This is a genomic window from Denitrobaculum tricleocarpae (assembly GCF_007004665.1).
Taxonomy (GTDB): Bacteria; Pseudomonadota; Alphaproteobacteria; order Kiloniellales; family Kiloniellaceae; genus Denitrobaculum; species Denitrobaculum tricleocarpae.
Genome location: NZ_ML660060.1, coordinates 1 through 55,580 on the forward strand (window position 1 = coordinate 1; position 55,580 = coordinate 55,580).

The window sequence follows — 55,580 nt, forward strand, 5'->3', positions numbered from 1 at the left end:
AACGGCGCGCCCGAAACCTGAACAAAACATCGGTTCGCGAAACCGAAGGTCTTATGAGGACGAGCGCGCGCGGATACCCATCGTGGCCAGAAGCAAAGACCGCTTCACTCAAAGGCCGGATACATTAGCGCAGACTGCAAGTCGCCAGAACGCAACCTTCACCTTGTAAGAAAGGGGCGGGCCATACATGTTTTATGCGTCAGGTATAGATGCGTTCCGCACCGTTCGAGACGTGATCCCGATTAATTGCCTAGTGTGCGGTAACTAGTCAGAAGTTCTGAGTGCCACCTGACCTCTATCCAGCTCCATCGCATTCATTGCATCCATGATGGCGGCCTTTTGCTCTGAGGATATTGCAATGTCGCCTTCCAGAAGCACATCGACGAGGGTTTCCATCGCGAGCCCCCACTCATTATGTTCGTATAGATATGCACGAATGTCCTCGGCATCAGCAGAAGCCACGCGAGACTTGGTCAACTCAAAAGCCGTTTTTGAGAGCTGCTTACATATTTTGGAACTATACGTCATTCGTTGATGTGACCGAGTTCAGGTTCAGTTTTGTGCGTTGATTGAAGTTGTATTGGGCACAATTTTGGACCTGACACCGTTCCCGCACTGTAAATCTGGACCAAGTGTGACTATTTATAGTGGTATAGGTGGGTTCGGGTAATTCAGAGACTGCGAGGGTAATTGGGATTGGGTTTGGTGCGGAAAATCCTGTCGTTTCCGAAGAGACTCGTTTTTGCAATTCAGCACGGATACCGGTGGTACAAAGTTGATATTTCTTGCCAGGAACGGAAGTTTGAAAAGGCTTTGGCGATTCTGCAAAAAATGACGCGGCGTCACCCCGCTAGAGTCAAGTTAAGCCTCAAAAAGGCTCAAGTTCTATATGCTCTCTCCAGGTATCAGGCCTCTCTGACAGAGTTGGATGCCATCGTGCCGGTGCTCGAGACAGGCGGTAAACTCAGCGACGCTGAGAAGCAGTATTGCTTCGCTTATCTCTACTGGCTGGCTTTGTGTATAAAGGTCAAAACCGGCGCTGATCAGAAGAGAATGCTTGCTCAATTGCGCGACGTGAATATCAGAGCTATTGATCTGGCAAAGGTGCCGCGCGTCTGGAGATCCAATTTCCCGCTGCGGCTTCACCCGAATTGGGAGGAGCCTTAATCGACGTCCGATAGCTGGCTGGGATAAGATCCCAAGTTATGCGTCTGGCGTTCCTGCGCTCTGCGTCGATCGGAACCTGACCTACATCATACGACCTCTTCTTCTCTTCGCTACACTAGCGTCGTCAAGCTTCACTGCTCTTTCGTTTGTGGAGAGGCACACCCCATGAAGGCGATGCTGCTGAGAAAGACCGGGCCGGTCGGGGCGGAGGACGCCCCGCTGGAATTCGCTGAAGTTCCCACTCCCGAGCCAGGGCGGGGAGAGATCCGGGTGCGCGTCGCCGCCTGCGGGGTTTGCCATACGGAGCTGGACGAGATCGAGGGGCGGACGCCGCCGCCCAACCTGCCGGTGATCCCGGGGCACGAGGTGATCGGGCGGGTCGATAAGCTCGGGGCGGGGGCCGGGCGTTTCAAGGTCGGGGAGCGGGTCGGGGTCGGCTGGATTCATTCCTCCTCTGGGGCGGTGGACGAGAACATCGATCCCGCTTTCGAAGCCACCGGGCGGGATGTGAACGGTGGCTATGCGGAATTCATGACCGTGGGCGAGACCTACGCCGCGCCGATTCCCGAGGTCTTCGGGGACGCGGAGGCGGCGCCGCTGCTCTGCGCGGGGGCGGTCGGCTACCGCTCGCTCAAGCTCGCCGAGCTGCAGGACGGGCAGCGCCTGGGCTTCACGGGCTTTGGCGGCTCCGCGCATCTGGTGCTGCAGCTCGCGCGGCATCTCACTCCCAATTCCGAGTTTTTCGTTTTTGCGCGTGACCGAAGCGCCCGGGACTTCGCGCTGGAACTGGGTGCGGTCTGGGCGGGGGATACGCACGAGCGCGCGCCGGAAGACTTGCACGCGATCATTGACACCACCCCGGCCTGGAAACCGGTGGTCGAGGCCCTGGCCAACCTGCGGCCCGGCGGGCGGCTGGTGATCAATGCGATCCGGAAGGAAGAGGGGGACAAGGATTATCTCCAGAGCCTCAGCTACGAGCGGCACCTCTGGCTGGAAAAGGAGATCAAGTCCGTGGCCAACGTGACCCACCTGGATATCTCGGAGTTCCTCGCCCTGGCCGCCGAGATCCCGATCCGTCCGGAGGTCGAAACCTACACGCTCGCCGACGCCAACCGGGCGCTGATCGATCTGAAACACAAACCGGTGCGCGGCGCGAAGGTGCTGGTGATGTGACGGGAATGAGGTCCGGATCCTGGTCCCGGGTATGCTTGTTGAACAACGCCCGAAAGACTTTTCGATCCCGCTTTTCTATCACCCGAGTTCGAGCCGTCTGATAGACTGCACGGTCCGTGCATAGGGATTCATTACGCTGACTGACACGCAAGCCACAGTAAGACCGGCCCAGAGCGGCGATGCCGAAGCGGTCGCCCGGCTGATCACGCAGCTCGGCTACCCCTGCACGGTAGAGCAGATGCGGACGCGGCTCGCGGCGATGGCGGACGGGGAGCAGTATGCGACCTTCGTTGCTGAGGTTGGTGGGGCCGTGGTTGGCATGGCCGGTGCCTTCGTCGGCCGGATCTATGAAGAAGACGCGCCGGTGGGGCGTATCCTTGCCCTGGCTGTCGACAAGGGATTACGGGGACAGAATATCGGATCCCTGCTGCTGCGCGCGGCCGAGAATTGGGTAAGGTCTCAGGGGGCGGCGATGCTCCTGGTGAATAGCGGGAGCCACAGAGAGGACGCGCACCGTTTTTATAAAACCGCAGGTTATGCGCTCAAGGGGCTCTCCTTCGCTAAGGGCCTGGTGAAAAGGTAGGCAGGTGCCTGTCGCGGCCTGACTGTAAATCGCTGCACGCAAAGGCCTGGTAACGGCCTGCCGGTACCGGAGAGACACTGCGGTTTGAGCTGGGACTGCACAGAACTTGGGCTTCACTTAACTCAATTTAATTCTTCTTTCAGACCTGCTGCTTAGCTTTCCACGCGCGAGTGGGTTTCAGACGAACGCGTGCATGCAGGAGGCCCGAGGGGCGCTCAGTCGCCTTCCGGCGGGTGCCGGCCCGGGGAGACCGGCCACCGCCTTTCGGGGAAAGATCCAGAGCAGATCCGGTTTAGATGGAATCGCCTTCGGCGATCCGTCGTACCGGTGAATCTGCTCTAACACTATGATGTAGAGCGGGTTCACATGTTTTAGCGAAAACACAGAGTGTTTCCGTTAAAACATGACGCGCTCTAGGGGATAAACGTGATCAACGACATGAAAATCAAAACGCGGCTGATACTTGGTTTCAGCTCGGTCATCCTGCTCATGATCGGCCTGACCGTGATCGCGATCACGCAGGTCAACCAGATTAACCGCGCCCTGCATGAGATCAACGAAGTCAACTCGGTCAAGCAGCGCTATGCGATCAACTTCCGGGGCTCGGTTCACGACCGGGCGATCCTGGTGCGCGACGTGACCCTGCTGCCGGATCCGGCGGAACTGCCGGCCGTGCTGGGGGAAATCGATCAACTGGCTGCCGACTACGCGACCGCCGCGCAGAACATGGATGCGCTTTTCGAGGCGCAGATGGAGATGGGCGACGAGGAGCGCAGGATCCTGGAGTCGATCAAGGAGATCGAGGCGACGACCCTGCCGCTGTTCGCGCAGATTATTTCCCTGCAGCAGGCCGGCCAGGGTGAAGAGGCCCGGCGCATCCTGATGGAGCAGGCACGTCCGGCTTCCGTGACCTGGCTGGCGCGGATCAACGAATTTATCGATCTGGAGGAAGCGAAGAACCAGATGGTCGGTGCGGATGTCGATATGATCGCCTCACGCTTTGCCATTCTGATGCTGCTGCTGGCCGCTGCGGCAACCGTGATCAGCCTCGGCTTTGTCTGGTGGGCGATCCGCTCGATCATGCCGCTGCGCAATCTGACCTGCGACATGCTGAAGCTTGCCGAGGGGGATTTGAGTGTCGAGATTCCGCCGGTGAGGTCCCGGGACGAGGTGGGCGAGATCACCAAGGCGGTTCTGGTGTTCCGCGACAACGCGCTGGAGTTCAAGCGTCTGGAGGAAGAACAGAAGGCCAGGGAAGCGCGGCAGGCGAGCGAGCGCAGGGAAGAGATGACGCGTATGGCCGATGAGTTCGATCAGCGCGTCGGCTCGGTGGTTTCCGCCGTCGAGCGCGCGGCCGTCGACATGCAGGGGCTGGCCTCGGGCCTGAGCGAGACCATGGCGCAGACCACCTCGCGCAGCGCCGCGATGGATTCGGTCTCTAAAGAAGCCTCGGGCAGTGTTCAGACGGCGGCCCAGGCGACCGAGGCGCTCTCCGCCTCGATCCGTGAGATCTCCTCGAACGTTGCCGATACAGCCGAGACCGCCAAGGCCTGTGCTCTCTCCGCGGAGACCTCCCAGAGCAAGCTGACCGACCTGCAGAGCGCGGTAGACGAAATCGACGGCGTGATCAAATCGATCAATGACGTGGCGGAACAGACCAACCTCCTGGCTCTGAACGCCACCATCGAGGCGGCGCGCGCAGGCGAAGCGGGTAAGGGTTTCGCGGTGGTGGCGACCGAGGTGAAATCCCTGGCCGGACAGACCCACAAGATGACCGAGGAAATCTCCCAGAAGGTCGCCGACGTGAAATCCAGCGCCGAGGCGACGGCCGGCAGTGTCCTGGACATTCTCGGCCGAATTCAGTCGGTGGACGAGAAGACCGCCAGCGTTTCGACGGCCATCGAGCAGCAGGATGCTTCGACCCAGGAGATCAACGACAACATCCAGGCGGCCTCGAACGGCACCAAGGAAGTCTCGCGCAACATCGACAGCGTGCGCAGCGCCGCCGAGGACTCCTCGGCCTCCGCGGAAACCATGAAGTCCGCCGCGGACGGCCTGTCGGTCCAGGCGGTCAACCTGAAGCAGGCGGTCGACACCTTCCTAAGCGAGGTGCGCGAGGGGTAAGTGGGGCATGGCGCTGGGGTGATGGGCTGTCCGCGGTAATTAAAAGAAGCTCGCGCGGCGGATCTTGAACAGGGTTCCGGTCTCTGGGTCGAAATGCCATCCACGACGCTTGGGGAAGAAGGTGTTGCCGCCGAGCTGGATGCCCGACACTCGAATGGCAGCGTGTTTAGCCTCAGGATAGTATAAGATGAGACCTGGCTGATCGAGTAACAGCGTTGCCTTTCCTTCCAGGAATTGGATGGGCCGGACAAAATGATTAAGAGGCATTTCTTGGGTGCGGTATCCGCGGCCGGCGGAGTGTCCCGTTTGCAAGATAACCTCTTTCCTCTGGCCCAGTTCCAGGCCACGTTCACTTCTTGGTAATTGCGCCAGTCCCGGCTTCAGCCTTTCCTCCGCGATGCTCGTGAATTCACTGGCCGCGTCCAGCACCTCGAAGAGTTCAGGAATCTCCCGCCATTCTTCCTTCGTTACGACATGGGCAAACATCCCTTCAAGACGTCTTTCAGCGTGCTCTTTCTCTAACCAGGGTACAGCGGGGGTGAGATCAGGTGGGTCGCAGTTAATTGATTTTCCTGCTGCAATTTCCGAGACTCTGATACGAGTTGATGGCAGCTCGTAGTATGATTCAGAGACAATTGCTTCGACTACTGAAGGGGCTTTCGCGTCGTCGAAGTAGTAAGCATAGGGATAGGCCGGTGCCTTATGGTGTTGTTCTCTGGCCCGGTGCAATACCCTCATATCCTTATGAGGGACTTTGAAAAGAACCGCTGCGCCGGACGGGAGTTTTTGAGACACCCAGTTGGGACGGTGCACAAACGCCGTATTGGCGTAGGCCAAGGGGTTGGTGGTGTGATAGGTCGCACTCCAGACGGTGGAAACGAGCGTGTAGTCGTTCCCTTCAACACTGAACTTGATGGTCAGCGGGGTGCACCTGGACGTTTGCGGCGATACGATATAAGGGGCCAAAAGCTTCCAGCCGATCGCGAGGACTGGAGTAGCGACCAGTAAATTGATCAAGAGAACCGGAACGCATCCGAGCAGGAGGGTAATGCACTGTCCAATGCGGAGTATCGGGCTTTTAGTCATGAAACGATTTCACGATCAAATGGTTGTTTATCCATTAAGCAAGTTCTCATTATGAGGGTTTTTTGCACATGGTGTCCGCTCTGTAACCAGTCTTTTTTTTTCGAACACGTCCGTTTTTAAATCCCTCGCGAAATCTCCTTCTATTCAGCTGGAGCGATCTTTGGGGGCTTTAAGGACTGAGTTAAGGTCCTTGACGAAGTTTATTCATTTATATAACAAATAAGTTATGGAACAAATTGGTTATACGCCTCAGCCTCAGAACCTGGACGCGGTCTTCGCGGCGCTGGCGGATCCGACACGCAGGGCGATTCTGTCGCGGCTGGCGTCGGGGCAGGCCTCGGTGAACGAACTGGCCGAGCCCTTTGAGATGAGCCAGCCGGCGGTCTCCAAGCATCTGAAGGTGCTGGAGCGGGCGGGACTGGTGGAGCGGGATATCGACAGGCAGCGCCGGCCCGCGCGTCTGAAGGCCGAGCCCATGGCGGCTGCGGTGCGCTGGCTGGAGGAATTCCAGCGCTTCTGGACCTCGAGCTTCGATGAGCTGGATGGCTTGCTCGAAGAACTGAAGGACGCGGAACGGCAAAACCAAAAGTGACACGGCGTGGCTGTTGGGCACCGGTAAAGTAGAGCCCAAAACAAAAACCTAAAAATAAGGAAAACGAGAATGAGTGAGCTGCCGACCTATGTGCTGGAGCGCGTCTTCGATGCGCCGCGCGAGCTGGTGTGGAAGACCTGGACGGAACCGAAGCTTCTGGCGCGCTGGTACGGGCCGAACGTGGAGACCATCGTGCATCGTCTTGACGTGAAGCCAGGCGGGCTCTGGCTCAACGAGATGAAGTGGGGCGGGAACTCCCATTACGAGCGGGTGGAATACACCGAGGTCACGCCGCCGGAGCGGCTGGTCTGGCTGCACTCGACGGCCGATGCGGAGTGGAACCTCAGCCCGAACGCCATGATGCCGGACTGGCCGCGCGTGCTGCTGACCACCGTAACCTTCGAGGAGGAAAACGGCCGGACCACCATGCGCCTGACCTGGGTGCCGCACGAGGCGAGCGCGGCCGAGATCGCCTGCTTCGCCGCTGCCATGGGCGGCATGGGCAAGGGCTGGGGCGGCGGCATGGCGCTGCTGGAAGAGCTGCTGGCGGAACTGCAGGCTTAAGGGCAAGCGCGCTGCGTCGGGTCTGGCATGATTGCCATTACCTGACGCAGCTCTCGCGATGGCGCGGCGATCAGGATGGTCGCCTCTTTTTCAAAAGCACCCGATAAAGGTCAGGTCCAGGAGGATCGCGTTGCCCCGGACGGCCCAGAGGTGAATTGCGCCGAGGAGCAGCAGGGTGAGGGCCGCGCCGGTGAAAGCCGGAAACATACTGCCTGCAATTCGCCGTGTTGTGCCCTGCGTCATCATGCGGCCGCTAACTCTTCCCTGCGAACAATGGGCCGCTCGGAGATCGGCCAGTGCAGCAGGGCGGAAATCAACCCGAGCGCGGCGCTGGCCCACCAGATCAGATCGTAGGAGCCCAGCAAGTCGTAAATGTATCCCGCCAGCCAGGCGCCCAGGAAGCCGCCGAACTGGTGGCCCAGGAACACCAGACCGAAGAGCATCGAGAGATAGCTGGTGCCATAGATCTGCGCCACCAGGCCACTGGTCAGCGGCACGGTACCGAGCCACAGCAGGCCCATGGCCGCGCTGAAGAGGATCACGGTTGTTTCGGAGAGCGGCACCACGAGGAAGGCCATGAAGATGAGGGCGCGGGCGAGGTAGAGCAGGCTCAGCAGGTTCTTCTTGGAATAGCGCTCGCCCAGGTGTCCGCAGCCGTAACTGCCGATCATGTTGAAGATCCCGACGATGGTCAGGCCGGTCACCGCCAGCCAGGGCGCGAAACCGAAGTCCGCCAGATAGGCGGGCAGATGAATCGCGACGAAGGCGAGATGAAAACCGCAGACGAAGAAGCCTGTGTTCAGCAGCCAGAAACTCCGATCTCCACAGGCTTCGGCCAGGGCGCCGCGCAGGCTCTGACGCGGCCCCTCTTCAGACATTGCCTGGGGCGACCCGGCGATGCCCATTGAAAGCGGCAGCATCAGCAGGCAGGTTGCGGCGATGACCATAAGACCGGTCTGCCAGCCGACCAGATCGAGAATCAAATGACTGTAGGGCAGGGCGGCGAACTGGCCGATCGAGCCGCCCATGGCCGCGAGACCGAGCGCCCGGCTGCGGCGCTCCGGCGGTGCCGCCCGGCCGACCGTGCCCAGGATCACGGAAAAGCCCACACCGCTCAGGCCCGCCCCGATCAGCAGGCCACCCATCAGCAGCTGGCCGCCCTGACCGCTCAGGGTCAGAGCGGCCAGGCCTCCGGCGTAGCAAAGGCCGCCCAGGGCTGCGACCCGGCCCGCGCCGTAACGATCGGCGATCGCGCCCGCAAAGGGCGAAAGTGCGCCCCAAACCAGGTTCATCAGGCCCATGCCGAGCGCGAAGCTGCCGCGTCCCAGGCCCAGATCGAGCGAGATCGGAGTGAGAAACAACCCCAGGCTCTGCCGGAACCCCAGGGACAGCGCCATGATGGCGCCGGCGCAAAAGACGAGAATCCAGAGAGGGCGCGTCATGGGGAAAACTCCAGTGATGATTTTGGCTCGCGGTGCCGGGGCCCATGGTTTGGGGGCTCATGGTTTCGGGGCTCATGGTTTCGGGGCTCATGGTTTTGGGGCGCGAGCCGTGATTGACCGGAGTCTAGGAAGGTTCTATAAATCAAGAAAGAATATTAATGTGAAATATTAATCAGAAAAAATGATGAAATAATCATGCGCCCCGATCTGAACATCGACCTGCTGCGCTCCTTCAACGCCGTGGCCGAGACGCGGCACTTCACCCGCGCCGCCGAGCAACTGAACTGCGCGCAGTCGGCGGTCAGCATGCAGGTCAAACGGCTGGAGGCGATTGTCGGTGTGCAGCTCTTCGAGCGCTCCAAGCGCATCGTGAAGCTGACCGAAGAAGGCGAGATCTTTCGCCGCTACGCCAACCGCATGCTCTGTCTGAACGATCTGACACTGGCGGCCTTCGGGCGCAACGCCCTGCAGGGCCGGGTCCGTTTCAGTGCGACCGACACCTCCATGTGCTTCCTGCCGGCGATCCTTTCCCGCTTCGCCCAGAGCTGTCCCCTGGTGGAGTTGGAGATCCGTTGCGAGCGCAGTTGGGAGGCGCTGGACTCCCTGCAGGCCGGTGAAACCGATCTCGCGCTCGTGACCCAGCCCTGCGGACGCAAGGGCGGCCAGCTGGTCAAGCGCGAAGCCCTGGTCTGGGCGGTCGCGCAGGGGGCGTCGGTCGAAGAGCTGGACCCTCTGCCGTTGGCGATCTTCGGTCCTGGCTGCATCTATCGTAAAGCGGCTTTGGCTGCGCTCGACGACTGCGGCCGGCGCTGGCGCCATGCCTATAACAGCGAGAGCCGGGACGGCCTCAACGTGGCTGTTGCCGCCGGTCTGGCGGTCACCGTCGTCCCGGTCAGCGCCCTGACTCCGAACCTGCGTGTGCTCAGCCCGGACGAGGGTTTCCCGCCGCTGCCGGAGATCGAAATCCTGCTTTTCGAAGCCAGCAGCGAAGCCGCCCTGCCGGTCGCAACCTTTGCCCGCACCATCGAGCAAACGCTGGCGGATAATCCCGCCCGATGAGGGAGAGGCGCTAAAGCAGGTTCGCTTTTTTCAGGTTCCGCGCCCTGGCCCTGACGGAGGCAGTGGGGTCCTCCCCGGCCTTCGTGAGCAGGGTTGCCGCTGTTTCCTTGAGGCCTGTATCCCGGTGCGCCAGACGGCAGAGGGCGTCGAGTGTCCAGGCGCGCAGGAAAGGACGCTTCGCTTTGTGCCAGGGCGTGATGATGTCTGCCAACCGCCGGGCGTTCAGGTCTTCGCTTCCGATGAACTGGACGCTCTGGGCGATGTGCAGTTGGGCCTCCCAGGCGGTTTGCGCGGTGGCGGTCTCAATGAAAGCCTCGCAGTGCGCGGCGGTCATTTCGGCGCCCAGCTTCAGCAGTTTGCGCAGCGCCCAGGTGGCGGCGATTTGCAGGCGGGTGTCTTCACTAGCCGCGAGTTCGAAGAGGCGCGCGAAGCCGGTGAAGTCCGGGCCAACCGCCTTGCAGGCGGCCTCCAGTGAGCCGGTGGTCTTGCCGTCGAATTCCAGGACCCGTTCGACGACTGCGTTTTCGAGGGCGCCGACTCTGGACTGACGCGACATCTTTACGCCGGCAGGCTGATGCCGTCGGAGCCGGAGCCGCAGGCGATGGTGGCGATCAGGGCGTCGTCGGGCAGGTCGACTTTGCTGGCCGCGAGCTTGCCCGCCTGAATGGCGGCGAGGGAAGCGGCGCCGGAGAGTTCCGCGCCCACACCCATCTCAAACCAGAGCCATTGCGCCGCTGAGCGCATTTCCTCGTCGGTGACCAGGACGATGTCGTCGACATGCTTACGGATGATGTCGAAGTTCGGCTGGGCGCTGCGGCGCGGGGCGAGTGTGCCGGCCTTTGTGCTGATCTCGGAGAGGGTGATTAATTCGTCGGCCTTGACGCTCTCATAGAGGGTCGGCGCGCCGACGGCCTCCACGCCGATGATCTTGATCTCCGGCTTGATGGCTTTGGCCGCCGTGGCGATGCCGGAGATCAGCCCGCCACCACCGATGGCGACGACGATGGCATCCAGATCGGGAGACTGTTTCAGCATCTCGACCGCCATGGTGCCCTGTCCGGCGATGACCGCCGGATTGGCGAAGGCATGTATGTAGGTCAGGCCGTCGCGCTCCGCCCGCGCCAGGGCCGCTTCATTGGCGTCGTCGTAGACCGCGCCCTCGATCACCACTTCCGCGCCCCAGGCCCGCAGCTTTTCCGCCTTGGCTTCAGGAGTTGAGCTGGGCAGGTAGATGACCGCCTGCGCGCCCAGGGACCAGCCCGCGTAGGCCACGCCCAATCCGTGGTTGCCACCGGATGCCGTGATGATGCCGCGCTTCAAGTCCGCCGCGCTGAGCTGCAGGGCCGCGTTCATGGCGCCGCGCGGCTTGAAGGAGCCGGTGACCTGCAGGCATTCCAGCTTGACCATCATGGGATTGGGGGCCGGTTCCTCGCGGATGAAGCGGGTCCTGAGCAGCGGCGTGCGGCGCACCCGGTCCTTGATGCGGGCAAAAGCGCCCTGGATGTCGTCGAGGGTAACGGGCGTAGTGGTCATGCGGTCGGGTCCTTGCTGAAGCATTAAGGCGGTCACTTGGCGTGATGATTCGGGGCGAAGAATCGCAAATGGAAAGATGATCGAAATTCCCCGCGCCGTAAACGCCGCAGGTGACCGGCGGCGGTTCTGCCCTGACGTGATACGGGAGAGAAAACCCTAAACTTTTTGGCAAATCACTAAACCAAATCCTGCCAGGAGTTGAATAGCGGGTTGCGCTAAACACCGAAATTTTGGCGCAATACAACCGAATTTTGCCCTGATTTCGAGGGATTTTAGGTGATTTTCGCAATTGATGCTGCGGTGCGGATCGAACGTGTTTGACAAAAGTTTAGTAATAAGTTTAGTGTTTTTCCTGCCGACGCACAGAATGCGGCAAGAAGGGGCCGTCGGTCTGCGACGTCAGAGTCATCGCAGGTTCAGGAATATCGCCCCCGGACAATATCAACGAGAGACCGGTCCGGGCTTTGCTCGGAAGCAGAGAAACGGCGGTCTCCAAGGGAGGAAAGCATGCGGAGATTTGGAGCCTGTTTGGCCGCGGCTGCGCTGAGCGTGACGGCTGTGACGGCAATGAGCACCCAGGAGGTTCAGGCGCAGGACAAGGAACTGACCCTCTGCTGGGCGGCCTGGGATCCGGCCAATGCCCTGGCCCAGCTGGGGAAAGACTTTACCGCCGAGACCGGGATCGAGATGAACTACGAGTTCGTGCCCTGGACCAACTTTGCGGACCGTTTCATCAATGAACTGAATTCCGGCGGCAAGCTCTGTGACCTGCTGATCGGCGACAGCCAGTGGATCGGCGGTTCGGCGACCTACGGCCACTATGTCAAGCTGAACGACTTCTTCGAAAAAGAAGGCATCTCCATGGACGACTTCGCCCCGGCGACCGTTCATGCCTATTCGACCTGGCCGAAGGGGACGCCGAACTACTGGGCGCTGCCGGCCATGGGCGATGCTCTGGGGTGGGTTTACCGCAAGGACTGGTTCGCCCGTCCGGAACTGCGCGAGGAATTCAAGGCGAAGTACGGCCACGAGCTGGAGGTGCCCAAGAACTGGGATGAAGTAAAGCACATCGGCGAGTTCTTCCAGGGCCGGGAAATCGACGGCAAAACAGTTTACGGCCTGGGGATCTATACGGAGCGCGGCTCCGAGGGCATCACCATGGGCGTGACCTCGGCCATGTATTCCTGGGGCTTCGAATACCAGAATCCGGACAAGCCTTACGACATGCCGGGCTATGTGAACTCGCCGGAGGCGGTCGAGGCGCTGGAGTTCTATAAATCCCTTTACGACTGCTGCACACCGCCGGGCCACTCGGATGCCTATATGGTCGCCAATCTGGACGCCTATAAGTCCGGCCAGGTCGCCATGCAGATGAACTGGTTCGCCTTCTTCCCCGGCATCGCCAAGGATGAAGACGTGGGCGGCGACAAGTCGGGTTTCTTTGTCAATCCGGCTCAGAAGGTCGCGGCCTCCACGCTCGGCGGACAGGGCATTTCGGTGGTGGCCTATTCCGATAAGAAGGACATGGCGCTGGAATACATCAAGTGGTTCGCCAAGTCCGATGTGCAGAAGAAGTGGTGGTCCCTGGGCGGCTACTCCTGTCACGTGGATGTGCTCAACGATCCGAACTTCCCCAACACCGCGCCCTTTGCCGCGGACTTCCTGAAGGCCATGGACGGGGTGAAGGACTTCTGGCAGGAGCCGACCTATGCCGAGCTGCTGCAATCCATGCAGAAGCGGGTCCATGATTATGTGGTTGCCGGGAACGGCACCGCGCAGGAGGCGCTCGACAAGCTGGTCGTCGACTGGACCGAAGTCTTCGAGGACGACGGCAAGCTATAGTCCTTCGTTTCATTGTTCGAGGCTGATTCACGCTTCATTTTGAAGCCAAAGTGAAACGATCAGGCTCAAGGTGTTAAACTAGGCCGGCCGGGCAAGGACCCCGGCCGGTCCAGGGAACCCCTATATCTTCTGGAAGCGTTTCATGACGGATCAATCCAGCGATAGTTCGGCCGAGGGTCTCACCGAACGGGTGGCGAAAGCCACGCCCGCCGCGGTCGTGCAAAAGGTGCGCGGGCTTTCCGACAGGGCGATCGCCTGGCTCTTTATTTCGCCGACGATCTTCCTGCTGCTGGCGATCAATATCTTTCCGCTGATCTGGACGGTCTATCTCTCCTTCACCAACTACCGCGCCAACCGTCCCGGGCGTCCCATCGAGTGGGTCGGCACGCGCAACTACGAGCGGCTGCTGGGCAACGAGGATATATGGGGTTACCTCCAGGCGACCGCGCACTTCGTGGTCTGGACCATGATCATCCAGGTCATCATCGGCCTGGGCCTGGCGCTGCTGATCAACCGCAATTTCAAGGGCTCGAGCTTCTGGACCACGGTGATCCTAATCCCCATGATGCTGTCACCGGCGGTTGTGGGCACCTTCTGGACCTACCTCTATCAGCCGCAGACCGGCATCTTCAGCTACATCATCAACCTCTTCGTCTCCGTCGGGCCCATCGACATGATCGGCTCGGTCGATCTGGCGCCCTGGTCGATCATCATCGTCGATACCTGGATGTGGACCCCCTACATCATGTTGCTCTGCCTGGCGGGGCTGCGCTCGATCCCGGACTACCTCTACGAAGCCGCCGAAATCGACCGGGCCAATGCCTGGCAGAAATTCTGGTACATCACGCTGCCCCGGATCATGCCCTTCCTGATGCTGGCGGTGCTGTTCCGCGGGATCGAGAATTTCAAGATGTTCGACATGGTGGTCGAGCTGACCTCCGGCGGGCCGGGTTCGACCACGGAGGTGGCCTCGATCAATCTCAAGCGCGAGGCCTTCGAGAAGTGGCGGACCGGCTATTCCTCGGCCTTCGCGGTGATCCTTTTCGTCACGGTCTTCGGCCTGGGCAACATCTATGTCAAAGCCCTGAATAAGGTGAAGCAATGAGCGCCGCCATCACATCCGCCGCAACCACCAAGGCCCATTCGGTGGTCGAGAGTTCGAGCCGGGGCAAGTGGCTCGCGGGACTGCTGGTGGTCGCCTACGCGCTGATCACCCTGATCCCGCTGGTCTGGATCCTGGCGACCAGCCTGAAGTCGCCGCCGGATTCCATTTCCTATCCGCCGAAGGTGATCTTCGAGCCGAGCCTGGAAGGCTACGTGAACCTCTTCACCACCCGCTCGCGCCAGACCGAGGAATACATCGAAAACCTGGGACCGGCGGAGACCTGGTACGACGAGATCGTGCGCAAGCGCAACATGGTGATTGTCGGGCCCTCGCGTTTCGTCGACCGCTATATGAACTCAGTGGTGATCGGTTTCGGCTCGACCTTCCTGGCGGTCTTTCTGGGGACGCTGGCGGCCTACGGCTTCTCGCGCTTTAAGGTCCCGCTGAAGGACGACCTGCTGTTTTTCATTCTCTCGACGCGCATGATGCCGCCGATCGCGGTCGCCATCCCGATCTATCTGATGTACCGCGAGCTCGGGCTGTCGGATACGGCGCTGGGCATGATCCTGCTCTACACCGCCGTCAATGTCTCACTCTCAGTCTGGCTGCTGAAGGGCTTCATGGACGAGATCCCGCGCGAATACGAGGAGGCCGCGGTGGTGGACGGCTACACCCGTCTGCAGGCCTTCTGGAAAGTGGTGCTGCCCCAGGCCCGCGCGGGCATCGCGGCGACGGCGATCTTCTGTCTGATCTTTGCCTGGAACGAATATGCCTTCGCCCTGCTGCTGACCAGCGGCAACGCGCAGACCGCGCCGCCCTTTATTCCGATCATAATAGGCGAGGGCGGCCTGGACTGGCCCGCGGTCGCCGCCGGCACCACGCTCTTCCTGCTGCCGATCGTCTTTTTCACCGTGCTGCTGCGCAATCAGCTTTTGCGGGGCATCACCTTCGGAGCGGTGCGCAAATGAACCAGGGAACGCAACAGAGTGAAGCATCACAAGGGGTGGCCCGTTTCTTCAAGCCCCGCTTCTTCAAACGAGGCCCCTGGGAGAACTTTGCGACCCTCCTCATCGCGCTGGGCATCTTCATGCTGATGCAGCCCTTCTCGATCGATCTCTTCGGCTATTCCTTCGCGGTGATCCTGACCGGTACGGTCGGCTTCGTCATCGTCAGTCATTTTCCGGAGTAGGTGCACGTGGCCGAGATTAGAATTGAAAATCTGCACAAGACCTTCGGCGATTTTACCGCCGTGCGGGACTCGTCCTTTACGGTGAAGGACGGCGAGTTCTTCGTCATGCTGGGTCCCTCCGGCTGCGGCAAGACCACGACCCTGCGCATGATCGCCGGGCTGGAACTGCCGACCTCGGGCCGGATCTATCTGGACGGCGAGGATGTGACCAACCGGCGCGGCGGCGCGCGGGATATTGCCTTCGTGTTCCAGCTCTTCGCACTCTATCCCCATATGAACGTGCGCAAGAACATCTCCTTCCCCCTGCGTATGGAGGGACGGCCCCGCAAGGAGATTCGCGAACGCACGGAGGAGGTCGCGCGCATGCTGCAGATCGATCACCTGCTGGACTCTCCGGTGGGCGGGCTTTCCAGCGGCGACCGGCAGCGGGTGGCGCTGGGCCGGGCCGTGGTGCGCCGCGCCAAGGCCTTCCTGATGGACGAGCCGCTGGGCGCTCTGGATGCCCAGTTCCGCGAGTTGATGTGCGAGGAACTGCGTCTGCTGCACCTGCGGGTCAAGGCGACCACGGTCTATGTGACCCACGATCAGATCGAGGCCATGTCCATGGCCGACCGTATCTGCATCATGAACAATGCTGAGGTGCTGCAGATCGGGCCGCCGTCGGAGGTCTATGCTCGGCCGGCGACGCGTTTCGTGGCGGGTTTCGTCGGCTCGCCGGCCATGAACTTCATCGCGGGCGAAGGCGGTCTGGAAGCCGGCAGCGAGGCGGTGCAGGTGCGCGGTTCGCGCATCGCCATTCCACGTCTGCACGAGGACCTGACCTCCCCGGAAGCGATCCTGGGGGCGCGCCCCGAGCATATTCGGATTTCCGATCAGGGCGCACTGCGCGGACGGGTCTTCGCGGTGGAATACATGGGTACGCGGCAGCTGATCACGGTCGATACGGACTCCGGCCGCCTGCGCGTGCGGGCGCCCAATACGGTGCGGGTCAGTGACGGCGAAGCCGTCGGCCTGGATTTCGACTCCGAGAAGATCGTTGTCTTCGATTCCCGCACCGACCGGGCGGTCGCCAGCGCGCTGCAAGCGGGAGGTCAGCGTGGCTGAGATCGCACTTCAAGCCATATCCAAAAGCTTCGGGAGCACCCGGGCGGTCAAGGATCTCGACCTGACGGTGCGCGACGGCGAGTTCGTGGTGCTGCTGGGGCCGACCGGGGCGGGCAAGACCACGACACTGCGGCTGATCGCGGGCCTCGAAAAGCCGGAGGCGGGGCGGGTATCCATCGACGCTATGGACGTCACGGAAACCCCGACCTCCGCCCGCAACGTGGCCTTCGTGTTTCAGCAGTACTCACTCTATCCGCACTACAGCGTTCTTGAAAACCTGGCTTTTCCCCTGAAAGCACCGGGCCAGGATCTGAGTGCGGAAGAGATCGAGGCACGGGTGCGGGAGATCGCCGAACTGCTGCGCATCGATCACAAGCTGGAGAACCGCGCCACGGCCCTGTCCGGCGGCGAAATGCAGCGGGTGGCCATCGGACGGGCCCTGGTGCGCAATCCGACGGTCTTTCTGATGGACGAGCCTTTGTCTTCGCTGGATGCCAAGCTGCGTGAGGACCTGCGGGTAGAGCTGAAGCGGATTCAGCGGGACCTGGGTGCGACAATTGTCTACGTGACCCATGACCAGCTTGAGGCTATGACCCTGGCGGACCGGATCGGCGTGCTCGACGAGGGCGAGCTGGTACAGATCGGCGACCCGCGTGAAGTCTATGAGACTCCGGCGAGCGTCTATGTGGCGCAGCGGCTCGGCAGTCCGCAGATCAATCTGCTGGCGGTGGGCATGCTGGACCTGCCGTCGGTTCCACCCTCTGCCACGACCCTCGGGGTCCGGCCCGAAGACATCGTTCTGGACCAAGGTGAAGGCGCGCTCGCCAGGGTGATCAACGTGGAGCATCTGGGCGTCGAGACGGTGATTCTGCTTGAACTGGCGGGGCAACACCTGCATGCCCTGCTCGGCGATGCCGCCAGCCTGGAAGAGGGCGCGGAGATTTCCATCAGCGTGCGGGAGGGCGCGGCGCTGTTTTTCGATACAAACGGCAAACGCGTCGATTTGGTCACGGCAAGCGCGCGTGAGGAGGCGGTTTATGGAACCTGAGACAATCAAGGCGCTGATCCGCCGGACCCACGAGGTCATTCTGGCGCATGCGGAAGAGCTGACCGATCTGGATCAGGCGATCGGCGACGGCGATCACGGGATCAACATGAAGCGCGGTTTTGACGCCATTGCCGCGGCGGCGGACGCCATCGCAGAGCTGCCCTGCGGGAAGGCGCTGGAGAAGGCCGGTATGACCCTGGTGATGTCGGTCGGCGGCGCGTCCGGGCCGCTCTACGGCTCGCTGCTGATGGCCATGGGCAAGGCGATGCCCGAGGCACCGGATTCGGTCGGTGATATAGCGAAAGCCTTTCAAGCCGGCGTCGAGGCGGTGATGAAGCGCGGCAAATCCGAGGGCGGCGAGAAGACCATGCTGGAGGTCCTGCTGCCGGTCGCGACGTCCTTGAAAGACGCCGGCGCGTTGGATATCGGCGTGCTTCGCAAAACCGCTGACGCGGGCCTGGCCTCGACAAAGGATATGAAGGCGACCAAGGGTCGGGCGTCTTTTCTGGGCGAGCGCTCCATCGGGCATCTCGACCCCGGCGCGCGTTCTTCCGCGCTGCTGATCCACGCTGTTTGTGACGTAATCGAAGGTAAGTAAGGCTATGTCGGATTTTGTTGGCATCGTAATCGTGTCCCACTCGCCGAACGTCGCCAAGGGCACGGCGGATATGGTGCGGGAGATGGTCGGGGATGAGGTGAAGGTCGCCTACTGCGGCGGCAACGCCGACGGCGGACTGGGAACCGACGTGGCCGCCATTCATGGGGCGATCGATTCGGTCTTCGGCGCGCAGGGCGTAGCGGTTCTGGTCGATCTGGGCGGCGCGGAAACCAATAGCGAGATGGCGATCGAAATGATGGACGAAGAGCGTCAGAAGGCGATTGTGATCTGCAACGCGCCGATTGTGGAAGGCGCGGTGATGGCGGCCACGGAAGCGGCGGGCGGCGGCAGCCTGGACGAAGTGCGCGCGACTGCGGAGGAATTTCTGTCATGAGCGAACTGCCTGCTGAATCTTCCGATGCGAAGGAAGCGTTGGCGAGTGGAGCGGCGACGATCCAGGACCCCACGGGGCTGCATGCCCGTCCGGCGGTCAAGCTGACCAAGCTCGCCAAGGCTCACGACGCCACGATCGAGATCCGCGCAGGCGAGGAGGGCAAGTGGGTCAATGCCAAGTCGCCCAACGCGGTGATGAAACTGAAGGCCGGCAGCGGTGAAATTCTTTTCGTGCGGGCACAGGGTGCGCAGGCCGACGAAGCCGTGAAGGCTTTGGTTGCCCTGATCGAGCGGGATTTCGAAGCTGAATGACGGCCGCTTTTTTTTGATGCCTGATGAGGACCATGACTGAGACTTCGCAAGAGCGCATTCTGAGCGGATTTGCCGCGTCCGACGGCCTTGTGGTGGGCCGTGCCGTGCGGCTCGTCTCAACCGCGGAACTGCAACGCCTGGCAGGCTCGCCGGAGGAAGAGCGCAGCGTCCTCGCGGGCGCCATCACGCGCGCCACGGAAGAACTCGAGGCGCTGGCCGAAACGCAGGACGAGATGGGGGCCGGGATTCTGGAGTTTCAAACCGCGCTGCTCGAGGACGAGGACCTGCTGGCGCCGGTCTATGCGGCCGTCGAGGCGGGGCAGCCCGCGGATCAGGCCTGGATCAGGATCATCGACGGCGAGGTCACCGAATACCGGGAAGGCGAGGACGATTATTTCAAGGCGCGCGCGGACGATCTTCTGGACCTCAAGGAGCGCGTGCTGGCGGCGCTGCACGGCAGGGAGACGGCGCAGGTTAAGCTGGATGGGGACATCATCATTGCCCGGGACCTGACGCCCTCGCGCTTTCTGGAACTGGACTGGAGCCTCTATCGGGGTGTTGCGGTCTGCGGCGGCAGTCCAACCAGCCACGTGGCGATTCTGGCCCGCGCGCGCGGCGTTCCGCTGGTGGTTGGATTGGAGGACGCGCTCGAGACGCTCCAGGAAGCCTGTCCCGCCGTGCTGGATGCCGAAAGCGGGCGTCTGATCCTGGCACCGGAGTCCGCAACCCTGGAAGCCATCGGGCGGCGTTTGCGCGCCCGCGAAGCCGACGATGCGGCGGCGGAGTCTTTGCTGGGCGAGCCGGCGGTCACGGCGCAAGGCGAGCGGATCGAGATCCTGATCAATGCCGATGACCCCAAGGTCCTGGCCGAGGTTCCGGTCGCGAACTGTGACGGGATCGGCCTGACGCGCACCGAGTTCCTCTTCAGCGACGGTGCGCTGCCCGACGAGCAAAAACAGTTTGAGGTCTACCGCGATCTCATGACCTGGGCGGAAGGGCGTCCGGTGATCGTCCGCACCCTGGACGCGGGGGGAGACAAGCCGATCCCCGGTGTCACGGTCGATGACGAGAGCAATCCCTTTCTGGGTTTGCGCGGTGTCCGCCTGTCGCTTCTGAAGCCGGAGGTCCTGAAGCTGCAGCTGCGCGCGTTGGCCCGGGCCGCGGCGCTGGGGCCTTTGAAGATCATGATCCCCATGGTGACCGTGCCTGAAGAAGTGGAGGCGGTGCGCGCGCTGCTTGAGGCCGCTCTGTCCGAACTCACGGCCGAGGGGGTTGCGCATGCCCGCCCGCAGCTTGGTATGATGGTCGAAGTTCCGGCCGCCGCTTTGACGGCGGACCGCTTCAAGGTGGATTTTTTCTCGATCGGCTCCAATGACCTCATTCAATACACCACGGCCTGCGCGCGGGATAATGCGGCGGTGACCAGACTGGCGGATGCTAGAAATCCGGCGGTTCTCGAACTGATCGGGCGGACGATCGAGGCGGCGGCGCGTATGGGCGTGGAAGTCAGTCTCTGCGGCGACATGGCCTCCGACCCGCATCACATTCCGGCGCTGCTGGAGCGCGGTCTGCGGCGTCTTTCGGTCGCGCCCGCGCAGGTGGGGCGGGTCAAGCTTGCGGTGCGGCGTTATGGCTGACCCCAAGTCCGTGAATCCCAAATCCGCCAATTCCAAATCCGCCAACCACGGGCCTGCAAACCGGAACAGTAGCGCCTTAAAGCCCGCTGCGGATCAATCGGTCGCGACCTACAAGCAAATCCTGCGCGAATTCATCGACCGGCGGCCGTCCGGCACCCGCCAACGCATCGCCAAGGCCCTGGGCACCCACAAGAGCTTCGTCTCACAAATCACCAATCCGGCCCTGCGGGTGCCGCTGCCCGCCCCGCATGTCGCCTCGATTTTCAAGATCTGTCACTTTTCGCCGGAAGAACGGGGTGTCTTTCTGGACGCCTACCGGATCGCGCATCCCAATCAGGCGGCGGCGCTGGAGTCCGAAGAGGTCTCCGGCAAACGCATCATCATGATCGAACTGCCGGATTTCGAGGACCCTGCAAAACAGGAACGTCTGGCCGAAGCCATTGAGGAACTTGCCGCCAGGATGATCGCCCTGGCGCGCGATGGCGGCTGACCTCTACTCACACGGGAGGAGACAACGTAATGAAAAAGCTGATTAATTCCGTCGACAACGTTTTGAACGAGAGCCTGCGGGGCTTCGGCGCGGCGCACAGCGATATCGTCTCGGTGAACTGGGAACCGAAATTCGTTCAGCGCGCGGGCGGCACAGCGAAGGGAAAGGTCGCGCTGATTTCCGGCGGCGGTTCGGGACACGAACCCCTGCATGCGGGTTTTGTCGGGCAGGGCATGCTGGATGCCGCCTGTCCCGGCGAGGTCTTCACCTCCTCCACCCCGGATCAGATGCTGGCGGCAGCGCAGGCTGTCGATGCCGGCGCAGGCGTGCTCTTTATCGTCAAGAACTACTCCGGCGACGTCATGAACTTCGAAATGGCCGCAGAGATGTATGGCGAGATGCATGAGGGCGAACAGGCGACGGTCCTGACCAACGACGATGTGGCCGTGGAAGATTCGCTCTTTACTCAGGGACGGCGCGGGGTCGCAGGGACGGTGATTGTCGAGAAGATCGTCGGCGCCGCCGCCGAGGCTGGTGCCGATCTGGCGACCTGCAAGGCGCTGGGGGAGCGGGTCAATGCGGCCAGCGGCACCATGGGCGTGGCTCTGACCAGCTGCACCGTGCCGGCCGCAGGCAAGCCGACCTTCGAGCTGGCCGAGGACGAGATGGAGATGGGCGTGGGCATCCACGGCGAGCCCGGCCGGCGCAGAGTCAAGCTGATGGAGGCCGATGCGCTGGCCGCCGAGATGATCGAGGCGATCTGCAAGGAGGACGGACCCAGGTCGGGCGACCCGGTGCTGCTGCTGGTCAACGGGATGGGCGGCACGCCGCTGATGGAGCTGTACCTGGTGTACGATGCCGCGCGCAGGCTTTGCGAGGAACGCGGCCTGACCATCGCGCGCTCGCTGGTCGGCGACTACTGTACCTCGCTGGATATGGCGGGCTGCTCGATCACGCTGACCAAAGTGGGTGACGAGATGCTCGGCTACTGGGATGCGCCGGTGCACACGGCAGCCTTGAGGTGGGGCGTCTAAAGGGTGTAACACCGCTTAGGTTTATGAAGCTGGACACGGGGCTGCATGAAAAGCGGGATTGCGGGAAGTGCCGAAGAGGGCGAGCAGCCGGACTACCTCCTGGAGGAGCAGATCGGCTTTATTCTGCGCGTTGCTTCCCAGAAACACGGCAGCGTTTTCGCCGATCTCATGCCCGAGGACCTAACGCCGACGCGCTTTGCGGTGCTGGCGAAGCTCAATGAAAAAGGACCTTTGCCGCAGAACGAACTCGGGCGGCAGACCGCCATGGACGTGGCCACCATCAAAGGGGTTGTCGACCGGCTTTCTGCGCGCGGCCTGATCCGGACCCGGCCCGATCCGGATGACGGGCGCAAACACTTTGTCGAGCTGACGGAGAGAGGCGGGCAGGCGATCCGCGCGGCGATCCCCCTGGGTCTTCAGATCTCCAAAGAGACGCTCAAGCCCTTGAACATCCGGGAGCGCACGACCCTGATCCGTTTGCTGCGGAAACTCTATGGCGGCTGAAGGCAGCGTCGCCTATTTGCTGTGCGCCATGATGTTGATGAGTTTTCCCAGGGGATCACGAACATAGAAGCGGCGGACATTCCAGGGTTCGTCGGTGAGTTCATAGGTGATTTCAAAGCCTGCCGCCCTGGCGCGGCGGTAGGTTTCGTCGATGTCGTCCACCTCGATTGAAATGTCGGGCACTTCGGTTCCCGACCCGCCTTCGCTGGCGATACTGATCTGGACCGGCGCGTTTTGCGCGGATCCGTAGGTTGCGATCCAGCCCAGATCCATCAGAATTTCAAGGCCGAGAAGATCGCGGTAAAAGCTGTGTGCAGCAGTCACGTCTTCGGCCGCGATGTTGGTGACGATGCGTTTGACGGTCATTCAACACTCCTATGCGTGGGCGGGGTGTTCCCCGGCCCGTATCGATCTCACTTTAGAGTGATCGCAATGCCCGGGGGGTGTCTTCTTCCAGTTGTCTTGAAGTTGGCGAATTTCATGCATAGAAAAAATTTCGGAAATCTGCTCAAAAATGCTATAAAACAGCCGAATTTTTGATTGAAAGACCCTGTTTATCTCGTTAGCATGCTAGCGAGATTTCGGGATCCGAAACGCTTTCTTCTTGCGTTGTTAAAGCTGCTGGACAGGATCTATGCGTCGCGACTGACGCTGCTCTGCGGAGGCGTTGCTTGCTTTGGATCAAGGACAGGGGTGAAACTGGCCGTAGGGTTATATTTTCTAAGTCCGAAGTGCCGCTTTGGACGTAGGATCGCGCTGATGAGTGCTCCAGACAAGAGACACAGACACAGACAAGAGAAGCGGACGAGAAAGAGTGAGGTGAAGGTTTCGCCGGTTTCCCCTGATAGGCGATGGGGCAGGCGATCTGACGTTTGAACAGCCGGGCGGGCGGTCATGGCATCGCTGCAGGGCCAGCCAGCCGGCTTTTGAGGTGGAAAGCATGCTGTTGAGAGATGTGTTAAGGAGGCCGGTTCATGGGTAGTCAGGCCGCTTCCGCAGTCGATGTTCAGGGAACGGGTGATCAGACAGGTCATGATCATACGGCCCCGGAACGGGTTGTCGTCCGCTTCGCCGGGGATTCCGGCGACGGTGTCCAGATTCTGGGCGCGGAGTTCGCGAAATCCGCCGCCCTCAGTGGCCATGATCTCATTACCTTTCCGGACTTTCCGGCGGAAATCCGGGCGCCGGTCGGCACGACCTTTGGCGTCTCGGCCTTCCAGATTCAGTTCGGCGGGCCGAAGGTTCTCACCCCGGGCGATACGGTCGATGTGCTGATCGCCTTCAACCCGGCGGCGCTGAAAACCAATCTGGCGGATCTGCGTGACGGCGGTCTGGTGATCCTGGACGAAGGGGCCTTCACCAAGCGTAATCTGGCCAAGGCGCATTACGACGTCAGCCCGCTGGAAGACGAGACGCTGGCGACCTATCAGGTCCTGAAGATCGATATCGCCAGGCGTTGCGGCGAGGCGGTCGCGGATACCGGTGCCAGCAAAAAGGTTGCCGACCGCGCCAAGAACTTCTGGGCGCTGGGGCTGACCTTCTGGATGTTCGGGCGCAAGCGCGCGGCGACCCAGGAGTGGATCACCGAAAAGTTTGCCAAGATCCCCGAAGTGGCCGCAGCCAACCTTGCAGCACTCAACGCAGGGCATGCTTTTGGCGAGACCATGGAGATCGGCCGCGACGTGATTGGTCATCCTCTGGAGGCCAGCTTCGAGCCCGGCACCTACCGCAGCATCACCGGCATCGACGCCATGGCCAAGGGCCTGGCGGCGGCGGCCTGCTGCGCTGGGATCAAGCTCGCCTACTGCTCCTACCCCATCACCCCGGCTTCCGGTCTGCTGCATGCGCTGGCGGCCCTGCGCAGCAAGGGGATTGTGACTTTCCAGGCGGAGGACGAGATCGCGGCGGCCACGGCGGCCATCGGCGCCTCCTATGGTGGCGCGCTCGGCGTGACCGGGTCTTCGGGGCCGGGTATCGCGCTGAAATCCGAAGCCCTGAGCCTGGCGGTGGCCACGGAGCTGCCGCTGGTGGTGGTCAACGTGCAGCGCGCCGGGCCTTCGACCGGCATGCCGACCAAGGCGGAGCAGGCGGATCTTTCCATGGCGCTTTACGGGCGTCACGGCGAGGCTCCGATCGCCGTGCTTGCGCCTGCGACCCCGGCGGAATGCTTCCAGACCATGATCGACGCCGCCACGATCGCGATCCGCTACATGACTCCCGTCATGGTGCTGGCGGACGGCTACATCGCCAACGCCGCCGAACCCTGGCGGATTCCCGATGTGGCGGAATTGCCGGAGATTGCCCCGCACTACCGGGACGATCCGGAAAATTTCCAGCCCTTCCAGCGCGACGAAAAAACCCTCGCCCGGCCCTGGGTCCGCCCGGGCACACCGGAGCTGCAGCACCGGATCGGCGGCATCGAGAAGGCCGACGGCAGCGGCCATATCTCCTACGATCCCGATAACCACCAGACCATGACCGATCTGCGGGCCGAAAAGATCGCCCGGATTGCCGATATCCTGCCGCCGGTGAAGGTCGAGCGCGGCGCGGAGCGCGGGCGCGTGGCCATCGTCGGCTGGGGCTCTACCTATGGCGCGCTGAACGCGGCGGTGAAGGAACTGCTCTCCGAGGGTCTGGAGGTCGCGCATATCCATCTGCGCCACATCTCGCCCCTGGCACCCGGACTGGAGGACCTGCTGCGCGGTTTCGATCATGTGCTGGTGGCCGAGATGAACGGCGGCCAGCTCTGCCGGCTGCTGCGTTCGGAGTTCCTGATTCCGGCGGAAGGCGTCAATCAGATGACCGGGAAGCCCTTCAAGGTCGCGACCGTCAAGACGGCGCTCAGAGCGGCCTTACAGAAAGCCGAGGGAGACGCGTCATGAACCAGGTTTTGACCGCGAAAGACTTCACCACCGATCAGGAAGTGCGCTGGTGTCCGGGCTGCGGCGACTACGCAATCCTGAAATCCGTGCGGACCACCCTGGCGAAGATCGGCCGCCCACCCCACGAGGTGGTTTTTGTCTCCGGCATCGGCTGTGCCGCGCGCTTTCCCTATTACGTGGACAGCTACGGTTTCCATACCATCCATGGCCGGGCGCCCGCGGTGGCGACCGGGGTGAAGCTGGCCAACCCGGACCTGGATGTCTGGGTGGTCGGCGGCGATGGGGACTTCCTCTCCATTGGCGGCAATCACCTGCTGCATGCGCTGCGCCGGAACATGGATCTCAATCTGCTGCTGCTGAACAATGCCATCTACGGCCTGACCAAGGGCCAGTACTCGCCGACCTCCTCTGTCGGTACCCGCTCGCCCTCGACGCCGGGCGGTTCTGTCGACCGGCCGCTCAACGCGGCCCTGATGGCCCTGGGCGCGGGAGCGCGTTTCGTCGCCCGCTCGGCGGATACCCTGCAGGACCACCTGCCGGAGGTCCTGACCCGCGCGCAGGCGCACAAGGGAGCTTCATTCGTCGAGATCTTTCAGAACTGCATCGTCTATAACGACGCGGTCTGGGCGGGGATGGCCACCAAGGCGGAATCCTTCGAGAAAACCATCCGCGTCGCCCACGGCGAACCGCTGGTCTTCGGCAAGGAGCGCGACAAGGGCCTGGTCTTCGACAGCCGCAACGGCCGGATGGAATTGACCGAAGCCGGTGACGACGCCGAAAAGCTTGCCACAATCCACGACGAAACCAACTGGGCGCTGGCCTGTGCGCTTTCGTCCATGGAGGGCGGCGATCTACCCACCGCGCTCGGTGTGCTCTACTGCGATCCCGTGAACGACTACGGCTCGGATCAGGAAGCGCGCAATCACTTCACCACGCTCTCGCGGGACGAACTCAGCAGCTTGCTGCATGATGGCGGAACCTGGGAGGTGAAGTGAAGGGAGGGTGTGAGAGCTTGTTCTGATCGTCCGGCTCATTAAATGAAGAGCTCGTCATTGGCGTTTTGTAGAAGGCGTTGTTTCGGCTGGCGTAAACCTGGCTGCCCGATCCGTTGAAAGGACCGCCTAAAGCAATTTGCGTTTAAACAGACACAAAATTCGCTGCCTCTCGATCAGCAAATTGCTGATCTTGAACGCAAATTTTGAAATACACTGATTCAAGGAAAACGCAAATCGCTGTAACTATGACCACTCTCTTTCATGCCCCGCTCACCTGCTCATTGGCGGCGCGATTCGCGGCAGCCGAGGGGGACGTACCGCTGGACATCTCTTATCTGAACCTTCGCACCAAAGAACTCGAAGCCGGAGGCTCGCTCTTTGATGTCAATCCCTTGGGACAGGTCGCGGCCCTGCAGCTTGGGGATGGCAGTCTCCTAACGGAAACCTCGACTGTCCTGCTGTGGATTCAATCGCAATCCGGTAACGCGGATTTCCGTGTCGATCCGGACGACCCCGACTACTTTCAATTGCTCCGCTGGATCGCATTTTGCGCGACCGAGCTGCACAAGGGATTGTTCCGGGTGCTGTTTTATCAGGAGGCCACCGATAAGGTGAAAGATCGCGTGCGGCGGCTTGCACCGCTGCGCTTCAAGACTTTGGAACAGCATCTGGCGGATCGAAATTACCTGCTGGGTGAGCGTTTCACTGCTGCCGACGCCTATCTGACCTGGTTTTTTGTGTTGTCAGGCAAAGCGCAGCTCGATCATGGCATCTATCCGAATCTAGAGAGCTATCGCCGGCGCGCGCTGTCCCGTCCGGCCATTCGCGATCTGATCGACCAGGACCGTAAGAAGGACCGTGAAATGGGGCAGGGAATTCTGCCCGCGTGACACTGTTTAGGCCGACGCGGTCAGGCGCTTGACCTCGGCGACGATGTCTTTGTTTGAGAAGGGTTTGCTCATAAAGACGTCGGCGCCGAGATTGGCGGCGGTGGCGCGGTCCTGGGCCTGCCCCTTGGCGGTGATGACGATCACCGGCAGCCCGGCAATTTGTGGCGTCCCGCGCAGTTGTTTCAGGATTTCAAAGCCGTTGGTCTGGGGTAACATGACGTCGAGGATGACGATATCCGGCGGGCTTGCCGTCACCGCATCGATCACCTCGGCGCCGTCAAAAATCGCAGAAACCTCATAGCCTTCGCGTTTCAGAATGAAGCTCAGCGATTCGACGATGTTCTTTTCGTCTTCGGCTATCAATACCTTGGTGGCCACGGCATTTCCTCGGATTCCCTGTGTCTCGCAGGCCTTTGCGGCCTTTTTCTCAGTCTATTGCGTCGGGCCTGCAATAGAAACACCTCTCTGCATCGACTCCCGATCAAGGCCATCGTAATTTGTAAGCTCTCAATCTGAGGAGGGCACATGGGACTCTTGCACCTTTCCATATCGGCACGCGATCCAAAAATGGCCTCCGGGGTGCTCGCCGGGATCATGGGCGGGGAGGCGATGCCGTTTCCGCCCTTTCCGGAGAGTTGGATCGCGTTTTCAGAGGCTGACGACGGTTCCGCAATCGAGGTCTACCCGCTGACGCATCGGATTTATCCGGGCGATGAAACGATTGCCTGCAGTGTTCGGGCGCCGGACAACACAAAGAGCTTCGTTCATGCCGCGATCACTTCGCCGCACGCGCGCCGAAAGATCATGGATCTGGCGCAGAGTGCCGGCTGGTTGACCCGCATCTGCAACCGCGGCCCCTATGAATGCGTGGAAGTCTGGGTCGAGAACCGCCTGCTGGTCGAGGTTCTGGATCCCGATATGCAGGCCGACTACAGCAAGAGCATGAGCATGCAAAACTGGGCCGATATGTTCGGTCTCTGATCCCTTTCCCCATCGCGCGGGGCCGGAGTAAATGCGGTGCCAGAGTGGACAGGCTGTCGGGCCGCACGAACACTTGAGAGGGATCCGGGTTATCTGTCTTTGCGCAAAAGACCCCCGGCCAGACAGCGGAAAGCCTCGGTCACCTTTACAAAGACGGCGCGCGGATCTTCCGCGGCGGCAATCCAAAGAGAGGCATTGAGGGCCGCACCGTTGAGGAGGAGGGCGGCGGCCTCCGCATCCACCGGTTTGATGCTGCCCGCGTCGATGAGTGTCTGGATCACTTGCGTTGCCCGGCGCAGGCACGCGGTCTGGTTGGGCCATTGCGACGGGTCGCCCAGCACCGCCGGTCCGTCCAGCAGCATGATGCGCTGTATCTCCGGCTCCAGCGCCATCTCGATGTAAGCGATGTATTCCGCGATCAGTCCAAGCCACGGCGTCTCGGCCCGTTCCTGTTCCAGGCGCAGCCGCTCGAGAATTTCCGCGTCCATCTGGTCGATGACGGCCTGTAGCAAGCCCTTTTTGTCGCCGAAGTTATGATAAAGGGCGCCACGCGTCAGGCCGGCGTCGGCCGTCAGATCATCCATCGAGGCGGCCGCGTAGCCCCTGGCCGCAAAGGCCTTTCGCGCCGAGGCGATCAGCTTGGCGCGGGTTTCTTCCATCATTTCGGCGCGTCGTTTTGCGGCCACCGGTTTCTCCAGGAGTGCGAACTATTGCCCGCAGGCCTATTGACATACGCTGCGTATGTCAATATCTCTCCACATACGCAGCGTATGTAAAATTAAAAACCGCAAAATGCCTGTCTGACGTTTTTTGCGGAACCTCCCTTTGCTCCAATCGAACAGGACAAGAAATATGACCAAACGCGATGCAGTCTTCCCTGCCGGACGGCAGGCGCTCTATGAAATGCACCGTTACTCCGCCGCGATCCGCTCCGGCGATCTTCTCTTCGTCTCGGGCCAGGTCGGCAGCCGCGAGGACGGATCGCCGGAGCCCGACTTCAAAAAGCAGGTGCAGCTCGCGTTTGACAACCTGGCGGAAGTTCTGAAGGCGGCCGGTTGCAGCTTCGACGACGTCGTGGACGTAACCACCTTTCATACCGATCCGGAGGCGCAATTCGAGGCGATCTCGGAAGTTCGCACAAAGGAAATCGGTGAGAAGCCTTATCCGAACTGGACGGCTGTGGGGGTGAACTGGTTGGCGGGCTTCGATTTCGAAATCAAGGTCATCGCCCGTATCCCGCAAGCCGCGTGATCGTCCCCCTGCCAAGGGTCAGTCCTCCGGCGCGCCATCAGCCGGAGGGTGAGGCTTCGAACGCGGTCACTAAAAGTCGTTTGAAATGACTCCGGAGCGGCTTTATCAAGTTTCGATACGGAAACGAAGGACAGACACTATGCTGTCCTCAATTCGGACCCGGGAGCAGAACTTTGGCTGACGCATCCACCTTCAACAGCGCCGCCTATGGCGGTTCCGGCTGGTCGCAGCGGACCGCAGGCCACGATCAGGAGATCGGGTCGCTCTGGCGGGGCGGGATCGACAGTGAGTGGCGGCAGCTTCGGACTGTGCTGTTGTGCCGGCCCGGCGCTGAGATCGCGGTCAACGATTTCAATGCGGCGCAGCAGCTGGAGGCTCTCGATCTGGTGCGGGCGCAGGAGGAGCACGATCAGCTTGCGGCGGCTTACAGGAATGCCGGTGTCGAGGTCCTGACCACACCGGCGACCGAGGCCCCGACGCCGAACCGGATGTTCTGCGCGGACCTTTTCGTGATGACCCCCCAGGGGGCGATCCTGGCGCGGCCGGCCTCGACCGTGCGCGCCGGTGAGGAGGTGGCGACGGCGCAGGCCCTGGCCGCGGCCCGCGTGCCGATCCTGCGGACCCTGACAGGCAGCGCGACCTTTGAGGGTGCGGACCTCCTTTGGCTGGATGCAGAGACCGCGATCATCGGCCGGGGACTGCGCACGAACCAGGCGGCGATCGAACAGATTGCGCGGCTGTGCGCCGACCTCGGTGTCAATCTGACTGCTGTCGATATGCCCTTCGGCACCATGCACCTGATGGGCATGATGCGGATCGCCGACCGAAACCTGGCCATCGCCTGGCCCAGGCGCACACCCCATGCCGCGGTGATGCTGCTGCGTGAAAAGGGCTACCGGGTCGCGTTCCTGCCGGACGAGGATGCTGCGCAGGCCAACCGGGCTTTGAACTTCGTAACCCTCGCGCCTGGCAAAATTCTCATGCCCGGGGGCAATGACCTCACACGAGAGTGGTACGACGGACTGGGTATCGAGGTCATCGAAACCCCCATGTTCGAGCTCCGCAAAGCCGCCGGCGCGGTCGGATGCCTGACCGGGATCGTTGAACGCGATACCGCGTGAGCCGCAGTGCAATCCGGCTCTCTCATGTCGCGACGATCAGATCCTCCTGGCGGTGAGCACAGTCTTCACGGGTGCAGAGGCGGCAGGTCGGACCAACGGCGAGGGCTTGATCCCTTGTGGCCGTGCTGAGCGTGTCGCCATAGACGGTCTGATCCGCGTAGAGGGCCTCGCAGGCGAGCATGATGGAGAGCAAAGGCCGGTGCTGCCCGTAGGCGCTGGCGCCTTTTTCCACGGCGCAGGCGACAAAGAGAAAACGATCGTTGTTGGGAAAGGCCGCCAGACTGCAATTGACCATACCGGGCGTCTGGAACGCCCGGTAGACCGGCCAGAGGGGGCAGGCGCCGCCGTAGCGCGGGATCGGCAGCCCGGGCAGGGCATAGCGTTTCGAGACATAGCCGGAGGGATCCACGCGCATGAAGGCGAAGGGGATGCCCTCGTTTCCGGGTTTGCGCAGAGTGACCAGGCGATGGCAGACCTGCTCCAAGCTGACATCGAAGCTGTGGCGCAGGCGCTCGATGTCGTAGCGGAGCTTGACCGCCTGTTCCAGGAAACGGTCATAGGGCAGGAGCATGGCAGACGCGCAGTAGGAAGCCAGAGCGCCAGTTGCCCGGCGCCGGGCTTCGGCGCTGGTCAGAGTGCTGCTCTTTTCGATGATGGCGCTGATCGGCTCCGTCAGGGCCAGTTCCGCAGCGGTGCGTGCGAGTAGAAAACGGCGCGTCGGGCCGGGCAGGGCCTCGGCCAGAACCATTCTCTTGTCCTGGGTCGCGCCGTTGGTCTCTAACGGATGCGGTCCCGATTTCGATCCAGGTTTAGACACCCGCTTAGACTCCCATTTAGACTCTGGGGCGGCATAGGTGATGGAGAGGCCGTAGCGTCGTTCGATCATCTCCGAAAGGGCGATCGTGATTCCCTGCTCCTTCAGGTGCAGGCTGCTCGCCAGGGCTTCGGCGGCTGTCTCCAGCTCGGGAAAGTGGTTCTGATGTTCCTGTAAAAAATCATCTATTTCTTCATTGGGCGAGATTGAGCGGGTCGGTGCCACTCCCTTGTCGAAAAAAGCGGCCAGGCCCTCCGCGACGCTGGAGAGCTGATCGCTTTCCGTGAGCAGGATGTTGTGAAAGCGTTCGCGCTGGTCCGGCTCGATATCGGAAACCGACTCCAGGATTTCCGAGGCCGAACGAATGGAGGCCACGTTGGTCAGCATGCGGTGCACGGCGGCCGAGAGGAAGGGGTCCTGATTCAGCCGGTCCGCGAGGGCGATCACCGTCTGGTCGCGGTCCATGTAGGTCCGGTAGAGCACCGTCAGTGCTCGCGCCCAGTCCGGGTGACGGCCGACCAGCTCACCCGCACTTTGCGGGGACACTTTCAGATTTTGAAAGGTTGGCGATGCTGCAATCTCACCCAGGTCGTCGATCAGGCGCCGGTCGGCGGCGCCGTCCAGCTCTTCCATCCGGATATCGAGTTCATCGGCAATGCGTATCAGAAGACTACCGCCGATGTTCCTCTTTTCACTTTCTATCAAGTTGAGGTAGGAGGGGGAGACGCCAACCTTTGCCGCAAGAGCGGTCTGTGTGACGCCCAGGGTCTTGCGGCGTTCGCGTAATTTCAGTCCGATCGGGGCCCGTGCCATTCTGTAACAGCCTCAATTCTTTAATATTTGTGCAGCGCAAGATAAAGAATTTACAAGTCTTGCATATAAATAATACGAATTTTTACAAAAAACTTCAATAGTATCAATATATTATTGTCGCTTTGACTTCAGTAACTCATCATGTTCCACGGATGCCACAACTGCATCGGCTGACGGGCGCTGGATGGTCTCGTTCAGCGTCACAACAATCAACGTCAAAACAAGACGGCTATGGGAGGTCACTTATGGACGAGATCAAAAGAGGTGTGAGTCGGCGCGGCGTGCTTAAAGGAGGGACGGCGCTGGCCGCCGGCCTGGCAGCCCCGACGTTCTTCATGCGCAATGTCTTCGCGCAGGATTTCCGGAACAATCCCGGCGACGGCGGCACGGTCACCTTCGGTTTCAACGTGCCGCAGACCGGTGCCTACGCCGATGAAGGTGCCGACGAACTGCGCGCCTACCAGCTTGCGGTCAAGCACATCAACGGCGAGGGTGACGGCGGTCTGCTCAACACCATGCAGCCTCTCTCGCTCAAGGGCGATGGTGTCCTGGGCAAGAAGGTCGTCTACGTGACCGGTGATACGCAGACCAAATCCGATGCCGCGCGCGCCTCGGCCAAGCGCATGATCGAGAAAGACGGCGTCATCATGTACTCCGGCGGTTCGTCTTCGGGCGTGGCGATTGCGCAGCAGTCGCTGGCGCAGGAGATGGGCATCGTCTTCATGAACGGCCTGACGCACTCCAACGACACGACGGGTAAGGACAAGCGGCGCTACGGTTTCCGGCACTTCTTCAATGCCTACATGTCGGGTGCCGCGCTGGGGCCGGTGCTGGAAGCGGAGATGGGCAAGGAACGCCGCGCCTATCACCTGACCGCCGACTACACCTGGGGCTGGACCCAGGAAGAGTCGATCAAGAACACCACCGAAGGCCTCGGCTGGCAGACCGCCAACGCGGTCAAGACCCCGCTGGGTGCCGGTGACTTCTCGCAGTACATCACACCGGTCCTCAACTCCGGCGCCGACGTACTGATCCTGAACCACTACGGCAAGGACATGATCAACTCCCTGACCCAGGCGGTTCAGTTCGGCCTGCGCGACAAGCAGGTCAACGGCAAGGACTTCCAGATCGTCGTGCCGCTCTATTCCCGTCTGATGGCGCAGGGTGCGGGCGCGAATATCAAGGGCATCTTCGGCACCACCAACTGGAACTGGTCGCTGCAGGATGCGGGCTCTCAGGCCTTCGTCAAGTCCTTCGGTCAGGAATACGGCTTCCCGCCGTCGCAGGCCGCGCACACCTGCTATGTGCAGACCCTGCTCTATGCCAATGCCTGCCAGATGGCCGGCACCTTCTATCCGCCGGAGGTCATCAAGGCGCTGGAAGGCTTCGAGTTCGACGGCATGGGCAACGGCAAGACGCTGTATCGCGCGGAAGATCATCAGTGCTTCAAGGACGTGCTGGTCGTGAAAGGCAACGAGAACCCCAGCAGCCAGTTCGATCTTCTTGAGGTCGTGCAGGAGGTTCCGCGCAGCCAGGTCGAGTACGATGCCGGCCTCTTCGGCGGCGAGTTGGGCCCCTACGAGGTCTGATTCCAAAGACGCTGATTGCACCGGTCGTCCCGTGGAGGGTGGATTACCTTCCACGGGATCATCCGTAAGGCCTTGGGGTATTCTCCCGGGATCCGCGATCGTCCCGCGGAGCTGATCAAGAACCGAAAGTTCTGCGCCTGGGGACTCCGAGGTTCCTGCGGTAGATCCGTGTGATCGCCATAACATAGAATCGCTACGTTCTTCAGGTGGACGGTCATGGACACATTTGCGCTCCAACTTCTGAACGGTCTGGACAAGGGCGGTGCCTACGCGCTGATCGCCCTGGGACTGACCCTGATTTTCGGCACGCTCGGGGTGGTGAATTTCGCCCATGGCGCCCTCTTTATGCTGGGTGCTTTCTGCGCAGTGACGGTTCAGAAAATTCTGACGATCTCGGTCAAGGTGAAGGATGAGAGCATCACCTTCTTCGAGGCCTACAAGGAAGTTCCCTACCTGGAGACCTGGTTCGGCGAGACCGGTTCGGTCATTATCGACTACTCGGTGCCGATCTCGATCCTGGTGGCGATACCGGTCATGCTGCTGATCGGCCTGGTGATGGAGCGCGGCCTGATCCAGCGTTTCTACAAACGCACCCATGCGGAGCAGATCCTGGTTACCTTCGGGCTGGCGATCGTTCTGCAGGAACTGGTGAAGGCAAATTTCGGCGCCAATCCGATCCCGACGCCCGCGCCCGAGGCCGTCGCCGGCAGCGCCAACATCGGCGAATGGCTCGGGCTGGGCAGCACGGTGGTTTATCCCTGGTGGCGGCTGATCTACCTGGCTTTTGCCGGCGTGGTGATTGCGGCGGTCTTTTCCTTCCTGCAGTTTACGACCTTCGGCATGGTGGTGCGTGCCGGCATGCAGGACCGTGAGACGGTTGGCCTTCTGGGCATCGATATCCAGCGACGCTTTTCCATCGTCTTCGGTCTGGCGGCTGTCGTCGCGGGCCTCGCGGGTGTCATGTACACGCCGATCCTGCCGCCCGATTACCACATGGGGATGGACTTCCTGGTTCTCTCCTTCGTCGTGGTCGTGGTCGGGGGCATGGGCTCCCTGGGCGGCGCGGTTGCCGCGGGCTTCCTGCTCGGCATCCTGCAATCCTTTGCATCCATGAACGAAGTCAAAAGCATCCTACCCGGCATCGATCAGATCATTATCTATCTCGTCGCCGTAGTGATCCTTCTGGTCCGTCCCCGTGGCCTTCTGGGCCGCAAGGGCGTGATGGAGTCCTGAGCCATGACGAACAAGATCACATTACGCAGCGACAACATGATGATGGGCCTCTTCGCGCTCGCCATCCTGACCATGCCGATCTGGCTGATGCCGATCGGTGCGAGCTATCCCGATCTGATGCAGAAATTCGCGATCTTCGGGATCTTCGCCATCGGCTTCAACATCCTCTTCGGGTTGACCGGATACCTCTCCTTCGGGCACGCGGCCTTCCTGGGCGTCGGGTCCTATACTGCGGTCTGGTCCTTTAAGCTGCTGAGCATGAACGTGGTGCCGGCGGTGATTTTCGCGGTCATCGTGGCGGGGGCCTTTTCCTTCCTGATCGGGTTCATCTCGCTACGGCGCTCGGGCATTTATTTCTCGATCCTGACGCTCGCTTTCGCCCAGATGTCCTATAACCTGGCTTACTCCGTGCTGACGCCGATTACGAACGGCGAAACCGGGTTGCAACTGGCCAAGAGCGATCCGCGGGTGATCGACGGACTCTTCGTCGAAGCGGGCGCGGGCATTCCCTCGACCAATTTCTTCGGCATTGCCATGAGCGGTTACAGCGGTTTCTACTTCTGCGCCGTGCTCTTGATTATCGGGTTTTACATCTCGCTCAGGATCACCCGCTCGCCCTTCGGGATGATGCTCAAGGCGATCAAGTCGAACCAGAACCGCATGAGCTACACCGGCCTGAATACGCGGCCCTATGCTCTGACCGCCTTCGTGATCTCGGGCATGTATGCCGGTCTTGCCGGCGCGCTGCTGGCGGTGACCGATCCGCTCGCCGGGGCCGAGCGCATGCAGTGGACGGCGTCGGGCGAAGTGGTGCTCATGACGATCCTGGGCGGGGTCGGGACCCTGCTGGGTCCGATGCTGGGCGCCGTGATCATCAAGTACTTCGAAAACATCTTCTCCGCCTTCAATGAAACGCTTCTGAACAACATCTTCAGCTTCCTGCCCGAGGGGCTGCAGGAGGTCGTGGTTTCCGTTGTCGGACTCTTCGTCGGCGAAGGTTGGCACCTGACGCTCGGCATTCTCTTCATGATCATCGTGATCTACCTGCCCGGCGGGCTGGTCGAGGGCGCCCAGAGGGTCCGCGATTATGTCGGAAGAAAGCGGCATAAGAAGACTTCCGAAGCCCACCAACCGCAAATCGCTGAATAGGAGGAGCAGATCATGGGAATCCTCCAGGTCCAGGACGTGAATAAGAGCTTCGGTGGCTTGAAGGCGCTGCACAACGTCAATCTCGATGTGGAAGAAGGCGCCGTGCACGCCATCATCGGCCCGAACGGTGCCGGTAAGTCGACGCTCTTGAACTGTTTTGTCGGACGTTTGAAACCGGACACCGGGTCGGTGATGTTCAACGGCACATCGCTCCTGGGCATTGCGCCGCATGAGATCAATCAGGCCGGTGTCGCCCGGGTGTTCCAGACGCCGGAGATTTTCGGCGATCTCTCGCTGATCGAGAATGTCATGATTCCGACCTTTGCCAAGCGTGACGGCGCCTATACCGTCAATGCCTGGGGGCGGATCGATCAGGCGGCGGAAATCCGCGAGAAGGCAGAGCATATCCTCGAGGATGTCGGTCTGGCGGAAAAGCAGGAGATGCATGCCAACAGCCTGTCGCGCGGTGATAAACGCCGTCTTGAGCTGGCCATGTGCCTGGTTCAGGAACCCAAACTGCTGCTCCTGGACGAGCCGACTGCGGGTATGTCGCGCGCCGACACCAACAACACCATCGATCTTCTCAAGCGGATCGGCGAACGGGGAATCACCAAGATCGTGATCGAGCATGACATGCACGTGGTGTTCTCGCTGGCCAGCAAGATCAGCGTTTTGGCGCAGGGAACAGTGATTGCCGAGGGCGCGCCGGAGGAAATCAAGGGGGATCCGCGGGTCCAGGAAGCCTACCTGGGAGGGGCACACCTATGAGCATGACCGAGACTCCAGCGTTGCAGAGCAATGGGCCGCAGGGTAACGCGCCGCAGGCGTCCGCCGCACCCGAGAGGAACAAGGGCCCGGCCTTCTTTTCCTGCTGGGACATTCACGGCTACTACGGGGAGAGCTATATCGTCCAGGGGGTCAGCTTCGATATCCGCGAAGGCGAGATCGTCGCCCTTTTGGGCCGGAACGGCGCGGGCAAGACCTCGACCCTGCGGACCATTGCGCGTATGTCGGACCCGCAGCTGACCCACGGCGAGATCTGGCTGGATCACAAGCCGCTCCACGAGATGAGCGATTTCCAGGCATCGCAGTTCGGCGTCGGGCTGGTCCCGGAAGACCGGCGCATCATTCCCGGCCTGACCGTCGAGGAAAACCTGCAGCTCGCCCAGATCGCGGAGCCTAAGGGCTGGTCGATCGAACGTCTCTACGAACACTTTCCGCGCCTGGCCGAACGGCGCAAGCAGGAGGGCGTCACCCTGTCTGGCGGCGAGCAGCAGATGCTGGCGGTCGCGCGCGCCCTGGCGCGGGACGTCAAGCTGCTGCTGCTGGACGAGCCTTATGAAGGTCTGGCCCCGGTGATCGTGCAGGAAATCGAGCGGATCCTGGAAGAGATCAAGGGCCTGGGGCTGACGACGATTATCGTCGAACAGAACGCCATCGCGGCCCTGCATCTGGCGGACCGGGCGATCATCCTCGACATGGGACAGGTGGCTTTCGACGGGATCGCGCAGGAGGTCCTCGATAATGCAGAGCTGCGCCAGGAATACCTCGCGATCTGACTGTCCGGCAGTTTGGTCGGTGATTGGGGCGATCGTTGATTGGGCTGCCGTTGATTGTGGCGGTCCCAGATTGCGAAAGCAGGGCAAATAGGTCAAATTCGGGGACTTGCCCGCCACGGGCAGAAGACCCGGATTTGCCATGCGCCAAACGCCCGCCAACCTCAATGCCCTGGGGCAAGAGTTTCAGATCGCTCTCTCGAAAGCTGACTGGACAGAAGCGCTTCTTCTGGCGGACAAGCTCATTGCGCTGTTACCGGAAAATCCATCCCTTGCCTACAACAAGGGCCTGGTGCTTAAGAACCTTGGGCGCGTTCCGGAATCCCTTGCCTGTTTTCAGGCTACCCTCGATCTCGCGCCGGATCACCACAACGCGCAGTTCGAACTGGCCGCCGCGCTTTTGGAGAGCGGGCAGATCGAAGAGAGTGCGCGCCGGTTCGAAGACTACCTGGCGGCGGTGCCCGATGATGCGGACGCGTCCTTGAATCTTGGCATTGCGCTGGTGCAGCTGGGGTGTGCCGAAGCGGCTCTACCTCATTTGGGGTATGCGCAGAGCAGGCTTGGTTCGGCGCAGGCGCTGCAATGGCTGGCGACCGCAAAGCGCGACCGCGGCGATCTGACCGCGGCGGAAGACCTGCTTGCCCAGCTGCCCGCCGATGATGCCAATGCGCAGGCGGCGCGGCTGAAGATCCTGACCCAGGGCACGAAAGGGCGTCTCGCCCTGGATACTCGGCAGTTCCGCCAACACTAATCTTTACTTTTGGCGGTAGATTTTGCGGTAGAGGCCCGGTTCTTCCTGCAATGCGTTTTGAAGTTCCAGGTGACGTTCCAGTCCGGCTGAGTCCATCTCCGCGAAGCTCAGCTCCAGCTCTTGCCGTTTGATGGGCCAGGCCTGTGCGACAGGCGTGCCGGCGGGCAGAGTGCCTTCGAAATCCGGGTCGCTCCAGAGGGCGGGAAAGTGGACATAGCCATCGCTCCAGCGATCGCAGTCGACCAGGCCGAAAAGGGTCCGGAACGGCAGATCGAGCCGGTTGGCGGGATGTCCGAACAGCAAAGACCAGCCCTCGGGCAGGGAGATGGTCCAGAAATTGTTGAACTTGATGGCGAAGTGATTTTCGTCGACACCGGGGACCTTCAGTGCCTGCTCCGGCACATGCACGCCGAGGGGCGAGCGGGTCATGCGGGCTTTGGGATGAGCCGGCAGGTCCCAATCCCAGGAGAAACTGCCGTCCTTGACGGTCACATCCGTGGCAAGGGGGAAGAGAATTCCGTCGCGCATGGCGTCGAGAAAAGGCGGGCACTGCTTGAGGGTGCGGACTTCGGCGTCTGCCAGCACCGCGCTTTTGCTGACAGCCGGCATCTCTCTCAGCCAATCCGGCAGGCTGCCGGAGGCGAGGGTGGGTTTTTGCAAAAAGGCGTCCCATCCCGGAAGACAGGAGAAGGCGATCTTCATCCCTTCTTTCGTGCCATAAGCGTGTGGGTGACCGCAACCACGATGGTAATCACAACAAAGATGACGCCGATGGCGTTGATCATGGGCGAGAGGCCGAACCGCATACGGCTGCCGATCTCGGTGACCAGGGTCCAGGAACTGCCGATCGCGAAGAAGGTGGTGTTGTAGTTCTCGATCGACTGCAGAAAGGACACCACGGCGGCCGTTGCTATGGTGGGCGCCAGGAACGGCAGAGTGATGCGGCGGAAGACCATGAAGGGCGAGGCCCCCAGATCGAGGGCGGCTTCCTCCAGCACCCGGTCCTGACGCTGCAGACGCGCCATGAAGAGCAGCATGCAGAAAGAGGCGATGAAGGAGGTTTGAGCGACTGTGGTCGTGAAGAGACCGGCCTGTACACCGAAATAATCCCGCCAGAAGATCATAGTCGTTGCGCCCAGGACGATGCCGGGCAGGAGCACGGGTGACGCCAGGATGGTGTAAAGCAGGGTCGTGCTGCGCGATTGCATCCGCGTCAGAATGAAAGCGCCGGAGAGACCCAGCGGAATGGAAAAGGCGATGACCCCAGCTGCGATCAGCAGGGAATGCAGCAGGCCCTGCACGAAGCGCTTGTCGTTCGGAAGCTCCGCGAACCACTGCAGCGTGAAGCCCTGCCAGTCGGTGACAGAGGGGGTCGGAGAGGCGTTGAAGGCGGCGGCCACCATGAAGCCGAGCGGCAGGAACATGTAGGCGAAGAAGAGCACGAGATAGCCGTTCAGGATGGCGTCGGCCCAGTTTCGGCCGCGCTGTTGCGTGGCAGTAGTGGCTGCGGTGCTGCTGATGGAGGTCGCGCTCATTTTGCGATATCCCTGATCCCGACCTTGAAGACTTTCATGGTCACCAGAATGAACACGATGCAGGCGACCAGCAGCGCCAGCGAGTAGGCCGATCCCTGATTCCAGGAGTCCGCTTCGAAAAAGCGGCGGTAAATCAGCTGGCTGAACCAGTCGGGATGCATGCCGCGTCCGACGATTTCAGGCGCGGCGATCGAGCCCGCTGAAAGCATGAAGGTCATGATCGAACCCACGGCGATGCCGGGTTTGGCATGGGGAATGACGACCCGTGTGTGGATCTTCCAGGGCGAGGCACCGAGATCGCGCGCCGCTTCGATCTGGCTTTTGTCCAGCGTGTCGATGGTGTTGTAGATGGGAAACACCATGAAGAGGACGTAGGCATAGACCATGACGGCAAAGACCGCGCCGTTCGAGGCGACGAAACGGAAACCCTCGCCGGCGGAGAGGTCGATGAAGCCGATAAAGTCCAGCAACGTGTTCAGGATCCCGTTCCGGTCCAGGATCATGACCCAGGAGAAAATCCGCAGCAGCTCGTTGATCGCGTAGGGGATCAGCAGGCCGACGAGAATGATCGTGAGTGTGTTCTTGTTTTCCATGGTCGCAGCGGCATAGGCGACCGGGTAACAGATCACAAAAGCACAGATGGTCACGGTGAAGGCGTAGACCAGCGTCAGGATGAAAATCTGCAGATGCAGCCCGCTCATATCGGTGAAATTCTTGAGCGAGTAGTGCTCTTTCGTGCCTGCAACGCCGGAGGAGGTATCTTCCTGAGCCTCCAGATCCGTGATCTTGGTCTCGAGCGCGCTGAGGCGCTGGTTCAATTCCGCCAGGCGGGCGGTGCGTTCACCCGCCGAGAGCGCGGGCTGTGCACCTGCGGCATTGGGCGAGGGTGCAAAGGGAGAGAGGCTCGGAGCGGACGGTGAGGGCGTCGAAGGTGAAGGCGTTGAGGGCGAGGGAGCAGAAGGAGAGGGCGCAGAAAAGGATGGCGACGGCGCTGTTGGCGTTGCCGGGCTCGGAGTGGCCGGGCTTGGAGTGGTCGGGCTTGAAGCGGCCGAACCTGAATCTGCCGGGCTATCGGTCATCTGCTCAAGCGTGCCGACCTCACGCTCCAACTGGAGCTTTTCCACGTAGGCACGGTCGATCTGCAAGGCCAGCATCGCCGTCTCACCGCCACGGTCCTCGTAGGTAAAGGCGCGCTCGATCATCCTGATCTGCGGGACGACGATCAGCAGCAGGATCCAGATGGCGACCAGAGCCACGAAGATGCCTGTGAGGCCCAGGCCGTAGGTTCTGACCAAAGCATTCATGGCTAGGCGGAACTCCGGGCCATGGGGCCGGGCCGCATCACCGCCGTGTCGGCGGTACTAAAGGCCAGGGTCATGGACTCGTCGGCGCTGAAATCCCGGTTGCCCTTGTTGTGGAGATTGACGTGGATCTCCTGCTCGCCCGAACGCAGATAAAGGTTGATCAGGGCGCCTTCGAGGTCCCGGCGCAGAAGTTGCCCTGAGATCCGGTTGCTGTCCTCATTGCCGGCTACACCATCCGCGTCGGCGATTTCAATGCGCTCCGGGCGCACGAGAACCAGCGCTTCTTCGCCGACTGTCAGGTCGTTGAAGTTTCTGCCACGGAGCAGGCCCTGGCCGGTTTCGACCTCGACCGTGGTGCCGTTCGTGTGTTTCACCCGGCCGCCAAAGACATTCTGTTCGCCAACGAAGGTGGCCGCGAAGGGCGTTTGCGGCATGTTATAGAGTTCCGCGGCCGTGGCGATTTGCTCGATCCGGCCTTCATTCATGACCGCGACCCGGTCGGACATGGCCAGGGCCTCCCCCTGGTCGTGGGTGATGTAGATGAAGGTGACACCGGTTTTGCGCTGGATGTCCTTCAGCTCCGCCCGCATGTGCTGCCGGAGTTTGAGATCGAGCGCCGAGAGCGGTTCGTCGAGCAGCAGCACCGCCGGTTCGACGGCGAGGGCGCGTGCGACGGCGACGCGTTGACGCTGGCCGCCGGAGAGTTCAGTGGGTTTTTTTTCGGCCTGGCCGGTCAAAGCCACAAGCTCCAGCAGTTCCTCGGCTTTGCGGCGGCGTTCCTGTTTGCTGACCCCGCGCGCCTCCAGTCCGAAGGCGACGTTTTCCCAAACGCTCATGAGCGGGAAGAGCGCCAGGGTCTGGAAGATCAGGGCGGTGGGGCGCTTGTTGGGTCCCAATCCATTGACCGACTGCGCGCCGATTGAAATCGAGCCGGTCGAAGGCTCCAGAAAACCGGAAATCATCCGCAGGATGGTGGTCTTGCCACAGCCGGAGGGACCGAGAATCGAGAAGAACTCCCCCGCGTTGATCGTCAGATCGGTGGGGTGAACCGCGGTGAATCCATTGGGATAGGTCATGGAAACACCGGACAGTTCTACGTTTTGTCCGTGCATGGTCATTTCTTGCTTTTGGCCTCGCGTTACCGGCCTGGGAAGAAGGCCGAAACCGCGGGAGCGCATTCAGGCTCCCGCGGTTCCCGATCTTTTGCAGCGCACTAGAAGCCGCAGCGCGTTTTCACGGATGCGCGAAAACGCTCAGGCGACTCTAGGCGTTGGTGATCTGATCGACGTATTCCTGACGCAGGGGCGCGAACCAGGGAGTGTCGGCCTGCCACCACCAGAGCGAAGCGAGATTGTCGGCATTGTAAACCTCGCCGAACTGCTTCTTGTAGTCATCGCCGGCGAAGTCCGCGGCGCCCGATACGGCTGAGTTATAACCGGTGTTCTTGCTGAGCAGACCCGCCATTTCCGCGGTGAACATGGCATCCATGAAGGCATAGGCCTGGTCGATATTGGCCGCGCCGGAGGGCACGCCGACCGAATCCATCCAGGTGATGCCGCCTTCTTTCGGCATGCGGTATTTCCACTTGGCGTCCTCGCGGCTCAGCAGAAGACCGGTGGTATCCCAGGTCTGGCCGATCTTGGCACCGCCCTGCTTGAAGGCGTTGGTGGCCTCGGTGGCAGAGTTCCAGAAGGCTGCGATGTTTGCTTTGTGCTCGATGACGTACTTGGCACAGGCGCTCCAGACCCGGCGGGCGTCTTCTTCGGTCTTGTAGACGTCCAGCATCCGGTTGGTTTCCAGCTCGCCGATGGCGTCGAGGTAAAGACCGACACCCATGATGGCGGATTTCTGGCGGAAAGCGGCTTTGCCCGCGGCCTCCGGCAACCACAAGGAGCCGAAGGAGACCTCATCGTCGGAGAGGTTCATGACCGAGCTGTCGAAGGTGATGGCCTCGGTACCCCAGTTGAAGGGCAGCAGGTAGCGTTTTCCGCGGTAGGTCGCGCCCAACTGCACGGAATCGTTGACCATCGATGCAATCAGATTGCCGGCGTTCTTCAGCTTGCCCTCGTCGAGCGGCTGCAGCAGGCCGTCCGGATAGTAGCTCGGGCCGTTGGTGACTGACGGGAAGATCACGTCAAAGCCCTTGCCGCCCGCGGCCTTCAGTTTCTGTTCGGCTTCGTCGTTGGAACCGTAGGTGGAGAGGTTCACTTTGATGCCGGTGTTGCCTTCGAAGAGATCGATCATGTTCTGCTGAACGTAATCGCCCCAGGCAAAGACATTGACGCTGCCGGAGGAAGCGAGCGCATCAGAGGCGCGGAGAACGGCTGGCGCGGCGGCCAAAGCACCGGCAGCCGCCGTGCTCTTCAAGACTTTGCGGCGAGAAATCATAGTTTTTGTCCCTGTAATCGTCGTGAGGATACTCGCTGTTGCGAGTTTCATTATTGCAGCTCCCCTCTAACCAAGAAGCTTTAAGGTGCTGCGTCTGTTTTGTGACGGTTTTGTTACAACTCTCCAATATTGACCCCATGTGCGTCCGCTTGCAAGCTCACAGCGAGTTGGTAAAGTCGGCTGCTTTTTTGGCGGAACGGATTTATGGCACGCGCGACGATTAAAGATGTTGCCGAACTCGCGGGGGTCTCGATCGCCGCGGTGTCGCGTGTGCTGTCGATCAACGGCAGCGCCTCGCCCCGGATGCGCGCGAAGGTGATGGAGGCCGCCGACCAGCTCGGCTACCGGCCCAACGCCCTTGCGCGCAGCATGATCAACGCCCGGACCAACCTGGTCGCGCTGGTGATCGGGGCGACCTCCAATGTCTTCGATGCCGCGCTGGTCGACGGACTGGCGGACCATCTCGCCCGGCGCGGCAAAAAGCTGCTGCTCACGCCGGTGGTCGATCTGGGGGCCATCGATGACGAACTGATGGGCGCGCTTGACTACCAGGTCGATGCCGCCGTCGTCGCCGCGGGAACCATGACCCGGGAGGCCTGTCTCAAGTGCGCCAAGTTGGGTGTGCCGGTGATTCTCAGCGGCCGGAATATCGATTCCCCCGGCATCGACAGCGTTCTGGCCGACAACAAAGGCGGCGGGCGTATGGCCGCTGAGCTGCTGATGCGCTCCGGCTGCCGGCGCATTGCCTATGTGGGCGGCACTTATTACGCCTTTTCCGACCAGGAACGCCGCCAGGGTCTGGAAGATGCGCTAAAGGACGCCGGCCGGGATCTCTCGGTCGCGGTGAAGATCCGTCAGTCGGAGGAGATGACCGGCTTCGAGGTCGCCATGGAGCTGCTGTCGCGATCTGACCGTCCCGATGGTGTTTTCTGCATCAACGATATGGCGGCGATAGGGATTCTCCAGGCCGCCGCCGCGCTCGGCCTCTCGGTGCCGGAGGATGTCGCGGTCATTGGTTTCGACAATACCGAGCTGGCGTCCTGGCCGAATTTCCGCCTCACGACCATCGATTATCCGGTCGGCAAGATCGTCGACGCCATTATCGAAATGCTGGAAACCCGCCTGGCGCAACCAGACCTGCCTGCCCGAATCCACCGGGTGCGCACCCGCATGGTGGTCCGTGATTCGACGCCGAAGAAGCTCAGCCCCTTTCCACGATGAGTGCGAGGCGCGGGCTTGCATTGGTAGGGGCCTCGCTTTGGCGGGGTGGTCTTGCCTTAGGCGAGGCGCCGATGCATAAGCGAAGGAACCTCTTGGATCGCACCACCCGGTCGCGATCGTAATCTCGAAATCTTGGTGAGGATGTTTTGGTGATGAACGGCGCGCAGACTTTGGTGAAAACCCTTCTGGGGGCGGGGGTTGACGTTTGTTTTTCCAATCCCGGAACCTCGGAGATGCATTTCGTTGCGGCGCTCGACGAGCATCCCGACATGAAGTGTGTCCTGGGTCTGCATGAAACCGTCGTCACAGGCGCCGCCGACGGCTACGCGCGCATGGCCGGTAAGCCCGCCGCGACACTGCTGCACCTGGGCCCTGGCCTGGGCAACGGCCTGGCGAACCTGCACAACGCCAAGCGGGCGCGCTCGCAGGTGGTCAATGTGGTCGGGGATCACGCCACCTATCACGGCCACTTCGATGCGCCCCTGACTTCGGATGTGGAAGGTATTGCACGGCCGGTTTCAGACTGGGTGCGATCCAGCAAAACCTCGCACCGGGTGGCCGGCGACGCCGCCGAAGCCATCGCCGCAGCCAGACAAGCGCCCGGGCACATCGCGACACTCATTCTACCCGCGGACTGCGCCTGGAGCGAGGCAACGGGCCCGGCGTCTCCCATCGAACCGCCCAAGCCGCTGGCGCCCATCGAGGCAGCCGTGAGCACCGCGGTCGACTGGCTGCGCAGCGGCCGCAAGGTGGCGGTTCTCCTGGGCGACCAAGCGCTGATGGAGGAGAATCTGGAGCTTGCCGGGAAGATTTCGGCAGCCTCCGGCTGTGAGCTTTTTTCGCCGACCAGCAACCGCCGTATGATGCGCGGCGCCGGGCGCGTGGCGGTCGAACGCATCGCCTATCCGGTCGATGTGGCGCTGGCGCGCCTCGCGGACTTCGAGGTGGTGCTTTCGTTCGGTGCCGATGAACCGGTCGCTTTTTTTGCTTATCCCGGCAAGCCAAGCCGGGTGTTCCCGGAAGGCTGTGAAGTGATTCCGGTGGCCACGGTCCGTCAGGACATTCCTGCGGCGCTGGCCGCGGTCTGCGAGGGTCTGGGTGCGCAAAACACCGCCGCGCCCGTCACGGAGCTTGCGTTGCCCGATGCACCAACCGGCGCAATTACACCGGACGCCGCCGCCGCTGTCATCGCTCGTTCTCTGCCGGAAAACACCATTGTCATCGATGAGGCCATTACCTCGGGCCGGAGCCTGGACGGCATCACGCGCGGAGCTGTCGCTCATGACTGGCTGCAGCTCACCGGCGGCGCGATCGGGGGCGGTTTTCCCCTGGCGACCGGCGCGGCGACGGCCTGTCCCGACCGCCCGGTTCTGGCGCTTCAGGCGGACGGCTCCGGCGCGTACTCGCTGCAGGCGCTCTGGACCCAGGCGCGGGAGGAGCAGCATGTGGTGACCCTGATCTTCGCCAACCGGGAATACCGGATTCTCAAGGGCGAGATGGCCAACGTCGGTGTGAAGACGGTCGGGAAAAACGCCCTGGGCATGCTCGACCTGCGGCGCCCGACCATCGGCTGGGTCGATCTGGCCAAAGGCTTCGGAGTCGCAGGCGAAGCTGTGGAGAGCGTCGAAGATCTGACGGCGGCTCTGACGCGAGGCTTCGCCGAGAAGCGGCCTTATCTCATCGAAGCGATCATGCCGTAGTTTTGACGGCTCGCGCTGCGTCGGTTCCGGCCCGCTCATCCTCCCGGCCGCTTTGTGGGGTTTGATTATGTTCGGCTAGCGCCGAACCGGCACCAGCCCGCTCCCCCTCCCAACCACCCAATGCGATTATCCTGCGGGTAGTTGGGAGGGGGAGCGGGCCGGCACCGCAAATTACAAAATACTTACCCCTCACTCCGTTCCCGAAGAAAGCGGATCAGCGCCTGTCCGGCGTTGTGGATGTGGGCGGCGGTCAGGGTGACGGCCTTGCGGGCGTCGCGCTTGAAGCAGGCGTCCAGAATGGCGTCGTGATCGCGTCTCGCGCGGGCCATGCCCTCGGTCAGGTCGAGCTGGGCGCGCACATAACGCTCGACCCGGTCGTTGGCGCCCTGCACGATTTCCAGGTAATAGGGCCGCCCTGAATCCCGATAGAGCGCCGAATGAAAGAGACGGTTAAGGTCGCCCCATTTTGCAGGGTCTGTCTCTGCGGCAAAGGCCTCGCAATAGCCTTTTGCCAGCTCGAGAGACTCCGGGGTCATGGATTCGACCGCGTACTCGATCAGTTTGGATTCCACCAGACCGCGGAACTCGAAGATTTCCTCGATCTCGCTGGGCGACATGGAGGCGACGACAACGCCCTTGTAGCGGACCGAGGTGACCAGGCCCTGGGCTTCCAGGCGCTTGAGAGCCTCGCGGACGGGAATGCGGCTGACGCTGAAGAGCTTTGCGACGCTTTCCTGCCGGATGGTCTCGCCTTCGGCCATTTCCCCCCGGATGATCGCGTCCCGCAGGGCGTCGTAGATGACGTCCGAAGTGGAGGCGGTGAGGCTCAGGTTGACGGCCTTCAGATTCAGTTCGCTCGCCACTCACGTCTCTCGTTCTGTTGCGTTCCGGTTCAAAACTAACTCTAGTCTAAATTGGATCCAATATACTATAGTTGATCTCAGAACGAAACCAATGCCGCTGAGCCGGGCCGGACAAAAGCTGCAAAAACACCGGGCGGACCAGCGGACGAACAACGAGGGCGCGAGATCATGTGGAAGGGTATTTTTCCGGCGGTCACCACGAAGTTCACCGAAGACGGCGGGCTCGATCATGACGAGATGAAGCGCTGCTTCGACCTGCAGATCGACGCCGGCTGCGACGGGATTATTGTCTGCGGGTCCCTGGGGGAAGGCTCCATGCTGTCCCAGGAGGAACGTCTGGAGGTCATGAAGACCGCGCAGGCCTCGGCGGGAGATCGTCCGGTCCTGATGACCGTGGCGGAGGCCGCTACCCGGGAAGCCTGTGCCCTGGCCGAAAAGGCCGCCAAGGCAGATGCCTCGGGCCTGATGATTGTGCCCAGCCCGATCTATCACACCAATCCGGAAGAGACGAAAGCGACCCTGCGGGCCGTGGCCGAGGCAAGTGATCTGCCGATCATGATCTATTCCAATCCGGTGGCCTACCGGGTCGACGTCACGCCCGACGTGATGGAGGATCTGGCCGACGATGCGCGCTTCGTGGCGATCAAGGAGTCCTCGGATAACATCCGCCGGACCACGGACATCATCAACCGCCTGGGCGACCGCTACGATGTTTTCACCGGTGTCGACAATCTGGCCTTCGAGGCGCTCTCGGTCGGGGCCGTCGGCTGGGTCGCCGGTCTGGTGGTGGCCTTTCCGAAGGAGACGGTGGCCATTTACCGCCTGATGAAGGCGGGCCGGGTCGACGACGCCCTGCAGATTTACCGCTGGTTCCGGCCGCTGCTGGATCTCGATGTCTCGACCTATCTGGTGCAGAACATCAAGCTTGCCGAAGCCCTGGAGATCAAATCCAACGACCGGGTGCGCATGCCGCGCATGCCGCTGTCGGGCGCGCGCCGGGCCGAGGTCGAGAAGATCATCATGGATGCGATCGCCAGCCGTCCGGTGCTTCAGGATCTCGATTCGCTGGTCGCTTGATAAAGTCGCCTGAGCAGACGGAAGGATCGTCCGGGAGGGGGCAGGAATGAAAATCACCGGGATCAGGGTCTATCAGGTCGACCTGCCCCTGAAGGAAGGCCGCTACAGCTGGTCGAACGGCAACTTCGTGGAGACCTTCGACGCCACGGTGGCCGCGGTCGAGACCGACGCGGGCCTGACGGGTTACGGCGAGTGCTGTCCGCTGGGTTCGGCCTACCTGCCTTCCTACGCCCTGGGGGTGCGTTCGGGGCTTGCTGAGATCGGACCGAAGCTGATCGGTCTGAACCCGACCGATCTGGGGCCGCTGAACCGGCATATGGATGCGGTCTTACGGGGGCATCCTTATGTGAAGTCGGCCATCGACGTGGCCTGTTGGGATATTCTTGGCAAGGCCACCGGGATGCCGGTCTATAAGCTGCTGGGCGGCGCGGAACAGGACGAGGTGCAGCTTTACCGGGCGATTTCTCAGGAAAGCCCGGCGGAGATGGCAGCGAAGATCGCGGGCTACCGCGCCGAGGGCTATCACAAATTCCAGCTTAAGGTCGGCGGGGATGCCGACACCGATATCGAGCGTATCCGCACCTGTGCCAAGGAAATGCAGAAGGGCGATACCCTGGTGGCGGATTCCAACACGGGCTGGAGCATGCACGAAGCCGCGCGGGTCGTGGCCGCCGTGCGCGATGTGGACGTCACTATCGAGCAACCCTGTCCGACTTACGAGGAGTGCCTGGTGACGCGGCGCCGCACGGCGCTGCCCTTCGTGCTGGATGAGGTGATTGACGGCGTCGGCACTCTGATGCGGGGCATCGCCGACGGGGCCATGGATGTGATCAACCTCAAGATCTCAAAGGTCGGCGGTTTCACCAAGGCGCGGGTCATGCGCGATATCTGTGTTGCCTCCGGCATTCCCATGACCATCGAGGACACCTGGGGCGGCGATATCGTGACCGCCTCCATCGCCCATCTGGCGCGCGCGACGCCGGAAGAGTTCGTCTTCTCGGCTACGGATTTTAACAGCTACGGTACGGTGGAGATTGCCAGCGGCGCGCCCAAGCGGGTCCAGGGCCGTATGACGGCGGCGGAGCGTCCAGGTTTGGGAATTGAGCCGCTTTTCGATGTGCTCGGTGACCCGGTGCTTTCCATCTGATTTAAAGGACGGAACGGCATGCGCGCCAGCAAAGTCATACATGTCGTTTCCTGCCACGCGGAGGGCGAGGTCGGGGATGTCATCACCGGCGGTGTGATGCCGCCACCGGGCGAGACGATCTGGGCGCAGTCACGCTGGATCGCCGAAGATCAGACGCTGCGTAATTTCATGCTCAACGAGCCGCGCGGTGGCGTCTTCCGCCACGTGAACCTGCTGGTGCCGCCGAAAGATCCGCGCGCGGCGGCCGGCTGGATCATCATGGAACCCGAAGACACGCCGCCCATGTCCGGTTCCAATTCAATCTGCGTGGCGACGGTTTTGCTGGACTGCGGAATGGTCCCGATGACCGAGCCGCAGACGCGCATGATCCTGGAGGCGCCGGGTGGCCTGGTGGCGGTCACCGCTGACTGCCACAAGGGCAAGGCGGAACGCATTACGGTCCGCAATCTGCCGTCCTTTGCCGACAAGCTGGATGCGGTGCTGGAGGTCGCGGGGCTCGGGACGCTTCGGGTCGATACCGCCTACGGCGGCGATAGCTTTGTCATTGCCGATGCTAAGGATCTCGGCTTCGCCATCACACCGGATGAGGCGCGGGAGATCTCGGAGACCGGTGTGCGGATCACTGACGCGGCCAACGAGCAACTGGGTTTTGCGCATCCGGAAAACGCCGAATGGACTCACATTTCCTTCTGTCAGATTGCGGCGCCGCTGGAGCAACAGCCCGACGGTCTGCACGGGCGCAATGCGGTGGCGATCAAACCAGGGAAACTGGATCGCTCCCCCTGCGGCACCGGCTGCTCGGCGCGCATGGCGGTTATGCATGCAAAGGGAGAGTTGAAGCTGGGTGAAGGCTTCGTAGGGCGCTCGATCATCGGCTCACGCTTCGATTGCCGGATCGAGGAAGAGATCGCACTGGGTGATCAAGCGGCCATCGTGCCTTCCATTGCGGGACGCGCGTGGATTACTGGAACGCATCAGCATATGCTCGACCCGGACGATCCCTGGCCGGGCGGTTACAAAGTCGGCGACACCTGGCCAGTGGCTTAGAAGAGGAAACTGGCGCTTCAGAACCTGGCTGGTGAAATCATGGAAAGATCGCTGTTCGCGGCTTTGCCCTCAAGGCAGTCGGCGATGATCCGGCCTGTGCCGGGCGCCATGCCGAGGCCGTAATGACTGTGGCCGAAGGCGGCGATCAGGTTATGGAACCCGGGGACCGGCCCGATGGCCGGAAGGTTGTCCGGGAAGGAGGGGCGGATGCCCATCCACTGCCTTTTAGCGCCTGTGTTCAGTCTCGGCAGAAGACGTTTCGCAAGGGGTTCCAAAGCCTGGGCGCGGGCATAGTTCGGTGGGGCGTCGAGGCTGGCGAATTCGGCGGTGCCCGCGACCCGTACGCCGCCGTTCATGGAGCTGACAATGATCTTGGCGCCGGCATCCTGGATGGAATTGTTGAGCGCGACCTGCGGCTCGGTGAATTCCAGATGATAACCCCGCTCGGCGATGAGTGGCAGATAAATGCCGAGAGGCCGCAATAACTCTGCCGACCAGATCCCTACAGCCAGAACGAGCTTTCTGGTAGGGATCAAACCCTCCGTCGTTTCCAGGTTGTGGGTCCCATCTTCCCGGGGCCGCAAGGCCGTCACCTCACACCGCCGGAAGGCGGCGCCACACGTCTGCGCCTGCGCCGCCAGAACCTTGCAGAGTTTACCGGGGTCCCGTGCGCGCGCCTGATCTTTTACGAGAGCGGCGGAGTGGTAGCCGGGGGCGAGGTCGGGTTCCAAATCCCGCAATTCTTCACCGCCGATGATCTCGACCTTCGCCCCTCGCGCGCTCCGCAATCTGTAAGGCAGGTCCTCGAGTGCCGGCTTTGTGTCGCCCCGATAGACACTGACGTGCATGCTCTCGGCCAGGAGGTTCTCATGGCCCGTGCCCGAGAGATACCGGCGGTAGAGCTCGAGATTCTCAAGCATCAGCAGGCTCATGGCATCGGAGATTTTCTCGACCTTTTCCGGCGTCGCGTTGCACAGAAAGGACCAGGCCCAGGGCAGAATCGAAGGCAGATCGCGCCAGCGGACCTTCACCGGGCCTTTGGGGTCGAGCAGCCAGCGTGGCACGGATTTCCAGACCTCCGGCGTACACTGCGGGACCACAGACCAGGGTGAGATCACGCCTGCGTTGCCGTAGCTGGTTTCTTCGCCGGGATCTTTGCGGTCGATGATCGTCACGGTGAGACCGCGTTCCAATGCGCTGAGCGCGCAGCAGACACCGACGATCCCGGCGCCCAGGATCGTGACGTCGGCCGCTTCCTTGCCGGACTCTCTCTTCATCTCAGCCTGTCACCTGACTCGCGTTTGTTCTGCGTTGGGCGAGCAGTTGCAGCAGGGCGACCGGCGCCAGGATCGCGAGTGACACCAGATCAGCCTGCCAGCTTGGCGCGATGAAGATCAGCCCCGCGACCGCACAGAGCAGGCGCTCGATGACACTCATGGGCGCCAGGAAGTACCCGACAACCGCTGCCGAAAGAGCAAGGACCCCGGCGATACAGCTTATCGCACTGTAGGAGAACTCGAGTGCGTCAAAGCCGGTTGAAGATACGAAGAGCAACACCGGCGCGTAGACGAAGGCCATGGGCGCCACGATCTTGCCCAGCCCGAGGGTAAAGGCCGAGATGCCGGTTCTGAAGGGATTGGAATTGGCGATCGCCGCGGCGGCATAGGCGGAGGTGCAGACCGGTGGTGTGATCTCCGAGACCACGCCGTAGTAGAGCACGAACATATGGCTGGCGATCGGCGGCACACCCAGCTGCGCGAGCGCGGGCTGCGCGACCGAGACCAGCATGATGTAGAGCGCCGTGGTCGGAATGCCCGCGCCCATCAGAATACAGGCGGTGGCGATCAGCAGCAGTGAAAGGAAGAGCTGCAGATCGGCCTGGGTGAAGATGTCGAAGGCGCCGAAGGGGATCAGTTCGTAGAGGCTTTGCGCCATAGCCGCAGCCCCGGAAGTGACCATGAAGCCGATGCGAAAACCGATGCCCGTGGTGTTGATCACACCGACGACGATGCCCACCGCGGCCGAGGCGGCGCCGACTGCCAGAGCGTATTTCACGCCGGTTTCGACGGCTTCGGATAGTTCCGGCATCCTGATCCGCTCCTGCGGATTGAAGACGCCGAGAACCGCGCCGGAACAGAGGATGACGGTCATGGTGAGATCGAAGCCGCCGCCCAGGAATTTCCAGACCACGAAGGCGATAAAGGCAATGGGAAAGAGCAGCGTGACGGGCGCCGAAATCCGGGCGGCCCCGACGATCAGGGCCATGGAGATGCCGCAGAAGGCGGACATGTAGGGGGTGTAGCCGGTAAAGAGCACGACCAGCAGCGCCACCAGCGGAATCAGATTGGCCCAGCCCTCGCGCCAGACCGCCCCCAAGCGGGGCAGCAACTCTGCGCTGAGGCCCTTGAGGTCCAGCTTGCGGGCCATCAGATGAACAACCGCGAAAACGCCGACATAGTGCAGCAGCGCCGGAAAGATCGCGGCAATGACGATGGTGGTGTAGGGGAGCTCCAGGAATTCCGCCATGATAAAGGCGGCCGCCCCCATGATCGGCGGCGTGATCTGTCCGCCCGCCGAACTGGCGGCTTCGACGCCGCCCGCGAAGTGACCGGGATAACCCAGGCGCTTCATGTTGGGGATGGTCAGTGCGCCGGTCGACACGGTATTGGCGACGGAGGAGCCGGAGATCGTGCCGAAAAAGGCGGAGGATACCACCGAGACCTTCGCGGGACCGCCGGTGTAGCGTCCGGCCAGAATGGTCGCGTTATCGATGAAGAGCTTGCCCAGACCCGTGCGCTGGGCAATGACGCCGAAGAGGACGAAGTGAAAGACGATGGTCGAAACCACCCACAGCGTCACCCCGAAGATGCCCTCCGCAGGAAAATAGATATTGTTGATGAACTGCCGCCAGTTGGTGCCCGGATGATTGAGTATCCCCGGATAGTACTGGCCGAAGAGGGCGTAGGAAATGAAGACGCAGATGATCAGGGGCAAGACCCACCCCAGGGTTCTGCGTGCGAGATCCAGCACCAGGATGATCAGAACACTGCCGAAAAAGATGTCGTAGGTGTTGGGGTTACCTTGCCGGAAGGTCTGCTCGGTGATGCCCAGGAAATCGATGCCCCGCCAGGCCGCTCCGATGTAGAGGGCGCTGACAATACCGAGAGACATCAGCAGGTAATCATAAAGCGGTACGTTGCCCGGACTGAGGATAGAGCGTTTCATGGCCAAGGCGTTCCTGGAGCGCACCAGGGGGAAGAGCGCATAGGTCATGATGAAAAGGCCGGTCAGGTGCAGGCCCATATGCCAATAGTCGACCGGCAGGCCGAAGCCCGCTGTGATGAAGTGGTAGATGGCGAAGACCAGCGCAACGGCACGCAGAAGCCTGGCGACAGGAACGGAAACCTCTCGCGTCGAAGAGGCTTCATCGTATTTTTCCTCGATAGCGGCGAGTTCTTCCGCCGTGAGCTCATGGTCCCGGTTCACGGTTGGATCCGACATTATGTCCCCCTGATTCCTCCACCGCCCGGCGGCGGCGATTTTGGTGCCGCCGCCGGGTACTTCAGACGCAATGCGCGTTTTTCCGGCGGAGTCTTACTTCAGCAGGCCGGCTTCTTTGTAGAAACGCTCCGCACCCGGGTGCAGCGGAACGCCGAGGCCAAGAACGCCGTCGAGCGCCGTTTCGGCAGTGATCTGCTTGCCCTTTGCGTGGCCGTTGTCGAGCAACTTACGGGTGTTCTTGTTCCAGAGCGCTTCGGTGATGCCGTAGATCAGCTCTTCCGGCTGATCGGCGGAAACCACCAGCATGGCGCTGACCGCCGGCGTGACGGTGTCGCTGTCGATCCCTTCATAGGCGCCGCCTGGAATCTTTGAGGGAATGTAAGAAGGGATAATCTCGTTGATTTTCTTGATTTCGTCGTCGCTGAAGGAATAAAGGCTCATCCCCTTCGTGGACGACAGCTGCACCATCGCGGCCACCGGCCAGCCCGCCGCATAGAAGTAGGCATCGAGCTGACCATCCGACAGGCGCTCGGCGGACTGCGAGTTGTTTAGCTCGGCTTCGTCCATGTTGTCGCGGGTGACGCCGTAGGCTTCCAGCATCTGCAGCACGGCGACCTGGGTGCCCGAGCCCGCCTGTGCAATGCCGACCCGCTTGCCTTTCAGGTCCGCAAGCCCGTTCAGATCACCGCCCTTGGGCAGAACGAGATGCAGATCCTCCGGGAACAGGTTGGCGATGACGCGCAGCTTGGGATGCGGTTTTCCCTCGAACTTTCCGGTCCCCGAGTACATGGCCAGCAGTGTGTCGGCGGCTGTCATGCCGGCTTCCAGCTCGCCGCTCTGAACGGCAGCGTTGTTTTGCACCGAGGCGTTCGTGGACTGTGCAATGGCGATCAGGCCGGGCACGCCACATTGTCCCCCTTCGTCGCAGGCGCGTGAGCCTGGCGGGGCGGAAATGGCGTTGGCGATGGTCCCGCCGATCGGGAAGTAGGTGCCGCCGGCGCCGCCGGTGCCGATACGGAAAAAGGTCGGTGTCTGTGCCTGTGCTGTCGCCGCTAAAATCGCCGCGCCGCTGATTGCGGCGGCGAGGACTGTTGTTCTTATTTTCATGGGTCTCTCCCCTGTTGCTCCCAGCCGACCCCATTGATCGGCAACACGAAATGGTAAGAGCGGCGGGATATTTGCTCAAATTATTA

Annotated in this window: 56 protein-coding genes; 37 read left to right on the plus strand and 19 right to left on the minus strand. The window is 61.7% G+C overall.

What is annotated here, in order from left to right; genetic code table 11:
• Positions 1-264: 264 nt before the first annotated feature.
• A complete protein-coding gene (locus FKG95_RS22305) occupies positions 265-528 on the minus strand; it encodes a MafI family immunity protein (RefSeq protein ID WP_142898649.1) in 264 nt (87 codons plus the stop codon).
• A 177-nt stretch (positions 529-705) separates the two neighbouring features.
• Between FKG95_RS22305 and FKG95_RS22310 the strand changes: the two genes are divergently transcribed.
• From FKG95_RS22310 to FKG95_RS22325, 4 genes are all read left to right on the plus strand, one after another.
• Positions 706-1,167: a tetratricopeptide repeat protein gene (locus tag FKG95_RS22310; protein ID WP_142898650.1), complete on the plus strand. Its 462-nt coding sequence runs from the start codon at positions 706-708 to the stop codon at positions 1,165-1,167.
• A 174-nt stretch (positions 1,168-1,341) separates the two neighbouring features.
• Positions 1,342-2,340 carry a zinc-dependent alcohol dehydrogenase family protein gene (locus tag FKG95_RS22315; RefSeq protein ID WP_218940326.1) on the plus strand — a complete coding sequence of 333 codons (999 nt, stop codon included), beginning with the start codon at positions 1,342-1,344 and terminating at the stop codon, positions 2,338-2,340.
• A gap of 238 nt (positions 2,341-2,578) precedes the next feature.
• Positions 2,579-2,923: a GNAT family N-acetyltransferase gene (locus tag FKG95_RS22320; RefSeq protein ID WP_142898652.1), complete on the plus strand. Its 345-nt coding sequence runs from the start codon at positions 2,579-2,581 to the stop codon at positions 2,921-2,923.
• 438 nt (positions 2,924-3,361) lie between these two features.
• Positions 3,362-5,047, plus strand: a complete 1,686-nt coding sequence (locus FKG95_RS22325) for a methyl-accepting chemotaxis protein (protein WP_142898653.1) — start codon at positions 3,362-3,364, stop codon at positions 5,045-5,047.
• Between the two features lie 39 nt (positions 5,048-5,086).
• Here FKG95_RS22325 and FKG95_RS22330 read toward each other — a convergent pair whose 3' ends face one another.
• Entirely contained in the window at positions 5,087-6,133 is a 1,047-nt protein-coding gene (locus FKG95_RS22330; protein ID WP_142898654.1) for a hypothetical protein, read from the minus strand.
• A gap of 226 nt (positions 6,134-6,359) precedes the next feature.
• On the opposite strand from FKG95_RS22330, the gene FKG95_RS22335 reads away from it, so the two are divergent.
• Together FKG95_RS22335 and FKG95_RS22340 are read left to right on the plus strand one after the other, a co-directional pair.
• Entirely contained in the window at positions 6,360-6,725 is a 366-nt protein-coding gene (locus FKG95_RS22335; RefSeq protein ID WP_142898655.1) for an ArsR/SmtB family transcription factor, read from the plus strand.
• Between the two features lie 69 nt (positions 6,726-6,794).
• A complete protein-coding gene (locus FKG95_RS22340; protein WP_142898656.1) occupies positions 6,795-7,289 on the plus strand; it encodes an SRPBCC family protein in 495 nt (164 codons plus the stop codon).
• Positions 7,290-7,379: 90 nt separating this feature from the next.
• On the opposite strand, the gene FKG95_RS29755 is transcribed toward FKG95_RS22340, so the two are convergent.
• Positions 7,380-7,535: a hypothetical protein gene (locus FKG95_RS29755; RefSeq protein WP_179954232.1), complete on the minus strand. Its 156-nt coding sequence runs from the start codon at positions 7,533-7,535 to the stop codon at positions 7,380-7,382.
• A complete protein-coding gene (locus FKG95_RS22345) occupies positions 7,532-8,731 on the minus strand; it encodes an MFS transporter (protein ID WP_142898657.1) in 1,200 nt (399 codons plus the stop codon). The genes FKG95_RS29755 and FKG95_RS22345 overlap by 4 nt, the downstream gene beginning before the upstream one ends.
• Positions 8,732-8,926: 195 nt before the next feature.
• On the opposite strand from FKG95_RS22345, the gene FKG95_RS22350 reads away from it, so the two are divergent.
• Complete coding sequence (locus FKG95_RS22350; RefSeq protein ID WP_142898658.1) at positions 8,927-9,790, plus strand: LysR family transcriptional regulator; 864 nt, start codon at positions 8,927-8,929, stop codon at positions 9,788-9,790.
• Positions 9,791-9,800: 10 nt separating this feature from the next.
• On the opposite strand, the gene FKG95_RS22355 is transcribed toward FKG95_RS22350, so the two are convergent.
• Positions 9,801-10,346: a hypothetical protein gene (locus tag FKG95_RS22355; protein ID WP_142898659.1), complete on the minus strand. Its 546-nt coding sequence runs from the start codon at positions 10,344-10,346 to the stop codon at positions 9,801-9,803.
• 2 nt (positions 10,347-10,348) lie between these two features.
• Positions 10,349-11,323: a threonine ammonia-lyase gene (locus FKG95_RS22360; RefSeq protein ID WP_142898660.1), complete on the minus strand. Its 975-nt coding sequence runs from the start codon at positions 11,321-11,323 to the stop codon at positions 10,349-10,351.
• A 507-nt stretch (positions 11,324-11,830) separates the two neighbouring features.
• Here FKG95_RS22360 and FKG95_RS22365 point away from each other — a divergent pair.
• From FKG95_RS22365 to FKG95_RS22425, 13 genes are all read left to right on the plus strand, one after another.
• The gene (locus FKG95_RS22365) at positions 11,831-13,165 is read left to right on the plus strand and encodes an ABC transporter substrate-binding protein (RefSeq protein WP_142898661.1); all 1,335 of its coding nucleotides are present in this window, start codon (positions 11,831-11,833) and stop codon (positions 13,163-13,165) included.
• A gap of 142 nt (positions 13,166-13,307) precedes the next feature.
• Positions 13,308-14,270, plus strand: a complete 963-nt coding sequence (locus FKG95_RS22370; protein ID WP_142898662.1) for a carbohydrate ABC transporter permease — start codon at positions 13,308-13,310, stop codon at positions 14,268-14,270.
• Entirely contained in the window at positions 14,267-15,238 is a 972-nt protein-coding gene (locus tag FKG95_RS22375; RefSeq protein WP_142898663.1) for a carbohydrate ABC transporter permease, read from the plus strand. The genes FKG95_RS22370 and FKG95_RS22375 overlap by 4 nt, the downstream gene beginning before the upstream one ends.
• Complete coding sequence (locus FKG95_RS22380) at positions 15,235-15,459, plus strand: hypothetical protein (RefSeq protein ID WP_142898664.1); 225 nt, start codon at positions 15,235-15,237, stop codon at positions 15,457-15,459. Before FKG95_RS22375 ends, FKG95_RS22380 begins: the two co-directional genes overlap by 4 nt.
• 6 nt (positions 15,460-15,465) lie before the next feature.
• Positions 15,466-16,563, plus strand: coding sequence for an ABC transporter ATP-binding protein (locus FKG95_RS22385; RefSeq protein ID WP_142898665.1), 1,098 nt, complete (start codon positions 15,466-15,468; stop codon positions 16,561-16,563).
• A complete protein-coding gene (locus FKG95_RS22390) occupies positions 16,556-17,611 on the plus strand; it encodes an ABC transporter ATP-binding protein (RefSeq protein WP_142898666.1) in 1,056 nt (351 codons plus the stop codon). The genes FKG95_RS22385 and FKG95_RS22390 overlap by 8 nt, the downstream gene beginning before the upstream one ends.
• The gene (gene dhaL, locus FKG95_RS22395) at positions 17,601-18,209 is read left to right on the plus strand and encodes a dihydroxyacetone kinase subunit DhaL (RefSeq protein ID WP_142898667.1); all 609 of its coding nucleotides are present in this window, start codon (positions 17,601-17,603) and stop codon (positions 18,207-18,209) included. The genes FKG95_RS22390 and dhaL overlap by 11 nt, the downstream gene beginning before the upstream one ends.
• A 4-nt stretch (positions 18,210-18,213) precedes the next feature.
• Positions 18,214-18,603 carry a dihydroxyacetone kinase phosphoryl donor subunit DhaM gene (dhaM, locus tag FKG95_RS22400; protein WP_142898668.1) on the plus strand — a complete coding sequence of 130 codons (390 nt, stop codon included), beginning with the start codon at positions 18,214-18,216 and terminating at the stop codon, positions 18,601-18,603.
• Positions 18,600-18,914, plus strand: a complete 315-nt coding sequence (locus FKG95_RS22405) for an HPr family phosphocarrier protein (RefSeq protein WP_142898669.1) — start codon at positions 18,600-18,602, stop codon at positions 18,912-18,914. Before dhaM ends, FKG95_RS22405 begins: the two co-directional genes overlap by 4 nt.
• A 32-nt stretch (positions 18,915-18,946) precedes the next feature.
• Complete coding sequence (gene ptsP / locus FKG95_RS22410) at positions 18,947-20,551, plus strand: phosphoenolpyruvate--protein phosphotransferase (RefSeq protein WP_142898670.1); 1,605 nt, start codon at positions 18,947-18,949, stop codon at positions 20,549-20,551.
• Positions 20,544-21,041 carry a hypothetical protein gene (locus FKG95_RS22415; RefSeq protein WP_218940327.1) on the plus strand — a complete coding sequence of 166 codons (498 nt, stop codon included), beginning with the start codon at positions 20,544-20,546 and terminating at the stop codon, positions 21,039-21,041. The genes ptsP and FKG95_RS22415 overlap by 8 nt, the downstream gene beginning before the upstream one ends.
• A 29-nt stretch (positions 21,042-21,070) precedes the next feature.
• On the plus strand, positions 21,071-22,075 hold the full coding sequence (dhaK, locus tag FKG95_RS22420) for a dihydroxyacetone kinase subunit DhaK (RefSeq protein WP_142898671.1): 1,005 nt from the start codon (positions 21,071-21,073) through the stop codon (positions 22,073-22,075).
• A gap of 45 nt (positions 22,076-22,120) precedes the next feature.
• On the plus strand, positions 22,121-22,579 hold the full coding sequence (locus FKG95_RS22425; RefSeq protein WP_142898672.1) for a MarR family winged helix-turn-helix transcriptional regulator: 459 nt from the start codon (positions 22,121-22,123) through the stop codon (positions 22,577-22,579).
• 12 nt (positions 22,580-22,591) lie between these two features.
• Here FKG95_RS22425 and FKG95_RS22430 read toward each other — a convergent pair whose 3' ends face one another.
• On the minus strand, positions 22,592-22,945 hold the full coding sequence (locus FKG95_RS22430; protein WP_142898673.1) for a VOC family protein: 354 nt from the start codon (positions 22,943-22,945) through the stop codon (positions 22,592-22,594).
• A gap of 608 nt (positions 22,946-23,553) precedes the next feature.
• Between FKG95_RS22430 and FKG95_RS22435 the strand changes: the two genes are divergently transcribed.
• From FKG95_RS22435 to FKG95_RS22445, 3 genes are all read left to right on the plus strand, one after another.
• Positions 23,554-25,461, plus strand: a complete 1,908-nt coding sequence (locus FKG95_RS22435) for a 2-oxoacid:acceptor oxidoreductase subunit alpha (RefSeq protein WP_142898674.1) — start codon at positions 23,554-23,556, stop codon at positions 25,459-25,461.
• Entirely contained in the window at positions 25,458-26,456 is a 999-nt protein-coding gene (locus tag FKG95_RS22440; protein ID WP_142898675.1) for a 2-oxoacid:ferredoxin oxidoreductase subunit beta, read from the plus strand. Before FKG95_RS22435 ends, FKG95_RS22440 begins: the two co-directional genes overlap by 4 nt.
• A 245-nt stretch (positions 26,457-26,701) precedes the next feature.
• On the plus strand, positions 26,702-27,346 hold the full coding sequence (locus FKG95_RS22445) for a glutathione binding-like protein (RefSeq protein ID WP_142898676.1): 645 nt from the start codon (positions 26,702-26,704) through the stop codon (positions 27,344-27,346).
• A 6-nt stretch (positions 27,347-27,352) separates the two neighbouring features.
• Here the strand turns inward: FKG95_RS22445 and FKG95_RS22450 are convergent, their stop codons facing one another.
• The gene (locus FKG95_RS22450; protein WP_142898677.1) at positions 27,353-27,724 is read right to left on the minus strand and encodes a response regulator transcription factor; all 372 of its coding nucleotides are present in this window, start codon (positions 27,722-27,724) and stop codon (positions 27,353-27,355) included.
• Positions 27,725-27,871: 147 nt separating this feature from the next.
• Here FKG95_RS22450 and FKG95_RS22455 point away from each other — a divergent pair, with 147 nt between their 5' ends.
• Positions 27,872-28,327 (plus strand): hypothetical protein, encoded by a 456-nt coding sequence (locus tag FKG95_RS22455; protein WP_142898678.1) that lies wholly within the window; start codon positions 27,872-27,874, stop codon positions 28,325-28,327.
• 89 nt (positions 28,328-28,416) lie between these two features.
• Here the strand turns inward: FKG95_RS22455 and FKG95_RS22460 are convergent, their stop codons facing one another.
• On the minus strand, positions 28,417-29,013 hold the full coding sequence (locus tag FKG95_RS22460) for a TetR/AcrR family transcriptional regulator (protein ID WP_179954233.1): 597 nt from the start codon (positions 29,011-29,013) through the stop codon (positions 28,417-28,419).
• Between the two features lie 166 nt (positions 29,014-29,179).
• On the opposite strand from FKG95_RS22460, the gene FKG95_RS22465 reads away from it, so the two are divergent.
• Both FKG95_RS22465 and FKG95_RS22470 read left to right on the plus strand, forming a co-directional pair.
• Positions 29,180-29,578, plus strand: a complete 399-nt coding sequence (locus tag FKG95_RS22465; RefSeq protein WP_142898679.1) for a RidA family protein — start codon at positions 29,180-29,182, stop codon at positions 29,576-29,578.
• 173 nt (positions 29,579-29,751) lie between these two features.
• Positions 29,752-30,699 carry a dimethylarginine dimethylaminohydrolase family protein gene (locus FKG95_RS22470; RefSeq protein ID WP_142898680.1) on the plus strand — a complete coding sequence of 316 codons (948 nt, stop codon included), beginning with the start codon at positions 29,752-29,754 and terminating at the stop codon, positions 30,697-30,699.
• 22 nt (positions 30,700-30,721) lie between these two features.
• Here the strand turns inward: FKG95_RS22470 and FKG95_RS22475 are convergent, their stop codons facing one another.
• Entirely contained in the window at positions 30,722-32,326 is a 1,605-nt protein-coding gene (locus tag FKG95_RS22475; RefSeq protein ID WP_142898681.1) for a helix-turn-helix domain-containing protein, read from the minus strand.
• Positions 32,327-32,571: 245 nt separating this feature from the next.
• Between FKG95_RS22475 and FKG95_RS22480 the strand changes: the two genes are divergently transcribed.
• The 6 genes from FKG95_RS22480 to FKG95_RS22505 all read left to right on the plus strand — a co-directional run bounded on the left by FKG95_RS22480 (position 32,572) and on the right by FKG95_RS22505 (position 38,604).
• Positions 32,572-33,915 (plus strand): substrate-binding protein, encoded by a 1,344-nt coding sequence (locus FKG95_RS22480; RefSeq protein WP_142898682.1) that lies wholly within the window; start codon positions 32,572-32,574, stop codon positions 33,913-33,915.
• A 216-nt stretch (positions 33,916-34,131) separates the two neighbouring features.
• Positions 34,132-35,148: a branched-chain amino acid ABC transporter permease gene (locus FKG95_RS22485; protein ID WP_142898683.1), complete on the plus strand. Its 1,017-nt coding sequence runs from the start codon at positions 34,132-34,134 to the stop codon at positions 35,146-35,148.
• Positions 35,149-35,151: 3 nt separating this feature from the next.
• Positions 35,152-36,297: a branched-chain amino acid ABC transporter permease gene (locus FKG95_RS22490; protein ID WP_142898684.1), complete on the plus strand. Its 1,146-nt coding sequence runs from the start codon at positions 35,152-35,154 to the stop codon at positions 36,295-36,297.
• 12 nt (positions 36,298-36,309) lie between these two features.
• A complete protein-coding gene (locus FKG95_RS22495; RefSeq protein WP_142898685.1) occupies positions 36,310-37,065 on the plus strand; it encodes an ABC transporter ATP-binding protein in 756 nt (251 codons plus the stop codon).
• A complete protein-coding gene (locus FKG95_RS22500) occupies positions 37,062-37,856 on the plus strand; it encodes an ABC transporter ATP-binding protein (protein ID WP_246116864.1) in 795 nt (264 codons plus the stop codon). The genes FKG95_RS22495 and FKG95_RS22500 overlap by 4 nt, the downstream gene beginning before the upstream one ends.
• A gap of 139 nt (positions 37,857-37,995) precedes the next feature.
• The gene (locus FKG95_RS22505; RefSeq protein WP_142898687.1) at positions 37,996-38,604 is read left to right on the plus strand and encodes a tetratricopeptide repeat protein; all 609 of its coding nucleotides are present in this window, start codon (positions 37,996-37,998) and stop codon (positions 38,602-38,604) included.
• A gap of 3 nt (positions 38,605-38,607) precedes the next feature.
• Here FKG95_RS22505 and FKG95_RS22510 read toward each other — a convergent pair whose 3' ends face one another.
• The 5 genes from FKG95_RS22510 to FKG95_RS22530 all read right to left on the minus strand — a co-directional run bounded on the left by FKG95_RS22510 (position 38,608) and on the right by FKG95_RS22530 (position 43,831).
• On the minus strand, positions 38,608-39,306 hold the full coding sequence (locus tag FKG95_RS22510; RefSeq protein ID WP_142898688.1) for a hypothetical protein: 699 nt from the start codon (positions 39,304-39,306) through the stop codon (positions 38,608-38,610).
• The gene (locus FKG95_RS22515) at positions 39,303-40,139 is read right to left on the minus strand and encodes an ABC transporter permease (RefSeq protein ID WP_142898689.1); all 837 of its coding nucleotides are present in this window, start codon (positions 40,137-40,139) and stop codon (positions 39,303-39,305) included. Before FKG95_RS22515 ends, FKG95_RS22510 begins: the two co-directional genes overlap by 4 nt.
• The gene (locus FKG95_RS22520) at positions 40,136-41,443 is read right to left on the minus strand and encodes an ABC transporter permease (protein ID WP_142898690.1); all 1,308 of its coding nucleotides are present in this window, start codon (positions 41,441-41,443) and stop codon (positions 40,136-40,138) included. The genes FKG95_RS22515 and FKG95_RS22520 overlap by 4 nt, the downstream gene beginning before the upstream one ends.
• Before the next feature lie 2 nt (positions 41,444-41,445).
• Positions 41,446-42,555: an ABC transporter ATP-binding protein gene (locus tag FKG95_RS22525; RefSeq protein ID WP_142898691.1), complete on the minus strand. Its 1,110-nt coding sequence runs from the start codon at positions 42,553-42,555 to the stop codon at positions 41,446-41,448.
• 151 nt (positions 42,556-42,706) lie between these two features.
• Positions 42,707-43,831, minus strand: a complete 1,125-nt coding sequence (locus tag FKG95_RS22530) for an extracellular solute-binding protein (protein WP_142898692.1) — start codon at positions 43,829-43,831, stop codon at positions 42,707-42,709.
• 204 nt (positions 43,832-44,035) lie between these two features.
• On the opposite strand from FKG95_RS22530, the gene FKG95_RS22535 reads away from it, so the two are divergent.
• Both FKG95_RS22535 and FKG95_RS22540 read left to right on the plus strand, forming a co-directional pair.
• Entirely contained in the window at positions 44,036-45,052 is a 1,017-nt protein-coding gene (locus FKG95_RS22535) for a LacI family DNA-binding transcriptional regulator (RefSeq protein ID WP_142898693.1), read from the plus strand.
• Between the two features lie 152 nt (positions 45,053-45,204).
• On the plus strand, positions 45,205-46,752 hold the full coding sequence (locus FKG95_RS22540) for an acetolactate synthase large subunit (RefSeq protein WP_142898694.1): 1,548 nt from the start codon (positions 45,205-45,207) through the stop codon (positions 46,750-46,752).
• A 182-nt stretch (positions 46,753-46,934) separates the two neighbouring features.
• Here FKG95_RS22540 and FKG95_RS22545 read toward each other — a convergent pair whose 3' ends face one another.
• Positions 46,935-47,615 (minus strand): GntR family transcriptional regulator, encoded by a 681-nt coding sequence (locus FKG95_RS22545; RefSeq protein ID WP_218940328.1) that lies wholly within the window; start codon positions 47,613-47,615, stop codon positions 46,935-46,937.
• 168 nt (positions 47,616-47,783) lie between these two features.
• Between FKG95_RS22545 and FKG95_RS22550 the strand changes: the two genes are divergently transcribed.
• From FKG95_RS22550 to FKG95_RS22560, 3 genes are read left to right on the plus strand one after another with little or no spacing between them, the layout of a single operon-like run.
• Positions 47,784-48,692 carry a dihydrodipicolinate synthase family protein gene (locus FKG95_RS22550; RefSeq protein ID WP_142898695.1) on the plus strand — a complete coding sequence of 303 codons (909 nt, stop codon included), beginning with the start codon at positions 47,784-47,786 and terminating at the stop codon, positions 48,690-48,692.
• Between the two features lie 46 nt (positions 48,693-48,738).
• Positions 48,739-49,839, plus strand: coding sequence for a cis-3-hydroxy-L-proline dehydratase (locus FKG95_RS22555; protein WP_142898696.1), 1,101 nt, complete (start codon positions 48,739-48,741; stop codon positions 49,837-49,839).
• A gap of 18 nt (positions 49,840-49,857) precedes the next feature.
• Positions 49,858-50,886: a trans-3-hydroxy-L-proline dehydratase gene (locus FKG95_RS22560; protein WP_142898697.1), complete on the plus strand. Its 1,029-nt coding sequence runs from the start codon at positions 49,858-49,860 to the stop codon at positions 50,884-50,886.
• A 17-nt stretch (positions 50,887-50,903) separates the two neighbouring features.
• Here the strand turns inward: FKG95_RS22560 and FKG95_RS22565 are convergent, their stop codons facing one another.
• From FKG95_RS22565 to FKG95_RS22575, 3 genes are all read right to left on the minus strand, one after another.
• Positions 50,904-52,163 carry an NAD(P)/FAD-dependent oxidoreductase gene (locus FKG95_RS22565; RefSeq protein ID WP_142898698.1) on the minus strand — a complete coding sequence of 420 codons (1,260 nt, stop codon included), beginning with the start codon at positions 52,161-52,163 and terminating at the stop codon, positions 50,904-50,906.
• A gap of 1 nt (position 52,164) precedes the next feature.
• Complete coding sequence (locus tag FKG95_RS22570) at positions 52,165-54,387, minus strand: TRAP transporter permease (protein ID WP_142898699.1); 2,223 nt, start codon at positions 54,385-54,387, stop codon at positions 52,165-52,167.
• Between the two features lie 93 nt (positions 54,388-54,480).
• The gene (locus FKG95_RS22575) at positions 54,481-55,494 is read right to left on the minus strand and encodes a TAXI family TRAP transporter solute-binding subunit (RefSeq protein WP_142898700.1); all 1,014 of its coding nucleotides are present in this window, start codon (positions 55,492-55,494) and stop codon (positions 54,481-54,483) included.
• Between the last annotated feature and the right edge of the window lie 86 nt (positions 55,495-55,580).

Bases quoted from the DNA above. Each gene is read 5' to 3' on its own strand.
- FKG95_RS29755 (WP_179954232.1), bottom strand. From the start codon at position 7,535: ATGATGACGCAGGGCACAACACGGCGAATTGCAGGCAGTATGTTTCCG.
- FKG95_RS22340 (WP_142898656.1), top strand. From the start codon at position 6,795: ATGAGTGAGCTGCCGACCTATGTGCTGGAGCGCGTCTTCGATGCGCCG.
- ptsP (WP_142898670.1), top strand. From the start codon at position 18,947: ATGACTGAGACTTCGCAAGAGCGCATTCTGAGCGGATTTGCCGCGTCC.
- FKG95_RS22555 (WP_142898696.1), top strand. From the start codon at position 48,739: ATGAAAATCACCGGGATCAGGGTCTATCAGGTCGACCTGCCCCTGAAG.
- FKG95_RS22405 (WP_142898669.1), top strand. From the start codon at position 18,600: ATGAGCGAACTGCCTGCTGAATCTTCCGATGCGAAGGAAGCGTTGGCG.
- FKG95_RS22435 (WP_142898674.1), top strand. From the start codon at position 23,554: ATGGGTAGTCAGGCCGCTTCCGCAGTCGATGTTCAGGGAACGGGTGAT.
- dhaM (WP_142898668.1), top strand. From the start codon at position 18,214: ATGTCGGATTTTGTTGGCATCGTAATCGTGTCCCACTCGCCGAACGTC.
- FKG95_RS22500 (WP_246116864.1), top strand. From the start codon at position 37,062: ATGAGCATGACCGAGACTCCAGCGTTGCAGAGCAATGGGCCGCAGGGT.
- FKG95_RS22485 (WP_142898683.1), top strand. From the start codon at position 34,132: ATGGACACATTTGCGCTCCAACTTCTGAACGGTCTGGACAAGGGCGGT.
- FKG95_RS22360 (WP_142898660.1), bottom strand. From the start codon at position 11,323: ATGACCACTACGCCCGTTACCCTCGACGACATCCAGGGCGCTTTTGCC.
- FKG95_RS22320 (WP_142898652.1), top strand. From the start codon at position 2,579: ATGCGGACGCGGCTCGCGGCGATGGCGGACGGGGAGCAGTATGCGACC.
- FKG95_RS22335 (WP_142898655.1), top strand. From the start codon at position 6,360: ATGGAACAAATTGGTTATACGCCTCAGCCTCAGAACCTGGACGCGGTC.
- FKG95_RS22520 (WP_142898690.1), bottom strand. From the start codon at position 41,443: ATGAATGCTTTGGTCAGAACCTACGGCCTGGGCCTCACAGGCATCTTC.
- FKG95_RS22305 (WP_142898649.1), bottom strand. From the start codon at position 528: ATGACGTATAGTTCCAAAATATGTAAGCAGCTCTCAAAAACGGCTTTT.
- FKG95_RS22425 (WP_142898672.1), top strand. From the start codon at position 22,121: ATGAAAAGCGGGATTGCGGGAAGTGCCGAAGAGGGCGAGCAGCCGGAC.
- FKG95_RS22445 (WP_142898676.1), top strand. From the start codon at position 26,702: ATGACCACTCTCTTTCATGCCCCGCTCACCTGCTCATTGGCGGCGCGA.
- FKG95_RS22350 (WP_142898658.1), top strand. From the start codon at position 8,927: ATGCGCCCCGATCTGAACATCGACCTGCTGCGCTCCTTCAACGCCGTG.
- FKG95_RS22490 (WP_142898684.1), top strand. From the start codon at position 35,152: ATGACGAACAAGATCACATTACGCAGCGACAACATGATGATGGGCCTC.
- FKG95_RS22455 (WP_142898678.1), top strand. From the start codon at position 27,872: ATGGGACTCTTGCACCTTTCCATATCGGCACGCGATCCAAAAATGGCC.
- FKG95_RS22550 (WP_142898695.1), top strand. From the start codon at position 47,784: ATGTGGAAGGGTATTTTTCCGGCGGTCACCACGAAGTTCACCGAAGAC.
- FKG95_RS22475 (WP_142898681.1), bottom strand. From the start codon at position 32,326: ATGGCACGGGCCCCGATCGGACTGAAATTACGCGAACGCCGCAAGACC.
- FKG95_RS22375 (WP_142898663.1), top strand. From the start codon at position 14,267: ATGAGCGCCGCCATCACATCCGCCGCAACCACCAAGGCCCATTCGGTG.
- FKG95_RS22440 (WP_142898675.1), top strand. From the start codon at position 25,458: ATGAACCAGGTTTTGACCGCGAAAGACTTCACCACCGATCAGGAAGTG.
- FKG95_RS22535 (WP_142898693.1), top strand. From the start codon at position 44,036: ATGGCACGCGCGACGATTAAAGATGTTGCCGAACTCGCGGGGGTCTCG.
- FKG95_RS22365 (WP_142898661.1), top strand. From the start codon at position 11,831: ATGCGGAGATTTGGAGCCTGTTTGGCCGCGGCTGCGCTGAGCGTGACG.
- dhaK (WP_142898671.1), top strand. From the start codon at position 21,071: ATGAAAAAGCTGATTAATTCCGTCGACAACGTTTTGAACGAGAGCCTG.
- FKG95_RS22565 (WP_142898698.1), bottom strand. From the start codon at position 52,163: ATGAAGAGAGAGTCCGGCAAGGAAGCGGCCGACGTCACGATCCTGGGC.
- FKG95_RS22325 (WP_142898653.1), top strand. From the start codon at position 3,362: ATGAAAATCAAAACGCGGCTGATACTTGGTTTCAGCTCGGTCATCCTG.
- FKG95_RS22570 (WP_142898699.1), bottom strand. From the start codon at position 54,387: ATGTCGGATCCAACCGTGAACCGGGACCATGAGCTCACGGCGGAAGAA.
- FKG95_RS22495 (WP_142898685.1), top strand. From the start codon at position 36,310: ATGGGAATCCTCCAGGTCCAGGACGTGAATAAGAGCTTCGGTGGCTTG.
- FKG95_RS22355 (WP_142898659.1), bottom strand. From the start codon at position 10,346: ATGTCGCGTCAGTCCAGAGTCGGCGCCCTCGAAAACGCAGTCGTCGAA.
- FKG95_RS22560 (WP_142898697.1), top strand. From the start codon at position 49,858: ATGCGCGCCAGCAAAGTCATACATGTCGTTTCCTGCCACGCGGAGGGC.
- FKG95_RS22480 (WP_142898682.1), top strand. From the start codon at position 32,572: ATGGACGAGATCAAAAGAGGTGTGAGTCGGCGCGGCGTGCTTAAAGGA.
- FKG95_RS22575 (WP_142898700.1), bottom strand. From the start codon at position 55,494: ATGAAAATAAGAACAACAGTCCTCGCCGCCGCAATCAGCGGCGCGGCG.
- dhaL (WP_142898667.1), top strand. From the start codon at position 17,601: ATGGAACCTGAGACAATCAAGGCGCTGATCCGCCGGACCCACGAGGTC.
- FKG95_RS22515 (WP_142898689.1), bottom strand. From the start codon at position 40,139: ATGAGCGCGACCTCCATCAGCAGCACCGCAGCCACTACTGCCACGCAA.
- FKG95_RS22380 (WP_142898664.1), top strand. From the start codon at position 15,235: ATGAACCAGGGAACGCAACAGAGTGAAGCATCACAAGGGGTGGCCCGT.
- FKG95_RS22540 (WP_142898694.1), top strand. From the start codon at position 45,205: ATGAACGGCGCGCAGACTTTGGTGAAAACCCTTCTGGGGGCGGGGGTT.
- FKG95_RS22525 (WP_142898691.1), bottom strand. From the start codon at position 42,555: ATGCACGGACAAAACGTAGAACTGTCCGGTGTTTCCATGACCTATCCC.
- FKG95_RS22370 (WP_142898662.1), top strand. From the start codon at position 13,308: ATGACGGATCAATCCAGCGATAGTTCGGCCGAGGGTCTCACCGAACGG.
- FKG95_RS22345 (WP_142898657.1), bottom strand. From the start codon at position 8,731: ATGACGCGCCCTCTCTGGATTCTCGTCTTTTGCGCCGGCGCCATCATG.
- FKG95_RS22465 (WP_142898679.1), top strand. From the start codon at position 29,180: ATGACCAAACGCGATGCAGTCTTCCCTGCCGGACGGCAGGCGCTCTAT.
- FKG95_RS22330 (WP_142898654.1), bottom strand. From the start codon at position 6,133: ATGACTAAAAGCCCGATACTCCGCATTGGACAGTGCATTACCCTCCTG.
- FKG95_RS22430 (WP_142898673.1), bottom strand. From the start codon at position 22,945: ATGACCGTCAAACGCATCGTCACCAACATCGCGGCCGAAGACGTGACT.
- FKG95_RS22315 (WP_218940326.1), top strand. From the start codon at position 1,342: ATGCTGCTGAGAAAGACCGGGCCGGTCGGGGCGGAGGACGCCCCGCTG.
- FKG95_RS22530 (WP_142898692.1), bottom strand. From the start codon at position 43,831: ATGATTTCTCGCCGCAAAGTCTTGAAGAGCACGGCGGCTGCCGGTGCT.
- FKG95_RS22415 (WP_218940327.1), top strand. From the start codon at position 20,544: ATGGCTGACCCCAAGTCCGTGAATCCCAAATCCGCCAATTCCAAATCC.
- FKG95_RS22510 (WP_142898688.1), bottom strand. From the start codon at position 39,306: ATGAAGATCGCCTTCTCCTGTCTTCCGGGATGGGACGCCTTTTTGCAA.
- FKG95_RS22505 (WP_142898687.1), top strand. From the start codon at position 37,996: ATGCGCCAAACGCCCGCCAACCTCAATGCCCTGGGGCAAGAGTTTCAG.